54 protein-coding genes and 3 tRNA genes (1 of these 57 only partly in view) are annotated in these 55108 nt (G+C 63.4%); 16 read left to right on the top strand and 41 right to left on the bottom strand.

All coding sequences use genetic code 11. The annotated features are described in order from the left end of the window. Positions 1-53: 53 nt before the first annotated feature. From U0023_RS19270 to U0023_RS19240, 7 genes are all read right to left on the bottom strand, one after another. Positions 54-128: transfer RNA gene (locus U0023_RS19270), tRNA-Glu, on the bottom strand. Positions 129-207: 79 nt separating this feature from the next. Next, positions 208-2019 (bottom strand): single-stranded-DNA-specific exonuclease RecJ, encoded by a 1812-nt coding sequence (recJ, locus tag U0023_RS19265; protein ID WP_009491529.1) that lies wholly within the window; start codon positions 2017-2019, stop codon positions 208-210. Between the two features lie 172 nt (positions 2020-2191). Next, on the bottom strand, positions 2192-2635 hold the full coding sequence (locus tag U0023_RS19260; protein ID WP_009491527.1) for a GNAT family N-acetyltransferase: 444 nt from the start codon (positions 2633-2635) through the stop codon (positions 2192-2194). A gap of 118 nt (positions 2636-2753) precedes the next feature. Continuing rightward, on the bottom strand, positions 2754-3752 hold the full coding sequence (glpX, locus tag U0023_RS19255; RefSeq protein WP_009491526.1) for a class II fructose-bisphosphatase: 999 nt from the start codon (positions 3750-3752) through the stop codon (positions 2754-2756). A gap of 54 nt (positions 3753-3806) precedes the next feature. Next, positions 3807-5129, bottom strand: coding sequence for a homoserine dehydrogenase (locus U0023_RS19250; protein ID WP_009491525.1), 1323 nt, complete (start codon positions 5127-5129; stop codon positions 3807-3809). 100 nt (positions 5130-5229) lie between these two features. Beyond that, complete coding sequence (locus U0023_RS19245; protein ID WP_009491524.1) at positions 5230-6450, bottom strand: LL-diaminopimelate aminotransferase; 1221 nt, start codon at positions 6448-6450, stop codon at positions 5230-5232. Between the two features lie 157 nt (positions 6451-6607). Continuing rightward, on the bottom strand, positions 6608-7009 hold the full coding sequence (locus U0023_RS19240; RefSeq protein WP_009491522.1) for a hypothetical protein: 402 nt from the start codon (positions 7007-7009) through the stop codon (positions 6608-6610). Between the two features lie 111 nt (positions 7010-7120). Here U0023_RS19240 and U0023_RS19235 point away from each other — a divergent pair, with 111 nt between their 5' ends. Further along, positions 7121-8926, top strand: a complete 1806-nt coding sequence (locus U0023_RS19235; protein WP_009491520.1) for a PHA/PHB synthase family protein — start codon at positions 7121-7123, stop codon at positions 8924-8926. A 75-nt stretch (positions 8927-9001) separates the two neighbouring features. On the opposite strand, the gene U0023_RS19230 is transcribed toward U0023_RS19235, so the two are convergent. Beyond that, entirely contained in the window at positions 9002-10336 is a 1335-nt protein-coding gene (locus tag U0023_RS19230) for an OmpP1/FadL family transporter (RefSeq protein ID WP_009491518.1), read from the bottom strand. Positions 10337-10719: 383 nt separating this feature from the next. Between U0023_RS19230 and U0023_RS19225 the strand changes: the two genes are divergently transcribed. Further along, positions 10720-11604, top strand: a complete 885-nt coding sequence (locus tag U0023_RS19225) for a fumarylacetoacetate hydrolase family protein (RefSeq protein ID WP_009491516.1) — start codon at positions 10720-10722, stop codon at positions 11602-11604. 865 nt (positions 11605-12469) lie between these two features. On the opposite strand, the gene argC is transcribed toward U0023_RS19225, so the two are convergent. The 3 genes from argC to rplM all read right to left on the bottom strand — a co-directional run bounded on the left by argC (position 12470) and on the right by rplM (position 14677). Continuing rightward, on the bottom strand, positions 12470-13438 hold the full coding sequence (gene argC, locus U0023_RS19220; protein ID WP_009492707.1) for an N-acetyl-gamma-glutamyl-phosphate reductase: 969 nt from the start codon (positions 13436-13438) through the stop codon (positions 12470-12472). A 294-nt stretch (positions 13439-13732) separates the two neighbouring features. After that, positions 13733-14209 (bottom strand): 30S ribosomal protein S9, encoded by a 477-nt coding sequence (rpsI, locus tag U0023_RS19215; protein ID WP_009492705.1) that lies wholly within the window; start codon positions 14207-14209, stop codon positions 13733-13735. Positions 14210-14212: 3 nt separating this feature from the next. Beyond that, positions 14213-14677, bottom strand: a complete 465-nt coding sequence (gene rplM / locus U0023_RS19210) for a 50S ribosomal protein L13 (protein ID WP_009492703.1) — start codon at positions 14675-14677, stop codon at positions 14213-14215. Between the two features lie 282 nt (positions 14678-14959). On the opposite strand from rplM, the gene U0023_RS19205 reads away from it, so the two are divergent. Next, positions 14960-15592, top strand: a complete 633-nt coding sequence (locus U0023_RS19205) for a glutathione S-transferase family protein (RefSeq protein ID WP_009492701.1) — start codon at positions 14960-14962, stop codon at positions 15590-15592. Positions 15593-15605: 13 nt separating this feature from the next. On the opposite strand, the gene U0023_RS19200 is transcribed toward U0023_RS19205, so the two are convergent. Both U0023_RS19200 and U0023_RS19195 read right to left on the bottom strand, forming a co-directional pair. Beyond that, entirely contained in the window at positions 15606-15908 is a 303-nt protein-coding gene (locus U0023_RS19200; protein ID WP_040639252.1) for a hypothetical protein, read from the bottom strand. After that, on the bottom strand, positions 15905-16336 hold the full coding sequence (locus tag U0023_RS19195) for a PaaI family thioesterase (protein WP_009492699.1): 432 nt from the start codon (positions 16334-16336) through the stop codon (positions 15905-15907). Before U0023_RS19195 ends, U0023_RS19200 begins: the two co-directional genes overlap by 4 nt. Between U0023_RS19195 and U0023_RS19190 the strand changes: the two genes are divergently transcribed. Further along, positions 16335-16910: a CoA-binding protein gene (locus U0023_RS19190; protein ID WP_407667361.1), complete on the top strand. Its 576-nt coding sequence runs from the start codon at positions 16335-16337 to the stop codon at positions 16908-16910. The genes U0023_RS19195 and U0023_RS19190 overlap by 2 nt on opposite strands. A gap of 194 nt (positions 16911-17104) precedes the next feature. Further along, entirely contained in the window at positions 17105-18388 is a 1284-nt protein-coding gene (locus U0023_RS19185) for an O-acetylhomoserine aminocarboxypropyltransferase (protein ID WP_009492695.1), read from the top strand. A 142-nt stretch (positions 18389-18530) separates the two neighbouring features. Here U0023_RS19185 and U0023_RS19180 read toward each other — a convergent pair whose 3' ends face one another. Then, a complete protein-coding gene (locus tag U0023_RS19180; RefSeq protein ID WP_009492693.1) occupies positions 18531-19205 on the bottom strand; it encodes a ParA family protein in 675 nt (224 codons plus the stop codon). A 410-nt stretch (positions 19206-19615) separates the two neighbouring features. On the opposite strand from U0023_RS19180, the gene U0023_RS19175 reads away from it, so the two are divergent. Continuing rightward, entirely contained in the window at positions 19616-20023 is a 408-nt protein-coding gene (locus U0023_RS19175) for a DUF1236 domain-containing protein (RefSeq protein WP_009492691.1), read from the top strand. Positions 20024-20076: 53 nt separating this feature from the next. Here the strand turns inward: U0023_RS19175 and U0023_RS19170 are convergent, their stop codons facing one another. Next, complete coding sequence (locus tag U0023_RS19170; RefSeq protein ID WP_407667360.1) at positions 20077-21153, bottom strand: COX15/CtaA family protein; 1077 nt, start codon at positions 21151-21153, stop codon at positions 20077-20079. Between the two features lie 125 nt (positions 21154-21278). Here U0023_RS19170 and U0023_RS19165 point away from each other — a divergent pair, with 125 nt between their 5' ends. Beyond that, positions 21279-21488 carry a DUF2842 domain-containing protein gene (locus U0023_RS19165; RefSeq protein ID WP_009492687.1) on the top strand — a complete coding sequence of 70 codons (210 nt, stop codon included), beginning with the start codon at positions 21279-21281 and terminating at the stop codon, positions 21486-21488. Here U0023_RS19165 and U0023_RS19160 read toward each other — a convergent pair. The 5 genes from U0023_RS19160 to U0023_RS19140 all read right to left on the bottom strand — a co-directional run bounded on the left by U0023_RS19160 (position 21485) and on the right by U0023_RS19140 (position 26035). After that, positions 21485-21676: a hypothetical protein gene (locus U0023_RS19160; protein ID WP_009492685.1), complete on the bottom strand. Its 192-nt coding sequence runs from the start codon at positions 21674-21676 to the stop codon at positions 21485-21487. The genes U0023_RS19165 and U0023_RS19160 overlap by 4 nt on opposite strands. Before the next feature lie 101 nt (positions 21677-21777). Beyond that, a complete protein-coding gene (locus tag U0023_RS19155) occupies positions 21778-22140 on the bottom strand; it encodes a hypothetical protein (RefSeq protein WP_009492683.1) in 363 nt (120 codons plus the stop codon). A gap of 184 nt (positions 22141-22324) precedes the next feature. Then, positions 22325-23368 carry a response regulator gene (locus U0023_RS19150; protein ID WP_009492681.1) on the bottom strand — a complete coding sequence of 348 codons (1044 nt, stop codon included), beginning with the start codon at positions 23366-23368 and terminating at the stop codon, positions 22325-22327. A gap of 13 nt (positions 23369-23381) precedes the next feature. Continuing rightward, positions 23382-25526 (bottom strand): sensor histidine kinase, encoded by a 2145-nt coding sequence (locus U0023_RS19145; RefSeq protein WP_009492679.1) that lies wholly within the window; start codon positions 25524-25526, stop codon positions 23382-23384. Then, entirely contained in the window at positions 25523-26035 is a 513-nt protein-coding gene (locus U0023_RS19140; RefSeq protein WP_009492677.1) for a hypothetical protein, read from the bottom strand. Before U0023_RS19140 ends, U0023_RS19145 begins: the two co-directional genes overlap by 4 nt. Positions 26036-26451: 416 nt before the next feature. Between U0023_RS19140 and U0023_RS19135 the strand changes: the two genes are divergently transcribed. After that, positions 26452-26862, top strand: coding sequence for a BA14K family protein (locus U0023_RS19135; RefSeq protein WP_009492675.1), 411 nt, complete (start codon positions 26452-26454; stop codon positions 26860-26862). A 176-nt stretch (positions 26863-27038) separates the two neighbouring features. After that, complete coding sequence (locus tag U0023_RS19130) at positions 27039-27314, top strand: hypothetical protein (RefSeq protein ID WP_009492671.1); 276 nt, start codon at positions 27039-27041, stop codon at positions 27312-27314. A gap of 56 nt (positions 27315-27370) precedes the next feature. Here the strand turns inward: U0023_RS19130 and U0023_RS19125 are convergent, their stop codons facing one another. The 4 genes from U0023_RS19125 to U0023_RS19110 all read right to left on the bottom strand — a co-directional run bounded on the left by U0023_RS19125 (position 27371) and on the right by U0023_RS19110 (position 31119). Next, on the bottom strand, positions 27371-27622 hold the full coding sequence (locus U0023_RS19125) for a hypothetical protein (protein WP_009492669.1): 252 nt from the start codon (positions 27620-27622) through the stop codon (positions 27371-27373). After that, a complete protein-coding gene (gene clpA, locus U0023_RS19120) occupies positions 27619-30084 on the bottom strand; it encodes an ATP-dependent Clp protease ATP-binding subunit ClpA (RefSeq protein ID WP_009492667.1) in 2466 nt (821 codons plus the stop codon). Before clpA ends, U0023_RS19125 begins: the two co-directional genes overlap by 4 nt. A 30-nt stretch (positions 30085-30114) precedes the next feature. Further along, positions 30115-30507, bottom strand: coding sequence for an ATP-dependent Clp protease adapter ClpS (gene clpS / locus U0023_RS19115; protein ID WP_009492665.1), 393 nt, complete (start codon positions 30505-30507; stop codon positions 30115-30117). 270 nt (positions 30508-30777) lie between these two features. After that, positions 30778-31119 (bottom strand): phasin family protein, encoded by a 342-nt coding sequence (locus tag U0023_RS19110; RefSeq protein WP_009492663.1) that lies wholly within the window; start codon positions 31117-31119, stop codon positions 30778-30780. Between the two features lie 254 nt (positions 31120-31373). On the opposite strand from U0023_RS19110, the gene U0023_RS19105 reads away from it, so the two are divergent. Next, entirely contained in the window at positions 31374-32897 is a 1524-nt protein-coding gene (locus U0023_RS19105; protein WP_009492661.1) for a D-alanyl-D-alanine carboxypeptidase, read from the top strand. A 77-nt stretch (positions 32898-32974) separates the two neighbouring features. Here U0023_RS19105 and U0023_RS19100 read toward each other — a convergent pair whose 3' ends face one another. The 6 genes from U0023_RS19100 to U0023_RS19075 all read right to left on the bottom strand — a co-directional run bounded on the left by U0023_RS19100 (position 32975) and on the right by U0023_RS19075 (position 37781). Beyond that, positions 32975-33685 (bottom strand): DnaJ domain-containing protein, encoded by a 711-nt coding sequence (locus tag U0023_RS19100; protein WP_009492659.1) that lies wholly within the window; start codon positions 33683-33685, stop codon positions 32975-32977. An 84-nt stretch (positions 33686-33769) separates the two neighbouring features. Next, positions 33770-34477 (bottom strand): glutathione S-transferase N-terminal domain-containing protein, encoded by a 708-nt coding sequence (locus U0023_RS19095; protein WP_009492657.1) that lies wholly within the window; start codon positions 34475-34477, stop codon positions 33770-33772. A 93-nt stretch (positions 34478-34570) separates the two neighbouring features. Further along, complete coding sequence (locus U0023_RS19090; protein WP_009492655.1) at positions 34571-34927, bottom strand: hypothetical protein; 357 nt, start codon at positions 34925-34927, stop codon at positions 34571-34573. A 99-nt stretch (positions 34928-35026) separates the two neighbouring features. Further along, on the bottom strand, positions 35027-35287 hold the full coding sequence (locus U0023_RS19085) for a hypothetical protein (protein WP_009492653.1): 261 nt from the start codon (positions 35285-35287) through the stop codon (positions 35027-35029). Positions 35288-35314: 27 nt separating this feature from the next. Continuing rightward, complete coding sequence (locus U0023_RS19080; protein ID WP_040639427.1) at positions 35315-35752, bottom strand: DUF1489 family protein; 438 nt, start codon at positions 35750-35752, stop codon at positions 35315-35317. Between the two features lie 52 nt (positions 35753-35804). Then, positions 35805-37781 (bottom strand): acetyl-CoA carboxylase biotin carboxylase subunit, encoded by a 1977-nt coding sequence (locus U0023_RS19075; protein ID WP_009492649.1) that lies wholly within the window; start codon positions 37779-37781, stop codon positions 35805-35807. Positions 37782-38318: 537 nt separating this feature from the next. Between U0023_RS19075 and U0023_RS19070 the strand changes: the two genes are divergently transcribed. Continuing rightward, positions 38319-39665, top strand: coding sequence for an Nramp family divalent metal transporter (locus U0023_RS19070; RefSeq protein WP_009492647.1), 1347 nt, complete (start codon positions 38319-38321; stop codon positions 39663-39665). Between the two features lie 147 nt (positions 39666-39812). Here the strand turns inward: U0023_RS19070 and U0023_RS19065 are convergent, their stop codons facing one another. From U0023_RS19065 to U0023_RS19040, 6 genes are all read right to left on the bottom strand, one after another. Next, positions 39813-39986, bottom strand: coding sequence for a hypothetical protein (locus U0023_RS19065; protein WP_322883758.1), 174 nt, complete (start codon positions 39984-39986; stop codon positions 39813-39815). 67 nt (positions 39987-40053) lie between these two features. Further along, entirely contained in the window at positions 40054-42762 is a 2709-nt protein-coding gene (locus U0023_RS19060) for a valine--tRNA ligase (protein WP_009492646.1), read from the bottom strand. A 238-nt stretch (positions 42763-43000) separates the two neighbouring features. After that, the gene (locus tag U0023_RS35575) at positions 43001-43207 is read right to left on the bottom strand and encodes a DUF2497 domain-containing protein (protein ID WP_245273130.1); all 207 of its coding nucleotides are present in this window, start codon (positions 43205-43207) and stop codon (positions 43001-43003) included. 504 nt (positions 43208-43711) lie between these two features. After that, positions 43712-45121, bottom strand: coding sequence for a TolC family outer membrane protein (locus tag U0023_RS19050; RefSeq protein WP_040639425.1), 1410 nt, complete (start codon positions 45119-45121; stop codon positions 43712-43714). A 204-nt stretch (positions 45122-45325) separates the two neighbouring features. Further along, the gene (locus U0023_RS19045) at positions 45326-45988 is read right to left on the bottom strand and encodes a protein-L-isoaspartate O-methyltransferase family protein (protein ID WP_009492640.1); all 663 of its coding nucleotides are present in this window, start codon (positions 45986-45988) and stop codon (positions 45326-45328) included. A 22-nt stretch (positions 45989-46010) separates the two neighbouring features. Continuing rightward, positions 46011-46084 (bottom strand) — tRNA-Cys (locus tag U0023_RS19040). Between the two features lie 213 nt (positions 46085-46297). Here U0023_RS19040 and U0023_RS19035 point away from each other — a divergent pair. The 5 genes from U0023_RS19035 to U0023_RS19015 all read left to right on the top strand — a co-directional run bounded on the left by U0023_RS19035 (position 46298) and on the right by U0023_RS19015 (position 51248). Continuing rightward, positions 46298-46372 (top strand) — tRNA-Asn (locus tag U0023_RS19035). A gap of 89 nt (positions 46373-46461) precedes the next feature. Further along, positions 46462-47940 (top strand): cryptochrome/photolyase family protein, encoded by a 1479-nt coding sequence (locus tag U0023_RS19030; protein WP_009492638.1) that lies wholly within the window; start codon positions 46462-46464, stop codon positions 47938-47940. A 103-nt stretch (positions 47941-48043) separates the two neighbouring features. Then, on the top strand, positions 48044-48766 hold the full coding sequence (locus U0023_RS19025; protein ID WP_009492636.1) for an alanyl-tRNA editing protein: 723 nt from the start codon (positions 48044-48046) through the stop codon (positions 48764-48766). A gap of 17 nt (positions 48767-48783) precedes the next feature. Next, positions 48784-49638, top strand: a complete 855-nt coding sequence (gene sseA, locus U0023_RS19020; protein ID WP_009492634.1) for a 3-mercaptopyruvate sulfurtransferase — start codon at positions 48784-48786, stop codon at positions 49636-49638. 203 nt (positions 49639-49841) lie between these two features. Continuing rightward, positions 49842-51248, top strand: a complete 1407-nt coding sequence (locus tag U0023_RS19015; RefSeq protein WP_009492632.1) for an adenylate/guanylate cyclase domain-containing protein — start codon at positions 49842-49844, stop codon at positions 51246-51248. Between the two features lie 81 nt (positions 51249-51329). Here the strand turns inward: U0023_RS19015 and U0023_RS19010 are convergent, their stop codons facing one another. From U0023_RS19010 to gatB, 5 genes are all read right to left on the bottom strand, one after another. Next, complete coding sequence (locus U0023_RS19010) at positions 51330-51515, bottom strand: hypothetical protein (RefSeq protein WP_009492630.1); 186 nt, start codon at positions 51513-51515, stop codon at positions 51330-51332. Positions 51516-51643: 128 nt separating this feature from the next. Beyond that, positions 51644-52153 (bottom strand): GNAT family N-acetyltransferase, encoded by a 510-nt coding sequence (locus U0023_RS19005; protein WP_052600667.1) that lies wholly within the window; start codon positions 52151-52153, stop codon positions 51644-51646. Between the two features lie 58 nt (positions 52154-52211). Then, positions 52212-53393, bottom strand: a complete 1182-nt coding sequence (locus tag U0023_RS19000; protein WP_009492626.1) for an acyltransferase family protein — start codon at positions 53391-53393, stop codon at positions 52212-52214. Continuing rightward, positions 53390-54028 carry an SGNH/GDSL hydrolase family protein gene (locus tag U0023_RS18995; RefSeq protein ID WP_009492624.1) on the bottom strand — a complete coding sequence of 213 codons (639 nt, stop codon included), beginning with the start codon at positions 54026-54028 and terminating at the stop codon, positions 53390-53392. Before U0023_RS18995 ends, U0023_RS19000 begins: the two co-directional genes overlap by 4 nt. Before the next feature lie 61 nt (positions 54029-54089). Then, positions 54090-55108: the 3' portion of an Asp-tRNA(Asn)/Glu-tRNA(Gln) amidotransferase subunit GatB gene (gatB, locus tag U0023_RS18990; RefSeq protein WP_009492622.1), read on the bottom strand. The gene runs 457 nt beyond the window's last position; only the last 1019 of its 1476 coding nucleotides appear in the window; its start codon lies off the right edge, out of view; it ends in the stop codon at positions 54090-54092.

Genomic DNA, 55108 nt, shown 5'->3' with positions numbered 1-55108 from the left:
GCGAGGTATCGAACCTCTGGGCTGTCGACGGCTATATGCGGGGGATCGGAGAGTGGCGCGCCCTAGGGGAGTCGAACCCCTCTTTCCTGCGTGAAAGGCAGATGTCCTAACCGATAGACGAAGGGCGCGCATTGCTTCGGGGCAGTGCCTCCGAAGTGGGCGAACCTATAGATGGGTTCGTGACGCATCGCAAGCGCCTGATTGGAATTATTCCGGCCTCGCGGCATCCATGATCCGCACCTCGACCTTCTCGTTGCCGCCCCAACGATCGATGGAGAGCGTCCCGGCCACATGGAGCGTGTTACCCATGGCCTGCGACAGGGCGATGCCGAGGGGCTGGCCCGCAGCCCGGAAGGCGATTCCGCCGATGACACTGCCGTCGCCGCCCCTGAGCTTCACGCGCATATGACCGCCACTGCCTACCTCGCGGGCTTCGACGAGCCGATGCTGGGGGAACACGAAGACCGGCTCCGGCTGGCCCTGGCCGAACGGCCCTGCCCGTTCCAGGGCCGCGACCACCGCCGGCTGGGCGCCTGCGGCCGTCAGGGTCGCGTCGATGGCGAAGTTGTCCCTGAGGCGCATGGTGCTCACGGGCTCCGTGAGCCTGTCGGTGACGAAGGTGAGGAACCGCTCCAGATCGACGGCCTGGATCGTCACGCCGGCCGCCATGGTATGACCGCCGCCCTTGATGGCGATACCCGTATCGACGGCGGCGCGCACCGCGTAGCCCAGATCCACGCCGGGGACCGAGCGACCGGAGCCGGTCGCCGTGCCGTCCGGGTTCAACGTGAAGGCAAAGGCGGGACGGCGGAAGCGCTCCTTGGTGCGGGCGGAGATCAGGCCGACCACGCCCGGGTGCCACTCGGCGGAAGCCGTCACGAGAACAGGCATGTCGGGGACCCGCTCCAGTGCCATCATGGCCTGTGCCTCCGCTTCCGCGACGGCCACGACCTCGATGGCCTGACGTTCGCGGTTGAGCCTGTCGAGTTCGGCGGCGAGCCGCCCGGCCTGGACCGGATCCTCGGTCAGCAGGAGCCGCGAGCCCAAGGCCGCATCGCCGATGCGTCCGCCCGCGTTGATGCGCGGCCCGACGAGATAGCCCAGATGCCAGCTTTCCGGCGCTCCCGCGAGGCCTGCCGTATCGAGAAGCGCCGCCAGCCCCACCCGGCGGCGGCTCTTCATGATGGCGAGGCCCTGCCGCACGAAGGCCCGGTTCAGGCCGATGAGCGGCACCACGTCGGCCACGGTCGCAAGAGCGACGAGATCGAGGCTCCCCATCAAGTCCGGCTCCGCCCGTCCCTGGAAGAAGCCGCGGGAGCGCAGCGTCCGGTTCAATGCGACCAGGAAGAGGAACACCACGCCGGCGGCGCAGAGATAGCCGAGGCCCGAGAGATCGTCCTGCCGGTTCGGGTTCACGACGGCGCGCGCGTCGGGCAGCTGCTCGGGCGCCTGATGGTGATCGAGAACGATGGGATCGAGACCGAGCCGCTTCGCTTCCGCCAGAGGTTCGATGCTGGCCGTGCCGCAATCGACGGTCACGAGAAGGTCGGCGCCCTGCTGCTTCAGCGCCCGGATCGCATCCACGTTCGGGCCGTAGCCCTCGGTGATCCGGTCCGGGATGTGGATGGCGTAGTCCAGCCCGCAGGCGCGCAGGTATTCGGCCAGCAGCGCCGCGCTGCAGGCGCCATCCACGTCGTAATCGCCGAAGATCGCCACCTTCTCGTTGCGCTGCACGGAATCGGCCAGCCGGGAGGCCGCAATTTCCATGTCAGTCAGCCCATGCGGATCCGGCATGAGGTCCCGCAGGCGCGGGTTCAGGAAGCGTTCCGTCTCATGGATGCCAACACCCCGCCCGGCCAGCACCCGGGAGAGGACGTCCGGCAGGCCATGAGTCTGGGCGATGGCGAGCGCGATCGTCCCCTGGGCGGCATCGCAGCGCTCGACCCAGGTGCGCCCGAGGGCGGAATTGCTGACGCCGAGAAAGGGTTTCGGCAGCTGGAGAGGAGATGATTCGGTCACAACGGGAGTCTTATCCCCGAATTGTGGTCAAAGCATCTTGGCAAAATACCCCAGCCGCATCTCAACTGTCATGGCCGGCCTTGTGCCGGCGATCTCGATGGTGTGAGGCGCGGCGCTTTCCCGCATCGGGATCACCGGCACGAGGCCGGCAGTGACGTCGTGGCGAAGAACGTCACCCCAACAGGTGGCGGTACTGGATGAAGCCGCTGCGGGCGGCGACCTTGTCATAGAGTGCCTGGGCGGTCGTGTTGGTCTCATGGGTCAGCCAGTAGACCCGGCTCGCCCCATGAGCCTTCGCCTTCTCGTAGACGGCTTCGATCAAGGCCCGCGCCACGCCTCGGCCCCTCGCCTCCTCGGCCGTGAACAGATCCTGCAGATAACAGTAATCCGCCGCCGTCCAGGTGGAGCGGTGATAGAGGTAATGGACGATGCCGACGATCTTTCCGTCGACAACCGCCACGAGGGCGTTCACGGGCTCGGCAGGATCGAGGAAGCGGCGCCATGTGGCATCCGTGACCTCAGGCGGTACGGATGATCTGTAGAACGTCAGATAACCTTGCCAGAGGGGCTGCCAGGAATCCCTGTCGCTGTCGATGATGGGGCGGATTTCGATCATGGGATTTTCCTAACTCTCCGCATCATAATGCCCGGCCTTGCACCGGCCTGAAATGTGGATGGCCGGGACGAGCCCGGCCATGACGCGATCTGGATTAGTATTCCAGTCCCAAGGCGACCTAGTCCAGGTGGAACTTGGACAGCTCCCGGTGCTCGCCGTAGATGCGGCGCACGGTACCGGTGGCGGAGCGATAGACCACCGTTTCGGTGGTGATCACGTCCTTGCCGAAGTGAACCCCTCGGGTGAGAGCGCTGTCGGTCACGCCTGTCGCCGCCACGATCACGTCGCCGCGGGCGAGATCCGTCATGTCGTATTTCCGGTTCGGGTCGGTCACGCCCATCTGGTGCGCGCGGGAGCGCTTCTCCTCGGTATCGAGGATCAGGCGGGCCTGCATCTGGCCGCCGATGCAGCGCAGGGCACCGGCCGCCAGCACGCCTTCGGGGGCCGCGCCGATGCCGAGATAGATGTCGATTCCGGTTTCAGCAGGCTTCGTGGTGAAGATCACGCCCGCCACGTCGCCGTCCGAGATCAGGCGGACGCCGGCACCGGTCTTGCGGATGGCCGCGATCAGGTCAGCGTGACGGGGACGGTCGAGCACGAGCGCGGTGAGTTCGTTCACCTTCACGCCCTTCGCCTTGGCGAGGCTGTGCAGGTTCTCCTCAGGCGACGCGTCGAGATCGACGACGCCCGCCGGGTAGCCGGGGCCGACGGCGATCTTGTGCATGTAGACGTCGGGGGCCGCCAGCAGGGTTCCGGCCTCGGCCATGGCCATCACGGCGATGGAGCCCGGCATGTCCTTGGCGCAGAGCGTCGTGCCTTCCAGCGGGTCGACCGCGATATCGACCTTCGGGCCCTGCTTGTTGCCGACCTTCTCGCCGATGAAGAGCATGGGCGCCTCGTCGCGCTCGCCCTCGCCGATCACCACCGTGCCGTCGATGGGGAGCTTGTTCAGCTCGCGGCGCATGGCGTCCACGGCGGCCTGATCGGCGGCCTTTTCGTTGCCGCGGCCGCGCAGCCTGGCGGAGGCCACCGCCGCGCGCTCGGTGACGCGGACGAGCTCCAGGGTCAGGATGCGCTCGATGATTTGGCCCGGTTGGACGGTAATGCCTTGCGACATGGACTTGTCGTCTCCCATTTGTGATCGTCGGGTCCGGAATGGACCGGTCGTAGCTTACTCGCGTTCGATGCGAATGACTTGGGGCGGCTCGGCGATAAGACCATCCCTGGAGATCTTTTCCAGGGCCGAGCGGATCGAAGCTTCCGTGGCCGCATAGGTGATCAGCACGAGCGAGACCGGAGCCCCCGAGCGCCCATGCGGATCCTGCGTCGCGGCGACTTCCGAGCGCTTCTGCAGGATGCTCTCCAGGGAGATGTCGGCCTCGGCCATCCGGGTCGCGACGCCCGCGGCGACACCCGGGCGGTCATGGACCGTGAGGCGGACGTAATAGCCGCCCTCATGGCGCTGCATGGGCGCGCGGGCGGCCTTCTCCAGTCGAGCCGTCGGGGTGCCGAAGAGCGGCTGCACACTGCCGGTCGCCACATCGGCGATATCGGCCACCACGGCGGAAGCGGTGGCGTCGCCCCCTGCCCCAGGCCCGATGAGCGTCAATTCCCGTACCGCGTCGGCGTCGATGGTGACGGCGTTGGTCACGCCCATGACCTGCGCGATGGAGGACGTGCGCGGCACCATGGTCGGATGCACGCGCTGTTCGATACCGGTCTTGGTGCGCTCGGCGACGCCCAGGAGCTTGATGCGGAAGCCCAGTTCCTTCGCCATGGCAAGGTCGAGCGGCGTGATGGAGGAAATGCCCTCCACATAGATCGCATCAGCGTCGATCTCCGTCCCGAAGGCGAGGCTGGTGAGGATCGCCAGCTTATGGGCCGTATCGAAGCCCTCGACGTCGAAGGTCGGGTCGGCCTCCGCGTAGCCGAGACGCTGCGCATCCTTCAGGCATTCGGCGAAGGTGAGCCCCTCGAGCTCCATGCGGGACAGGATGTAGTTGCAGGTGCCGTTGAGGATGCCGTAGAGGCGCGAGATCCGGTTGGCGGACAGGGCCTCGCGAAGGGTCTTGATGATCGGAATGCCGCCGGCGACGGACGCCTCGAAGGCGAGGGACACGCCCTTGTCTTCCGCCATCCTCGCCAGTTCGAGGCCGTGCTTGGCGAGCAGCGCCTTGTTGGCCGTGACCACGTGCTTGCCGAGCGACAGGGCCGTACGCACCGTCTCGAGGGCCGCTCCGTCCGCACCGCCGACCAGCTCGACCACGCAATCCACGTCCGTCGAGCGCGCCAGTTCGACCGGGCTGTCGAACCACGTGAATCGGGAGAGGTCGAAGCCGCGATCCTTGGTCCGGTCGCGAGCCGAGATGGCCCCAACCTCAACCGGCCGCCCGCCGCGCTGGGCGACAGCCTCGTTCTGGCGGTCGAGAATGCGAATGACCGATGCGCCGACGGTGCCGAGGCCGGCTATGCCGACCCGAAGGGGACGTGTCACGAACAACAGCTCCTCAAAAATGTCGGGCTGCTTTTACGACCGCCAAGGTGTCCTGTCCATGCGGACGCGGAATCCTCGTGGATCCCGCCCCCAGCGGAGATCAGCCCCGGCGCACCATCGGCACCACGTTGTGGAGCGTCTGGTCCGCGTGATCGAAGAACTTGCGGATGTTGCGCGCGGCCTGACGGATGCGCTGCTCGTTCTCCACAAGGGCAATGCGCACATAATCGTCGCCGTGCTCGCCGAAGCCGATGCCCGGCGCCACCGCCACGTCGGCCTTCTCCACCAGCAGCTTGGAGAATTCGAGGCTGCCCATGGACCGGAACTTCTCCGGGATCTGCACCCAGGCGAACATGGACGCGGTCGGCACGGGCACGTCCCAGCCGGCCTTGGCGAAGGACTCGACCATCACGTCCCGGCGGCGCTTATAAGTTGCCCGCATCTCGCGGATGCAGTCGTCCGGCCCGTTGAGAGCGGCGGTCGCCGCCACCTGGACCGGCGTGAAGGCGCCGTAATCGAGATACGACTTCACCCGGGCGAGCGCCGCCAGCAGGCGCTCGTTGCCGACCGCGAAGCCGATGCGCCAGCCCGCCATGGAGAAGGTCTTGGACATGGAGGTGAACTCCACCGCCACGTCGATGGCGCCGGGCACCTGCAGGATGGAGGGCGGCGGGTTCGATTCGTCGAAATAGACCTCCGAATAGGCCAGATCCGACAACAGGATCAGCTCGTGCTTCTTCGCGAAGGCCACGAGATCTCGGTAGAAGTCGAGGGAGGCCACGTAGGCGGTCGGGTTCGACGGGTAGCAGACGACCAGGGCGACCGGCTTCGGGATCGAGTGAGCCACGGCCCGCTCGGCCGCAACGAAGAACTCAGGCGTCGGCTCGGCCGGAACCGACCGGATGACGCCGCCCGCCATCAGAAAGCCGAAGGCGTGGATCGGATAGCTCGGATTGGGCACCAGAATCACGTCGCCCGGCTCGGTGATCGCCTGGGCCATGTTGGCGAAGCCTTCCTTGGACCCCAGCGTCGCCACCACCTGCGTGTCGGGATTGAGCTTCACGCCGAAGCGGCGCTCGTAATAGCCGGCCTGGGCGCGGCGCAGCCCGCCGATGCCCTTGGACGCGGAATAGCGGTCCGTCCGCGGCTTGCCGACCGTCTCGACGAGCTTGTCGATCACGTGCTGCGGGGCTTGGAGGTCCGGATTGCCCATGCCGAGGTCGATGATGTCCGCGCCGTTCGCCCGTGCTGCGGCCTTGATGCGGTTGACCTGCTCGAAGACGTAGGGTGGGAGGCGCTTAATCCGGTAAAAGTCAGGCATGGGTCTCGTCCTCGGGCGGAATCACGGGATTCCGGTATAGGTTCTTAAGCATCGGACCCAAAAGTGGGACCCACTTTTGGGATTGATCCGATGCTCAAATCTTTAGACGGCGCATCGTTCTTCGCGGAAAACCGTATCCACTTTTCCGCACGATGCGCTAGGGCGTTCTCTTGGAATTCGTCTTCTGACGCGTCGGCTGCGACGTGTTGGCTGGAAGCTTGACCGGCTCCGGTGGCGGCGTGTTGCCGAGCGTGGCGGCCGCCGCGCCTGCGGCCTCGTTTCGGGCCCGAAGGGCATCGAGCTCCGCCTCGGCGGCCTTGATCTCGTCTGCCGTCCGGGCCGCGGTCGGCCGGCCTTGGACGGCCGTGCCGATCGGCATGTAGTCCAGGTTCGTCGGTCTGGACTGGACTACGAAATCCTGGCTCGCCGCCGTCTGCGGTCCGGCGCCTACGGCCGCGGCCACGTCCCGCACGGGATTGAAGCCGCCGTTGCAGCCGGCAACGAGCATCGTCACGGCAACGGCCGAAGCACAGCGGATCGGAAAGGGCTTCATACGCATTGTGATACCTAAGATCTGCAACATGACTCTGGCATACCCGACGGGTCGAACGTTAAGATGTCGGAAATGCGGCTTGCGAGCAATGCTGCTGCGATAGAGGGAGATCGCCTTATGGACAAGCCATACGGTGAGGAGAAGACTCAAAGCCCTGTCCCGGACTTCGAGGAACTCTCCCGTAACATGGCGCGCTTCATCGAGGGAGCCGGCAAGGCCGCGGCCGCCTACCTCAAGCCCGTCCAGGAAGGCCAGGCTTCGCCCGAAATCTCAAGTGATGCATCGGAAGCGATCAGATCTCTCGGTCGGGTGGCCGAAGTCTGGATGAGCGATCCCCAGAAGAGCTTCGAGGCCCAGTCCCGCCTGGGAACGCAGTTCCTGTCGCTCTGGGCCTCGACCCTGAAGCGCGCGCAGGGAGAGGCCGCGGAGCCGGTGGCCGAGCCCGAGCCCAGGGACAACCGCTTCAAGGACCCGGAATGGTCCGAGAACCCCATTTTCGACTTTCTGAAACAGGCCTATCTCATCTCGTCCCGCTGGGCGGAGGATCTCGTCGAGAATGCCGAAGGCCTCGATGAGCGGACGCGGCACAAGGCGCAGTTCTATCTCAAGCAGCTCTCGAGCGCGCTCTCGCCCTCCAACTTCCTCCTGACCAACCCGGAGCTGATCCGCGAGACCCTCAAGGAAAGCGGCGCCAATCTCGTGCGCGGCGTGAGCATGCTGGCCGAGGACATCGAGGCCGGCGGCGGCGAGCTGAAGATCAGGCAATCGGACACGAGCCGTTTCAAGGTCGGCGTGAACATCGCCACCACGCCCGGCAAGGTGGTCTTCCGCAACGACTTGATCGAGCTGATCCAATACGCTCCCGCGACGGAGAAAGTCCTCAAGCGGCCGCTGCTGATCGTGCCGCCCTGGATCAACAAGTTCTACATCCTCGACCTCAACCCGGAGAAAAGCTTCATCCGCTGGGCGGTCTCGCAGGGGCTCACCGTCTTCTGCATCTCCTGGGTCAATCCGGCCGAGCAGCACGCCGAGAAGGGTTTCGAGCACTACATGAAGGACGGCATCTTCGCCGCGCTCGACGCCATCGAACAGGCGATCGGCGAGAAGAAGGTGACGGCCATCGGCTATTGCGTGGGCGGCACGTTGCTGGCGACCACCCTCGCCTACATGGCGGCCAAGCGCGACAAGCGGATCGACAGCGCGACCTTCTTCACCGCCCAGGTGGATTTCACCCATGCGGGCGATCTGAAGATCTTCGCCGGCGAGGAGGAGGTGCGCAGCCTCGAGGCCACCATGAAGAAGCGCGGGTACCTCGAAGGCTCGCGCATGGCCAATGCGTTCAACATGCTGCGGCCCAACGACCTGATCTGGCCCTATGTGGTCAACGTCTACATGAAGGGCCAATCGCCCTTCCCGTTCGACCTGCTCTACTGGAATGCCGATTCCACCCGCATGCCGGCGGCGAACCACGCCTTCTATCTGCGCAACTGCTATCTCGAGAACAAGCTCGCCAAGGGCGAGATGGAGCTGGCCGGCGTGAAACTGGACCTGAAGAAAGTGAAGGTGCCGGTCTTCAACCTCGCCACGAAGGAAGACCACATCGCCCCGGCGCGCTCGGTCTTCGTCGGCTCGAAGATGTTCGGCGGGCCGGTGGATTACGTGCTTGCCGGCTCCGGCCACATCGCCGGCGTCGTCAACTCTCCGAGCAAGCCGAAATACCAGTTCTGGACCGGCGGTCCGGTCGAGGGAGAATTGGAGGACTGGATGAAGAAGGCGACCGAGACGTCAGGCTCCTGGTGGCCATACTGGTTCGAGTGGATCAAGGCCCAGGCGCCCCGGATGGTCGCCGCGCGGGAGCCCGGAGGCGGCAAGCTGGAACCGCTCTGCGACGCTCCGGGCACCTACGTTCTGGAGAAATCCTGAACCCTTCGGATCCTCTCACCTGAAAAAGAAAGGCCGGCGGATCCGCCGGCCTTCTTGCTGTCAGCTCGTAAATGCTCAGTACTTGCGAACGAGCGGAACCGCCGGGATCGCGACCTTCGGGTTGTCCCAGCGATAGCGCAGGCCCGCCGAGATGATATCCACGGACGCATCCACGTTCGCCACAAAGGGCAGCCCCTCGAAGTCCTGGTGTCCCGGAAGGATGCGGATATCCGTGTCGCCCGTCGTGAAGATGTGCGTGTAGGCCACGTCGAAGGACAGGCGGTCGTTCCACTGGTAGCTCGCACCGATCGACGCCCAGATGCGGTCGCTGTCGGGGAGACGGGTGGAGCGGATTTCCGTATCGATCGGCGACTGCTCGTAGGCGACACCGGCACGCAGGGTCCACTGGTCGTTCAGCCTGTAGTCCGCGCCGAGGGAGTAGAAGTACCCGTCCTTGTAGTTGAGCGGGATGTCCGTGACGGCAATGCCGCCGGGGCCGATCACGAGAGGCGTCTTGAGGACGCTCCAATTGGTCCATTCGAAACCGGCATGGATGGTGATCGCCGGGGTGATGACCTGCGAGATGCCGACGGTCAGCTGGTCGGGTGTCTTCAGCTTCGCGGTGATCGGAAGGTTGGCGAAGGGGCCGATGGAACCGAACGGAGCCTCCAGGCTGCCCTCGAGCTCATGCTCGACCTGGGAGCGGTAGCCGATGCCGATGGTCGTGCCGGCGAGCGGCGTGATCGTCACGCCGGCCGTGAAGCCGAAGCCGATATCGTCGCCGTCGAGGATGGCGCTCGGGGCGCCGGGCAGCGTCGCGGAGGCGGCCGGAGCACCCGGGAACGGCACAGCCCTCTTGAGGCGAATGTCGAAGTACTGCAGCGACGGGCCGACGGCGAACGAGAACCAGTCGTTCACCTTCACGCCCAGGACCGGGTTGACGTTCACGGAGAAGATCCGGGACGACCGCGAATAGAGCTGACCGGACCAGTTCTGGCGCGGATCGGTCACGAGGCCGTAGGGCGAGGTGCTGGAGAGACCGAGCCAGAACGTGTCGTTGATCTGGAAGGAGGCATATCCGGAGGGAACGAGCGCGTCCTCGCCGATATCTCCGGAGCCGCCGAACACGAAAGTCGGGACGGAGGGCAGAGGGTTGATGTCGACCCGGGGGATGATCAGAGACGCACTCAGCTCGCCCTGCCAGCCGGGCATCATCGTGATGACGGCCGGGTTCCAGAACATGGAGGACAGGTAACCGGAGCCCGATGCGGCACCTGCGAACGAATAGCCCTGCGCCGTGGCGCTCTGCTCGCGCAGCCCGAAGGCGCCGGCATGCGCGCCGCTCTGGGCAACGATGAGCGCTGCAGCGGATACTGCGGCCAGCGACAAAGAACGAGAGAGAAGACCCATGGAGATTTCCTGCCCTTATGCTTTTTTGTGCGGGAGAATCCCGCCGTAGGGGCAATGTGCCAATGCTTATTTTTCGCCGCAATCTTTTCGTGACACCCGAGCAGGACATTAACAATTTCTAAAATAGGCTCTTCAGCTAGAACTTTTACTTCGCTTTACGTTGCTGACGCCGAATAAGCGTCAAGCACGCGTCAATCGTTCATATGTAAACCGATGTATAGTCGGCTCTTATCTTGAGTTGATCTACGTCTCACGCGTAGGTGGAAATCCGGCACTTTGTTCGCCTTCGTGGCAAAACAGCAACATATTTGCGTCTAGAACATGCATTGTAGGGTGGCGCATTCGCGCCAATTATGCACGTGCCGTTACGAGAGGAGCGCTTGATGAAGCTGGTGAGATTTGGAGACGCTGGACAGGAAAAGCCGGGGCTGATCGATTCCAGCGGCCAGATTCGGGATCTGTCGGGCATCATGTCCGATATCGACGGCTCGTCCCTGTCATCCGAGAGCCTGGAGCGCATCCGCAAGACCGATTCCGCCACCCTGCCCGTCGCCCCGTCGGGGCAGCGTCTGGGGGCCTGCGTCGGGCAGGTGCGCAACTTCATCGCCATCGGGTTGAACTATGCCGACCATGCGGCCGAGACGGGAGCGCCCATTCCGGCGGAGCCGATTGTCTTCAACAAGGCGCCGTCCTGCATCGTCGGGCCCAACGACGACGTGATCATCCCGCGCGGGTCGCAGAAGACCGACTGGGAAGTAGAGCTCGCCATCGTGATCGGCCAGCGGGCGTCCTATGTCGGCGCCAACGAGGCGCTCGACTACGTCGCCGGTTACTGCATCTGCAACGACGTGTCGGAGCGCGAATACCAGCTGGAGCGCGGCGGCACCTGGACCAAGGGCAAGGGCTGCCCGACCTTCGGCCCCCTCGGTCCCTGGCTCGTCACGAAGGACGAGGTGCCCGACCCGCAGAACCTGACCATGTGGCTCGACGTGAACGGCGAGCGCATGCAGAACGGCTCGACCCGGACTATGATCTTCAACGTGGCGCAGATCGTCTCCTACGTGTCGCATTTCATGATCCTGGAGCCCGGCGACGTGATCACCACCGGCACGCCGCCCGGCGTCGGCATGGGCATGAAGCCCCAGCGCTACCTGAAGGCCGGCGACGTGGTGTCTCTCGGCATCGAAGGCCTCGGCGAACAGCGCCAGCGCTTCGTCGCCTTCGACGGGCCGGCGCTCGATACCAGCAAGAGCTGGAAGGGCCACTGACACTCTGGAACGACAACGTCCTTCCACGTCATGGCCGGGCTCGTCCCGGCCACCCACACCTTCCTTCCCACCGCTCCGCCCTCAACCTGAGGAGCAGCGCAGCTGCGTCTCGAAGGATCGTCCTGACAGGACAGGAGTGACGCCCTCGACGTCATGGCCGGGCTCGTCCCGGCCATCCCGATACGATGAGGCTCGGCGCTTCAGTTCATCGGGATCACCGGCACGGGTCCCCGGAACAAGTCCGGGGAGGTGAGGACGTGGTGGGTGTGTTGGCGCTCCAATACTTGGTGGGCCAGCCCTGCTACCCTCCATCGTCATGGCCGTGCTCGTCACGGCCACCCACGTCTTCAACCCAAGGCAAAGACGTGGGTGGCCGCACCAAGTGCGGCCATGACGGAGCGGGTGTGGACAGCGTGATGTTATGTTCTCACTTTGTTCTTGACAGGGGGATGAACCTTGGCTATATCGTTACCCATCCCCGCCTGACGAGGGGCGCGCTCGCGAGGCGTCGCAGTTGTGGGGTGGGGAACGGTCCTGCCGCAGGTCTCGCACACCTGCGACGGGAGGCCCTTGGCAGCCCTGTGCTGGTCCAAGTCTAAACGCCTAAAAGTACCGTGCGGGACGAGCAGTTCGGCTCTTCCATTCTCACTCACAAGCGAGCCGGGCTGCCCGACACGCCACCCTCGATCTCCTGAAAGGCTCGCAGCGCAAGCTGCGGGCCCCAAGGTGCTGCTCTTTGACAGGGATGGAACGAGGCACCCGAGGCATGACGGGTCTTCACCCGATGGTCCACATCTTGGGACCTACCATGCTTGCGGGAGATGCTCTGCCTGCCCTGCTCGGCGCTCACCCGGGATGATACGGCTTATTCAAGTCCCAGCATCAGCCGGATGTTCTGCACGGCCGCACCGGACGCGCCCTTGCCGAGATTGTCGAGCCTCGCCACCAGGACGGCATGGTTGTAGCTGTCGTGCTTGAAGACGAAGAGTTCCAGCCGGTCCGTATCGTTCAGGGCCTCCGGCTCGATCCGCTCGATTTTCTTGCCGTCACGGAGCGTCGGCACGACGCTGACGAGGCCGCCGTCCTGATAATGCTTCAGCAGCACCGCTTCGAGATCGGCGGCCTTGGGCTTGCCGGGCAGCAGGTCGAGATGCAGCGGAACGCTCACCAGCATGCCCTGCCGGAAGTTGCCCACCGACGGGATAAAGATCGGCCGCCGCGTCAGGCCGGTGTATTTCTGCAGCTCCGGCACGTGCTTGTGCTCGAAGCCGAGGCCATAGAGCTCAAAGGACGGCGCCGTGCCGGCCTCGTAGGCTTCGATCATCGAGCGCCCGCCGCCGCTATAGCCGCTGACCGCGTTCACGCTGATCGGGTAATCGGCCGGCACCAGACCCGCATCGACGAGCGGCCGGATGAGCGCGATGGCGCCTGTCGGATAGCAGCCGGGATTGGCCACCCGGTCGGCCTTGGCAACCGCGTCCCGCTGCGCGGTGTCGAGCTCGGCAAAGCCGTAGACCCAGCCGGGCGCGACCCGGTGAGCGGTGCTGGCATCGAGGATCTTGGGCTTTCTGCCGCTCAGGGCATCGACAAGGCTCACGGTCTCGCGGGCAGCATCGTCGTGAAGGCAGAGCACCACGAGGTCCACATCGGCCAGGATCTCGCGCTTGGCCTCCGGATCCTTGCGCCGCTCGGGATCGATGCTGCGGATGGCGACGCCCTTCACGTCCTTCAGACGCTCGCGGATGCCGAGGCCCGTCGTGCCGGCCTCGCCGTCGATGAAGACGGTCCTGGTCTGCTGGTCGAGAGCGGATGATCTGTCGAGCGTCGCGGTCATGGTCGATCCAATCTGTCGTCGATGCTGGAGATAGGGCGAAACGCGTCAGCCCTGCAAGGTTTCAGAAAAACAAAAGCCGCGCTCCCGGCGCGGCTGGCAGACGAGCGGACGAATGGCCCTCATCGCAGGCGCGCAGGCGCGGCGAAGAAGCGACGTCGGATGTCTGAGAAGATCGTCATGGCGCGATCTATGCGGCCGCAAGGCCATGCTTGTCAAGGAAGACCCCACGGGCCCATGAACGCAGAAAGGGCGGCCCGAGAGCCGCCCTTTCCGAAATATCTGCTTGAATAAGCCTTAGCGCTTCGAGAACTGGAAGCTGCGGCGGGCCTTCTTCTTGCCGTACTTCTTACGCTCGACGACGCGCGGATCGCGGGTCAGGAAGCCTTCCTTCTTGAGCGGGCCGCGAAGCTCCGGCTCGTAGTAGGTCAGCGCCTTGGCGAGGCCGTGACGGACCGCGCCGGCCTGGCCGGAGAGACCGCCACCGTCGACGTTGACGGTGATGTCGTACTGGCCTTCGCGCTGGACGATCTGGAGCGGTTGAGCGAGGATCATGCGCAGCACGGGACGGGCGAAGTATACCTCGGCCGAGCGGCCGTTGATGACGATCTTGCCGGAACCGGGCTTGATCCACACGCGGGCGACGGCGTCCTTACGCTTGCCGGTCGCGTAGGCGCGGCCGAGCGAGTCGAGCTTCTGGACGTGCTTCGGAGCTTCCGGAGCAGCGGTCTGGGCGTTCTGGCCCAGATCGGCGAGAGACTGAAGAGTCGCCATGGATTAGGCCCTCACGTTCTTGGCATTGAGGGCAGCGACGTCCAGGACCTCAGGCTGCTGAGCGGTATGCGGATGCTCAGCGCCGCCATAGACGCGCAGGTTGCCCATGATCTGACGGAAAAGCGGGCCGCGGGGAAGCATGCGCTCCACAGCCTTCTCGACCACGCGCTCAGGGAAGCGGCCGTCGAGAATGAACTTCGCGGTGCGCTCCTTGATGCCGCCCGGATAACCGGTGTGGTGATAGTACACCTTCTGCTCGCGCTTGCGGCCGGTGAACACCACCTTGTCGGCGTTGATGACGATGACGTTGTCGCCGCAGTCGACGTGGGGCGTGTAGTTCGCCTTGTGCTTGCCACGCAAACGCATGGCAACGACCGAAGCGAGACGGCCCACAACGAGGCCCTTCGCGTCGATCACAACCCACTTCTTCTCGACCTCGGCGGGCTTCAGCGAAGTCGTAGTCTTCATTGCGCTGTATCCCGTTGGAGCCACATGGCTCAGGTTCTGAAAACGACAAACCGCCGCGAGATGCGGCGGCGAGTGATGGCTGTTTAGTGAGATCGAACACCGAAGTCAACAACATCTTCGAACGCAAGACATCAGGAAAACCCTTATAAAACAAGCCTTAGCAGGCATATGGTATCATGGCACCACACATACCCTACCATGATACCACATATCTTTGGCTTCGAGCCGATTAACGCTATGCTCGTCCATGGCGGCGCGTCCGCAGATTCGGAGAGGCTCCCGATGACCGACGAACTGATCTTCTTTACGAACCCAATGTCCCGTGGGCGCATCGCCCGATGGATGCTGGAGGAAACGGGCTGCGCCTATCGCACGGAGGTCCTCGATTTTGGTCCGGATATGAAGTCGCCAGGCTATCTGGCCATCAATCCCATGGGAAAGGTGCCTGCGGTTCTCCATAAGGGCAAGATCGTCACCGAGGCGGCCGCGATCTGCGCATACCTGGCCGATGCCTTTCCCGAGGCCGGGCTCGCTCCGCCCCTGCCGGAGCGGGCCGCCTATTACCGCTGGATGTTCTTTGCTGCGGGCCCGGTAGAAGCAGCCTTGAGCAACAAGGCATTCGGCTTCGAGGTCCCTGCCGACCGTCAGCGGGCCATCGGCTACGGCAGCATCCAGAACGTGGTCGACGTCCTGGATTATGCCGTCACCCAATCCGAATACATCGCAGGCGACCGCTTTACGGCGGCGGACGTCTATGTCGGCTCGCAGATCGGTTGGGGCATGATGTTCGGCACCCTGGAGAAGCGGCCCGCCTTCGAAGCCTATTGGCAGCGGATCAGCTCCCGTCCGGCGGCCGTCCGGGCGCGGGAAATCGACGATGCGCTTGTAGCTGCCCAACAAGCGACCGCGGTTTAAACGTCATCGCGGATCAAGGATCTTGGCACTCTGATAAGCTTCGAATCGCTTGCATGAGAGATTGTTTTAGCTCTGCACTCAGCTGGGCTTCATTGGCACACATGTGCATCGCCCGACAGGCGACTGCCGGTTGAGAAGGCCAAGACAATGCTCCATCCACCGCCCCTTCGCATTTGAGATAAGCGTTTTTGTTTTCCCAGGAGACGGCCTCTGGAAAAAGCTCTTGAAAGCCCGCCGTCATCCTGTCGAGCCAAACGGCGAACGCAAGGATAGCGAAAATCCCCGCTCCGACGACACTCATAATCAACTTTCTCATGACGGTATCGAATAGGTCCCGGTCGCATGGCAGACGATGTCGGGATTGCCTTCGGACGTGATCGACACGTCGCCGACCGCCAGTCGCTTGCCGAGCTTGAGCAGGCGGCAATCGGCGATGAGGGCCCGGGGTTCGGGCTTCCGCAGAAAGTTGAAGTTGAGGCTCGTGGTGACGGCGAGCGCCACGGGGCCGATATGGGCGAGAATGGCCGCGTAGAGAGCGAGATCCGCCAGCGCCATCATGGCCGGACCCGAGATGGTGCCGCCGGGGCGCAAATGGCGCTCATGATATTCCATGCGCATCCGCGCCGAAAGCGGACCGATCTCATCCACGAAATAGCTGCGTCCTCCCGCGTGCATCTGCGGAAATTCCCGGTCGAGGAACGCCGTCAGATCGTCTTTCGTCATGATCGGATGATGCGAAGCCATGCGTGAAATGCTCATTGAACTGCCCTGCCTCATCCCATACGTTCCATCCATGAACCACGACAATTATCCGAACGATTACATCCGCGGCATCCTCAACAGCGTGAAGACCATCGCGCTGGTCGGCGCCTCGCAGAACCCGGCGCGGCCGAGTTGGATCGTGACCAAATACCTGCTGGAGCGGGGCTACGACGTCATCCCGATCAATCCAGGCCTGGCGGGCGGCGAGCTTCTCGGCAAGAAGGTCTACGCCTCTCTCAAGGAGGTGCCCGTCCCCATCGACATGGTCGAGATCTTCCGCAACTCGGAAGCCGCCGGTCCGATCACCGACGAGGCCTTGGCGCTTGATCCCCTGCCCAAGGTCCTCTGGATGCAGCTCTCCGTCCGCAACGATGAGGCCGCCGCCAAGGCGGAAGCGAAGGGCCTGAAGGTCGTGATGGACCGCTGCCCGAAGATCGAGTTCGGACGCCTGTCGGGCGAAATCTCCTGGCAGGGCGTGAACTCGCGCATGCTGAGCTCCAAGAAGCCGGTCCTGTCAGGCAAAGGGTTTCAGAAACTCAGCCTCAACAGGCCTTGAGAGGCTCCCGTTCTGCGCTGTCATGGCCGGCCTTGTGCCGGCTCTCTCAAGACGGAAAGGCTTGGCGGTTCTTGTGATCGGGATCACCGGCACAGGATCTGTGGTGACAGGCGTGCAGTCCAACACTCTCCTTGACGGACGAACGATACGTTCTTTAAATAGAACGCATCCATTTCCTAAAGGAACGCCCACCCATGACCGACCGTCTGCCAGGCTTCAACACGCTCGCCATTCATGCCGGGGCGGCTCCCGATGCTGCGACTGGTGCCCGCGCGACGCCGATCTATCAGACCACGTCCTTCGTCTTCGACGATGTCGATCACGCCGCTTCTCTCTTCGGACTGCAGGCGTTCGGCAACATCTATTCCCGTATCGGCAACCCCACCTGCTCCGTTCTGGAAGAGCGGGTTGCTGCGCTCGAAGGCGGCACGGCGGCACTGGCTGTGGCTTCGGGCCATGCGGCGGAGTTCCTGACCTTCCACACGCTGCTCCAGCCCGGCGACGAGTTCATCGCGGCCAAGAAGCTCTACGGCGGTTCGATCAACCAGTTCAACCACGCCTACAAGAACTTCGGCTGGAACGTGGTCTGGGCCGATTCGGACGATCCGTCCTCCTTCGAGGCGGCCATTACGCCGAAGACCAAAGCCATCTTCGTCGAATCCATCGCCAATCCGGGCGGCGTGATCGTCGACCTCCAGGCCATATCGGCCATCGCCAAGAAGCATCGCATTCCGTTCATCGTCGACAACACGATGGCGTCTCCCTACCTGATCCGTCCCTTCGAGCATGGCGCGGACATCATCGTCCATTCGGCCACCAAGTTCCTCGGCGGCCACGGCAACTCGGTCGGCGGCCTGATCGTCGACGGCGGCTCGTTCAACTTCGCGGGCGACGACCGCTATCCCATGCTGTCCAAGCCGCGTCCGGAATATGCCGGGATGGTGCTGGGCGAGACTTTCGGCAATTTCGGCTTCGCCATCGCCTGCCGCGTGCTCGGCCTGCGCGACCTCGGCCCGGCGCTCTCACCCTTCAATGCCTTCCTGATCCTCAACGGCATCGAGACCCTGCCGCTGCGGATGCAGCGTCACTCGGATAATGCACTGGCTGTCGCCGAGCATCTGCAGGGCCATGCCAAGGTGTCCTGGGTCAGCTATCCGGGCCTTCGCTCGGACCGTTATCACAACCTTGCCAAGCAGTACTGCCCCAAGGGTGCCGGCGCCGTGTTCACCTTCGGCCTCAAGGGCGGGTACGAGGCCGGCGTGAAGCTCGTGTCCAATCTCAAGCTGTTCTCGCACCTAGCCAATATCGGCGATACCCGCTCTCTCGTGATCCACCCGGCCTCGACCACGCACCGCCAGCTCACCGACGAGCAGAAGACGCAGGCGGGAGCAGGCCCGGAAGTGGTGCGTCTCTCCATCGGCCTCGAAGACACGCAGGACCTGATCGACGACCTCAATCAGGCTCTCGACGCGGCGTAAGCGGCTTGCGACAGAAGCCGTGTCGTTCTCTCCAGGACAGGGCCGCAAGGCGTGCGGCCCTGTCTCGCCGGAGACGACGGCGTCGTGACGGCAAACAAAAAGGGCGGCTCGAAAGCCGCCCTTCTTCTGGAAAAGCCAAGGCCTACGCGGCGCGGGACGAGCCGGCTTTCTTGTAGGTGTTGTGGATCGCATTGAGCGACCGTTCGAGCGCCGTCCAGAGACGGCCGATTTCGTCGGCCCCTTGGGAATTCGCGTCATATTCCCGAGCCCCCTCGCCCGTCGCGAGAGAGAGCGTCAGTTCGGGGCGATGCGTGATCTGGCCGGCCCAGACCGGAACCTGGAGGGCATTCAGAGCGCCGCGCGCATCCGCCACCACGTGAGCTTCCGTATCGCCATGCTTGGCCGGAGCGGCGTTGATCACGGCGGCATAGGGCTTGCGGTGCTCGCGGGCGATGGCGACCGTATCCTGCAGGGCCGCGATGTCGAACAGGCTCGCCCGGGTGGGAACGATCACGAGGGTGGCCTGCTTGATCGCCTCCGCCACGATGGCGGACTTGTTCGGCGGCGTGTCGACGAGAACCCATTCGTAGCCGTCACGCTTGGCCTGCTTGATGGCGTCCTCGATATTGCGGACATTGTGCTTGAGGCCCAGGTATTCCTGGTTGCGGATCTTGTGCCAGAGGGACAGGGAACCCTGCGGATCGTTGTCGATCAGCAATGTGGGGCGGGAGGGGTTGGCGATATAACTCGCGAGATGAGCAGCAAGCGTGCTCTTACCCGAGCCGCCTTTCCGCGAAGCAAAGACCAGCACATTCATGCCTGACTCCTCATAAGCCTGTTCCTACAGCCCTGCACCTAGGGATTAACCTATCTTAATATTGTTCACCTGTGTGAGAGCAAGTACTGATTTCCTAATTCCAGGCGTATTCCCACGGTGAATTTCACGAAGGACGTCTTCATTTGCTCCCGTTCAGGCCGTTGCGCTGCAGCGGATTCGATCCGCGCGGGCGTCGAAAGAATCGCTTGAAGTCCTGGCGGAAGCAAAAGCGGCCCCTCGCGAAATGGACATCAGCCGCACGTGAGAAGAGACTTCAGGCAGGGAGAGACCGGCTCCGATTTCAACGATCTGCGGCACCGTCGAGACCTTTTAAAACAGCTTTGCGCCGCCGGAACCACACTCTCGCTTGGCCGTTAAGCTCCAGACTTCACCAGTCTAGGAGCTGACAAATGTCTAAGAAGATCTTGTTTGCAGGCGCTATTCTCGTTGCCCTCGCCCCCGTGGGCGCCTTCGCTCAGTCCGGCGGCGCCGCTGCCGGTGCAGCCACGGGCGCTGTGGGCGGTGCCATCGTCGGCGGCCCGATCGGCGCAGCCGTGGGCGGCGTGACGGGCGCGATCGTGGGCGGCCTCGCCGACCAGCAGCAGCCGCAGTTCCGCCAGTACGTCGTGACCCAGGGCGTTCCGTCCTACCGCTACCAGCAGGAAGTTCGCGTCGGCGCCACCCTGCCCGCTTCCGGCGTCCAGTATTACGAAGTTCCGGCCGAGTACGGCGTGACCAACTATCGCTACACCGTCGTGAACGACACTCCGGTGCTGGTCGAGCCGAGCACCCACCGCATCGTCCAGGTCATCCGCTAAAAACCGGCGGATACCAAAGTCCAGGGCGGCCTTCGGGCCGCCCTTTCTTCATGTCAGGCCCTGCTCACCCTGGCGTGGACGACAGCCATCGCAAGAACCGCCATGGCGAAGACCTGATGCGCCAAGCCGGCCCAGAGCGGCACGGCGAGCAGAAGCGTCACGATCCCGAGGCCCATCTGCGCCAGCGCCAGGAAGGCCATTCCCGACGCCCGACCGGCGGTTCTCGAGGCCGGAGCCCGGCGGCGAATGGTCCAGGCGTGCCATAGGGCGAAGGCCACGATGGCATAGGCCACGAGGCGGTGGTTGAACTGAACGAGCAGCACGTTGTCGACGAAGTTCTCGATCCAGGGCTTGACCACGAACAGGGCCGAGGCCGGCGGGACCAGGACCCCGTCCATCAGGGGCCATGTGTTGTAGGTAAGCCCGGCTTTCGATCCGGCCACGAGGCCACCGAGGGCGATCTGGAACAGGATCAACCCGACGAGGATGCGGGGAGCATGGCCCGTTTGCACCTCCAGTCCGGCGGAGCCGGAACGGTCCTTCAGCCCTGAAGCCACCCAGACGAGACAGACCAGGATGATGCTGGCGACCGTCAGATGCAGGGCAAGCTTGATCGGCGCGACGGCGGTCATGCCCGGCTCGAGGCCTGACGCCACCATGATCCAGCCGATGGCACCCTGAAGCCCGCCCAGTGCCCCGATTCCAAGAAGGCTCAGAGCGGGTCGGCCCTTGATCGTTCCGCGCGCCCAGAACCAGATGAGCGGGAGAAAGAACACCAGTCCTATCAAACGGCCGAGCTGCCGGTGTCCCCATTCCCAGGCATAGATGAACTTGAACTCCGACAGGGTCATGCCCTTGTTGACGAGTTCGTATTGGGAGATCTGCCGATACTTCTCGAACTCGGCCAGCCAAGCCTGCTCGGTCAGCGGCGGAATTGCGCCCGTGACGGGCTTCCATTCGGTGATCGAAAGGCCGGAGCCGGTCAGGCGCGTGGCACCACCCACCGCGATCATCAGGACCACCAGGGCGGCGAGGCTGTAGAGCCAGATGCGAACGGAGGACAGGGATCGGCTACGAGGCATGCGCGCCAACGGCACGCCCTCGGTGGAGGCTGCGACAGCCATGCTCACTCTCATCGTCGATTAGGGCTTGAACCCAGGGTACGGACGTCACATAGAGGCTATGCCTTCGAGAGGCAATTCATGCCGGTGACGCACCGTTACGACGCGACGTCGATGATTTGAGGATTTCGGCCATGGGCATTCGCCTGCGCAAGCTGATCGGCACAGTGGTGATGCTGGCCTTCATCATTTTCTATGCGCTTTTCGCGATGGCGATCGCGGAGGGCCGGATCACCCAGGCGCCCAAGCTCCTCCAGACCGTGGCCTATATCGTGCTGGGCCTGATCTGGATCGTTCCGCTCATGCCCTTGGTCCGCTGGATGGCGAAGCCGGACAAGTCCTAGCCGCCACCAATTCCCTCGATGATCGTCCCCGTGCCGCCGCAGATCGGACATGGGACGGCGCCGATGCGACCACTGCCCTTGCATTCAGGGCAGATATTCTCTCCTGCACCAGGAGTTCCCGGCTCGGCCTGATCACCGGGATTGAGCTTCGGCTGCTCGGAGGCCTGATCTTTCGGTGTGTCGGTCATGGCTAGGCTCGCATGAGGCTTCATGCGATCAACGCGGCGGCGGATTCCCGGTTGCCTGACGGACAAAGAAAAGGCCCGCAGGAAGCGGGCCTTTCGGGCAATTAGTTGCAGATCCGGCGCGTCCGGTGCTCCCAGCCCCAGCCGGGAACCCACTCGCGGTAACGCTCGGTCGTGCAGCGTTCCACATAGACCTCACGAACGGGCCGCTCGTAATAGACCGGAGCCGCTTCCTCCACGTAGACCGGCGGCGGGGGCGGCGGCGGAGCCCGGTAGACGACCGGAGGCTGAGGCTGCGCAACGGCCGAACCAACGACGGCGCCCACGGCAAGACCTCCCAGGGCTCCCAGAGCCACGGCAGCGCCGGGAGACAGGCGATCACGCGCTGCGGCCGGTTGAGCGGCAGCAAGTCCGGCGACCAGCGCCAGGGCCGCAGCGCTACCGGAAAGAAGTCGGAAGATCTTCATGATCATCACCTACGACGGGAGAAAGGCTACGTGCCCCCCTCTTCATGTCACGAGATATACTGTCCCAAACCTCTCTGAAAGCTGAACAGATTGTGGCAAAGCTTGGGCTTGGAGCATTTCAGCCGAGATGGTGAGCAGAGGCTTAATCTCTCCGCCCGCCCTTTAACGTTTTGCGCAGTGCCGGTCAGGAACCGGCACTGCGCAACGGCACCGACAGAAGCACGCGGACGAGGTCCGCCTGTCGGTTGGTGTCGGTCTTCCGGAACAGGTTCTTCAGATGGAAGACGACCGTGGTCTGGGCGACCTCCAGCTCTTCGGCAATCTGGTCGAGACGCTTGCCGTCGATCAGCATGAGGGCCACGCGGGTCTCCGAGGGGGTCAGGCCGTAGAGCCGTACGAGCGTGTCGCCAGAGACCTTGGCCCGCTGCTCCGTGTCGATGACGAGCAGAACCACCGCTTCGGGCCGCTCCTCTTCGGAAAAGCGCTGCCCTTGGATCAGGACCAGATAAGGCCGCCCGCCGGAATTGCGGGGAAACGAGACGATCTCGTCCAGGGTCTCTTCCTCGAAAGCCTTTCCAATCGCCGCATAGAGCTTGCTGTTCTGCTTGGCGGGAGACCCTTTCAGGATCCCCTGCGCGGCGACGAGGCCGTCATCCTCGGCCAGGATGCGTTGCGCTTCCTTGTTCATCACGCGGATGGCGCCGGTTTCGTCGACGATCACCACTCCGACGAGAAAGCGATCGAAGGCGAAGGTCGCCTTGTAGAGCGCATCGACCGTACGACCCTTGGAGGATTTCAGGATCTCCTGCCAGGATTCCTCGGCTCTATGAACGGCACTCGTCTGAACACGCACGACCTGATCGAGACGCGCGGCGATGGTCGCCAGCAGGATCTCATAATCGATCGGCTTGACGAGGTAATCGTCCGCCCCTGCCTGCTTGCCTGTGAGGACATCATTCCGCTCCGCAAGCGCCGTCAGGAAGATGAACGGAACATCGGACATCGTGCCTTGCTCACGCAAAGCCTTGAGCACGTCGTATCCCCCGAGGCCCGGCATGGTGATGTCACAGAGAACGAGGTCCGGCCGGTGCTTTTCGAGAAGGCTGAGCGCCTCGCCGCCGTTGGCCGCCTGGAGAACCCGGTAATGGGCAGCCTCCAGCTCCTCGGCGATATCGCCCCTCAGGTCGTCTTCGTCTTCAACACAAAGGATTGTTTTTTGAGTTTTCATCGGAGTCGGTCACTCATGCAGCCTGTTGCGCTTGTTCGGCATTGGCTATGGGCAAATCGAAGGAAAACAACGATCCGGCCGCCTCATAGCTTTCCACGTGAATCTCTCCCCCATGCAAGTGCATGATCCGTTGGGCGAAATTCAATCCAATTCCCGTCCCGGCGATCCCCGATGCCGTCCGGGCGCGATAGAAACGATCGAAGATCTTCGGCAATTCATCCGGCGGAATACCGATCCCCCAGTCCCGGACCGAGCAGAAGGCGCGCGATCCCTCCATCCAGATCTTGATCTCGACGACCGGCGTATCGCCTGAATACTTGATGGCGTTCGACAGGAGATTGACGACAACCTGCTCGATGAGCATGCCGTCGCAATAGACCGTAACGGGCAGATCAGGGACGTCGAAACGGATATCGGCCTGCGCACTGACCTCGCGCTGCCGGTCGCAGATGTCGACGACGAGATCGACCAGATTGTAGGAAGCCGGGTTGACCTCGATCGTGCCGGCATCGAGTTTGGCGGCGTTCAGCACGCTTTCGACGAGACGCGTCAAGCGGGTGCCGGCGTTACGAATCTTCTGGACGCGCGTGACCAACTCGTCCTGTGTCAGCTCGGCGCCACGCCGCAGGATGCGCTGGGCACTGGAATCCAGGATGGCGAGGGGCGTTCTGAACTGATGCGAGACCATGGACACGAAGCTTCGATAAGCGTTCGTGGTCTCGCGCTCGCGGTTGAGGGCCGATTCCAGCGCCCTCGCGATCTGCTTGTAGCCGGAGATGTCCGTCAGGCGAACGAAGATCGTCGCGCCATCGGCTTTCGTGAGGGAGAGCCGAGCCCAAGTGTCCTTCTTGAGCATGAGATCCAGCTCGATTTCCTCGAATGGCGGCTCCGCGTTCACGAGACGCATGTCGGCGCCTTCGCACATGGCGAAGCATCGCAGGAAGCTGGTGAGCCCCATTTCTTCACTGCACCACAAGGACACGGGCGCAGCTGCCCAGATCTGCTCGTTGGCGAAAAGGAGTTTTCCCGTCCAATCGAAGGCAGCAAACCCTTCCGATGCCGACTTGATCGCTGCGATCAGGCGGCGCTCGGCTTGGCGCAAGGCGGCCGTCCGCTGAAGCACCTTGATTTCGAGATCGAAGTTCTGACGCTCCGCCTGCTTGCGGGCGAGCCATTGCTCCGTCACGTCGCGCATGAAGGCGATGCCGAGCTTGCGCTCGGCCATGGAGACAGGAAGGCAGTTGATCTCCAGACATTGCTCCTGCCCGTCGGATGAGGATATCTCGTTCTCGAAGATCGAGCTCGTTCCCTCCGTTGCGCGGATGAGAGAGCCGATCACGCCCTCCCGCGCGAAAATCGGATCGATGTCCGACATGTGCCGCCCCACGGCGTGATCCGGCTTGATGTTCAGCAGATCCTCCATGCCCGGGTTCCAGAGCAGGCACCGAAGTTCAGCATCGAACATGACGATGCCTTGATTGCTGATGTTGTTGATGACGAGATCCGAAAGCTCCTGCTCCTGCCTGAGGAGCTGGCGAGCCTGACTTGCCTCCTGCATCCCTTTGAACAGCCGAACCAGAAGGAAAGCCGTGCTCATCGCGATGCCAACGATGAAGGCGAAGCTCTCGAAGACGTAACGCAAATACATCGAGCGCTTTTCCGACATCTCGCCACGGTTCAGCAGCATGACCCTGTTGGCGATGTCTCTCAGCTGGTAGGCGAGATCCCGGACCTGCACCCTCAGCAGTTCCGCCGCCCGCGGATCGACGCGATCCTTCAGGAGCGGCTCCGCGTAGGTCAGCTGCAGATAAGACTCCTTGAGGCTCCCGAGCGCCCCGACCCTCTCGATCACCTGGCCCTGCAGCCCATCGAGAAGGATCGCCATCCGGCTGATCAGAATCGCCAAGCGGAACTCGGGCGTTTGTTCGTGATCGGCGAAGACTTCTCCCGCGGCCGCTCGGGCTAGGCTCTCGGCCAGAATCGACGCCTCGAACTGGGTTTGGGAGATCTGCCAAAGGTTGGCGTGGGTTTCCTCCCTCCGAAGATCCTCCTCGACGTTGAGCAGGCGCCAGACCGTGAACGTGAGAGAGAGCGCCAGCACCGCAATCGCCGCGAGCGTGACCAGAGCAGCCCTATAGTTGCTAAGGTTGAGTTTCATGGTCGTGCGATATGCAGCCGGTTGAGTTGCCACACCCAACGTGAATCGTGGAGATCGTCGCGCAGCGCGCTGTAGTCGTCCCGAGGGTAGACGATCCACAGGGGGCCCTTGTCGCGGAGCGTCAACACCTGACCGTCCGCCGACATGGCAATCAGCGGATCGTATTTGAGATCGTCCCAGGGGATATCGACCTCGTAATCGTTCCAGGCCGATGCCCGGATCCTGGCTCCTTTCCCGCCCACCCGCTCGAGGACGGCCCGAAGGGGAACGCCTTCGAAGCGATGGGTCTTGCCGCTGATGACGAAGGTCGCGGTGAGGCTCTTCCGGCCGAGCGCCTCCAGCATGGCCCGGTCGAATTCGGCGCGGCCCGGAGCGTTCGTGACTTCCAGCTCCCCGGTGACCTTCAGCAGAACTTCCCCTTTGGCCGGAGGCAGCGGCTCAGCAGCATGAGCCTGCGCCAGGCTACCGACTAAGGCAATCACTGCCGTAAGGAGCGTGAGACGGAGCATGACGGCCCAATCCGAGAGAGATTATAATAGAACACCTCTATCATTGGCGATCCGCTGCGAAAAATCCAGTCCCGCCATCGAGAAAGAGCAACCCTCTCCCCTTGAGGCACATCGGGAAATAAATCCGCAAATCCTGGCCAATATTCACCCGCACGTCGCGGGTTCCGATCCTAGAGCAGATTTATAACTGAACTATAGGATCCAGCCACTCGAAACATTAAGGGAAGTATAGATCTTCGTATTCGCCCGACAGCCTGCCGCACGTTCCTGAACGGCATCTACAAAATCGAACGGCCCGGACAATCACAAAACTCTGACGAAGATCGGGATTGTGCGAGCTTGACCGCTGGAGCTATATTCCGCGCCGATTACGGGCAGGTCCTCTGCCAAAGCTGTCGTAAAACGAGGAGTTTGATATGCGCAGATTCGTAACGGCTCTGGTCGGTGCCGCAGTGCTCCTGTCGGCGCTGCCCGCCAGTGCCAGCCCCATGCAGGCCCGCACCCTGCCCCGGATCGACCAGGCTTACCCGAACGAGAGCTACGCCCAATACTACCGTCGCGGCTATCGCCCCTATTACCATGATCGCTATTACTATCGCCGTGGCGGCAATGGCGCCGCGGTCGCGGCGGGCGTCGCAGGCCTCGCGGCCGGTGCTCTGATCGCTGGCGCGATCGCTAACCAGGCCCAGGCCGCTCCGCCCGCACCTCCCGGCACGGTCGATCCTCAGATGGCAGCCTACTGCGCGCGCAAGTACCGGTCCTACGATCCGGGAACCGGAACCTTCCTGGCGACGAACGGCATGCGGTACGTCTGCACCTATCCGTAAGCTCGGCTCTCACCACGAAATATTCGGGCCCTGCCTCAGATCATGGGGCGGGGCTTTCGTTTTCTGGGGCGTTCTCAAGGCGGGCGGCGTCTTTACCTCGTCGGCCTTCGCCTTAAAACTGGGAGGCATGTCCCTCCTCCCCCTAAATATTTTCGGAAAGGCATAGGATCAGCTCAATGGCTCACGATTCCGACAACAGCGGCACCGTCATTCCCCCGACCGAAGCGGCCATTCTCACTTCGGGCAACATGACGGAACTCGAGCTGATCCTCCCGGATCTCGGTGACGAAGACCTGCCTGAGATTGCGATTTTCCTGGTCGCCTGCGCCATGCGCTTTCACAGCGACCCTGATTTCGTCCAGGACCAGCTCGAATGGCTCGTGAGGGCGCACGACACCGAGGTGGACGAAGGCCTGAAGCCCGATCAGCTGAACTCGGCCAATGACGATTGAGCAGAGATCCTTGAGGCGCTCCGAGGAGCCGCCCGAGAAACCGGAGAGTGTCAGCCTCAGAGGCTGGAGATGATCGCGTCGATCCCTTCCATGATCGCAGCCGGCGAGGTGCCGACTGCGTTCAGGAGGATGGTCAGAAGCCAATAACAGCCGAAGATGATGACCGGCACGAGGATCCAGCCCAGGATTTCCTCGAACCAGACGCGCCGGCGACGCCGGAGGTAGCGCTTCTCGCGCCACGACAGCTTCGCCGGAGCGTCCAGGGTTCGGGACGCCTCGAGGGCTCCCTCGTGTATCTCAGTCGTCATGCTCTAACCAACGGAACCTTCGGAACGGTGCGGACACCACCGCCCCCATTACCATCGGATCCCTTCGGTTTCACGGACTTTTTCGTCTTCGAGGAGGCCGCCTTCGCCTTGGGCTTCTTCTTCGCGGCGTTGGTCACGTCCTTCTCCGGCTTCGGCTTCACCGGTCCTTCGACATATTCGAAGCCGAGGCTTTCCAGGCCGATCTCATCCGTTTTGACCACGACCTTGACCGCGCCGCCGTTCTTCAGGCGGCCGAAGAGAACCTCATCGGCCAGCGGCGTCTTGATGGTCGACTGGATCAGACGGCCCATCGGACGGGCGCCCATCGCTTCGTCATAGCCATGCTCGACCAGCCAGTCGCGCGCCTCGTCGGTGAGTTCGATCGAGACGTTGCGGTCGGCAAGCTGCGCGTCGAGCTGCATGACGAACTTCTCGACCACCTTCTGGACCACTTCCTTGGGAAGGTGGGCGAAGGAGATGACCGCGTCGAGCCGGTTGCGGAACTCGGGCGTGAACAGCTTGTTGATCGCTTCGGTATCGTCACCTTCACGCTTGGTGCGGGTGAAACCGTAAGCCGGGCGAGCCATGTCGGCGGCACCCGCATTCGTGGTCATGATGATGATCACGTTGCGGAAGTCGACCTGCTTGCCGTTATGATCCGTCAGTTTTCCATGATCCATGACCTGGAGCAGGATGTTGAACAGATCCGGATGGGCCTTCTCGATCTCGTCGAGCAGGAGCACGCAATGCGGATGCTGGTCGACACCGTCGGTCAGCAGACCGCCCTGGTCGAAGCCCACATAGCCGGGAGGTGCGCCGATCAGCCGGCTCACCGTATGCCGCTCCATGTATTCCGACATGTCGAAGCGCAGGAGCTCCACGCCCAGCGACGCGGCCAGCTGCTTGGCGACCTCGGTCTTGCCGACGCCGGTCGGGCCGGCGAACAGGTAGGAACCGATGGGTTTTTCCGCGTCGCGCAGGCCGGCGCGCGCCAGCTTGATCGCCGAGGACAGCGCCTCGATGGCCTTGTCCTGACCGTAGACCACCCGCTTCAGGGTATCCTGCAGGTGCGCGAGCACCTCGGCATCGTCCTTGGAGACGGTCTTGGGCGGAATCCGCGCCATGGTGGCGATGGTCGCCTCGATCTCCTTGATGCCGATGGTCTTCTTGCGACGGCCTTCGGGAAGGAGCATCTGCGACGCACCGGTCTCGTCGATCACGTCGATCGCCTTGTCCGGCAGTTTGCGGTCGTTGATGTAGCGCGCGGACAGCTCCACCGCCGCCTTCACGGCGTCGTTGGTGTATTTCAGCTTGTGGAAGTCCTCGAAATAGGGCTTCAGGCCCTTCACGATCTCAATGGCGTCCGGCACCGACGGCTCGTTCACGTCGATCTTCTGGAAGCGACGCACGAGGGCCCGGTCCTTCTCGAAATACTGGCGGTATTCCTTGTAGGTGGTCGAGCCGATGCAGCGGAGGCTGCCCTGAGCCAGGGCCGGCTTCAGCAGGTTCGAGGCATCCATGGCTCCGCCGGAGGTGGCGCCGGCGCCGATCACCGTATGAATCTCATCGATGAACATAATGGCGTTCGGATGCGCCTCGATCTCCTTCATGACCTGCTTCAGGCGCTCTTCGAAGTCGCCGCGGTAGCGGGTACCGGCCAGGAGCGTGCCCATGTCGAGGGAAAAGACGGTGGCGCCCTTCAGGACCTCCGGCACCTCGCCCTGGACGATCTTGCGGGCCAAACCCTCGGCGATGGCGGTTTTCCCGACGCCGGGCTCGCCCACGAGCAGCGGGTTGTTCTTCTGGCGGCGGCACAGGACCTGGATGGTGCGCTGCACTTCAGACTCGCGGCCGATCAGCGGATCGATCCGGCCTTCCTTCGCCTTCTTGTTGAGGTTGACGCAGTAAGCTTCGAGGGCATCGCCCTTTTTCTTCTGACGTGCGTCGCCCTCTTCCTGCGTCGGACGCTCGCTGGAGGATTCCTCCTCGGAGCCGCGCGGGGAGCGGCTCTCGGTGAGGCCCGGACGCTTGGCGATGCCGTGGCTGATGTAGTTGACCGCGTCGTAACGGGTCATGTCCTGCTCCTGCAGGAAGTAGGCGGCATGGCTCTCGCGCTCAGCGAAGATCGCCACGAGCACGTTCGCCCCGGTCACCTCGTCGCGACCGGAAGACTGGACATGGATCACCGCCCGCTGGATGACACGCTGGAAACCGGCCGTAGGCTTGGAATCCTGCCGTCCGTCAGCCACGAGATTGGCAAGCTCGCTGTCGACGTAATCGACCAGATTGCGACGGAGAATTTCGAGATCGACATTGCATGCGCGCATGACGGCGGCCGCATCCTGGTCGTCGATCAGGGCCAGGAGAAGATGTTCGAGGGTCGCGTATTCATGGCGGCGCTCGCCTGCGAGAGCGAGAGCGCGGTGTAAGGCTTGTTCAAGACTGCGAGAAAAGCTCGGCAACGGCTTGTCCTTTTATGAGACGGGGCTCGGCTAATTCTTTTCCATGACGCATTGCAGAGGATGCTGATGTTTCCGGGCGAAATCCATCACCTGGGTCACCTTCGTCTCGGCAATTTCGTACGTAAAAACTCCACACTCCCCAACGCCATTCTGGTGGACGTGCAACATGATCCGGGTCGCATCCTCGCGGTTCTTGTTGAAGAACCGCTCCAGCACGTGCACCACGAACTCCATCGGGGTGTAATCATCGTTCAAGAGAAGAACGCGGTAAAGGTTCGGCCGTTTCGTACGGGGCTTGGTTTTCGTGATGATGGCCGTGTTCGAGCGGCCGCCATCATCGCCTCCAGGAGGCTGTGACCCGCCGGCAGCGGAAATCGGACATGGCTCCGACAGGGTCAAAGTACCTTGAGCTACCCGCAGCATATTCGGACGACCGCCCCTTCTTCTATTCTGGCCCTGGGCTTCCGGCCCGACCCCCGTCGCGCCATTGGCCTCAAGCCAAATGTATAGTCGCTCCATTCGGTTCGCCAGATCAACCAGATGGGTGGTCGCAGTCCTGATTAAAAGAGCGACATGTTGGTCACTCCTGCGCGAGCGGAGCCGAAGCGCCGACAGGCCTTGAATGCATGGCAGCCCCAACGCAAAACGCCCGGGACAGGCCCGGGCGTTTCATGCGAGTGGCTCTGGCGCGTCTTAGGCGCGTGCAGCCGTCGCCTTGGAGAGGAGCCCTTCGTAGGGCTTCAACGTCTCGGTGGCGAGGTTCGAGTAGAGCGCGCCCATCTTGGTCGCCTGGCTGACGAGGCTGTCGTAGGCGCCCTTCACGAAGGCCGTCTGGATCTCGACCGCCTTGTCGAGGGTCTGGACGCCGAGCAGCTTCTCGACCGTCGAGGAGGTCTGCTCGAAGGACTTGCGGGCGAAATCCGCCGTCTCGGACGCGATGACCTGGCTGTTGCTGGAGAAGGCGCCGAGCGCCTTCACGGTGGCATCCAGGTTGTCCTGGCCGAACTTCTGAATCTGGGTAAACGGCTGAAGCATTGTGAACCTCGGCAATAAGGCGTTAAATGACGGTGGGCCCGCTGGATAGCTGACGACACCAATATGTGCAGTGCACAAATTTTGTCAAGTTCTATTGTGCAATGCACAATATTTTCACCGATTGATTCCCCCCCGTTAACCGCCCCGTAACCGCAACCTCTTACGGTCGGAGGATGTGTTGTGCCGGCAACGGTTCCCTCGAGAGAACCGGGCGCAGGGGCCTAAAAACCAAGCGAAACAGGGATTTTTGCAGCATGAATTCGGTTTGGATGGGACACCGAAAGACATGGGCTCTCATTGGCATCGTAGCGTCGGTTGCAGTGACTGTCGCATCCCCGGCGGAGGCGGCACGCAAGGCCAGGCCTTCCAGCGGCGGCTACAGCCCCCTCTCCGCCTCCATCGTGGTCGACGCCAAGACCGGCAAAATCCTCCAGGGTGAGAACGTCGACGAGCCCCGGATCCCGGCCTCGCTCACGAAGGTCATGAGCCTTTATCTCCTGTTCGAGCAGCTCGAGCGCGGGCGGATGCGTGGGGACACCCCGCTTTCGGTTTCGGCCTACGCGGCTAGCCAGCCTCCGACCAAGCTCGGCCTGCGCCCGGGATCGACGATTGAGGTCGACGATGCCATCAAGGCCATGGTGACCCTGTCGGCCAACGACGTCTCGGTAGTCGTCGCCGAGAACATTGCCGGGTCCGAGGATGCTTTCGCCCGGATGATGACCCGCAAGGCGAAGGAGCTCGGCATGAGTTCGACGGCGTTCTACAACCCGCATGGCCTACCGCATGAGCCGCCGAACATCACCACGGCCCGCGACCTTTCCATCCTCGGCCGCGCGATCCAGGAGCGCTTTCCGAGGTACTTCGCCTATTTCCAGACGCAATCCTTCCAGTATGGAAAGCGCACGATCCGCGGCCATAACCGGCTGCTCGGCAAGGTCGAGGGCGTGGACGGCATCAAGACCGGCTATACGCGCCTGTCCGGCTTCAATCTGCTGACCTCGGTCAACACGGACAATCGCAGCCTCGTGGCCGTGGTGCTCGGCGGCCGCTCCGGCGCTTCCCGCGATCTGAAGATGGCCAGCCTCATCCAGAGCCACCTGCCCCGCGCCTATGCCGGCGCACGGACGGCCCCGTCCGTGGTCGAGAGCCAGCCCGCCATGGTGGCCGAGGCCCCGGCTCCGCGCCCGGTCGAGCTCGCGCCGACGGCGGCTCCCGTGAAAGTGGCTTCCGCCACCCCGCAGGCTCCGATCGTTCAGGCTTCGACTCCCCCGACGGCTCCCGAGCGCAAGCCTCTCGATCTGAACACCCTGCGCCCCGTCGTCGCCTCCGCGGCCGGCGCCAGCTCGACGACCACCCCCTCGTCGGTGCGCTGGCAGAAAGGGCCGGAGCCGCTCCCCCTGAACGCACAGGCCTATGCCGCCCTGCCCGCGCCAGCCCAGATCCCCGCCTCCCAGAAGGCTGCCCTGCAAGCCAAGATCGAGACCAAGGCCGAAGCTCCCAAGGCCGAGGCGGCCGAGCCGAAGAAGACCGTGACCGGTTGGGTGATCCAGCTTGGTGCGACGGATGACGAAGCGAAGGCGAAAGCCATGCTCGACACGGCCCGGGGCCGGTTCGGCAAGGTCCTGGCCAAGGCCTCGCCGTTCACGGAGAAGGTGACCGTCGACGGCTCCACGCTCTACCGGGCGCGCTTCTCCGGGTTCTCCGAATCCAACGATGCCGCGAACGCCTGCAAGCAGCTCAAGAAGAGCGGCGTGAACTGCTTCGCCGCACGCGGCTGACATGATGAGAGAACGCAGTGACGGCGCGTGTGTTTGTGCCGTCACCGCTCGAAGACAACCGGATCGCGCGTGGAGTATCAGCGATGTCGGCCCAGCAAGACTTCTCTCGCCTCGTTCACGCGAGCCGCGAGGTACGCCGTCCCTCCCTGGTCGGGATGGAGTTTCTTCATGAGCGTCCGATGCGCTTTTCGGATCTCGTCGAGGCTCGCACCCGGCTGAAGGCCCAGGATCTGATAGGCCTCCTCTTTCGTCATTACGCCCGAATGCGCGTGAGTGCGCGTCCGCGTGTCACGATCTCCCTGAGCGTTTTCACGCCAGCCGGCAAACCGGCGATCAAGATAAGCCTCTAGGAGCGGGACACCCTGCGGATCATGGGCGCTGCACTCGTCGTAGAGACGGCTCAGGCTCTGCGGGTCGAGGCTCGAGAGGCGCCGACCGGCGAAGGCTCCCACGAGGATGGTGCCTTCGACAGCTCCGGTCGCATGATCGATCTCCATCTCGATCATCGCCGACCGAATGCGGGAGAACCGGCCCGCCGACTGCTGGAATTTGCGCCAGGGGCCGGGAAGATTGAGGGCGTTCCACCCCAGGGCCCAGGCGCCGAAGCCGCCGAGCAGGAGCGCCATGTCGATGCGACCCTTGACGCCCAGGAGCACGGCCGCGCCGAGCGCCGCGACACCGGCCACGGTTTTGAGGCCCTTGGCCAAAACCTTCGGGTCAGCCCGCGTGTAGTTCTTGCCCACCCACCATAGAAGAGCGACCGCCAGTATTCCGAGAAGCAGCATCATCGTTTTCGTCCCCACCCCAACATGTGGGCCGGGATGGGGCGGATGTAAATTGCCGGCTTGAAGAATGACGGCTGAAGCAGATTGCTATTCCGGCCGCTTCGGGATCTCTAGGCCGCGCTGCACGGCCGGCCGGGCGAGGCCCCGCTCCAGCCAGGCCGGAACGCGCTTCAGGCTGTCGAACTCCACCAGTTCGCCGGCGCCGTAGAACCCGACGAGGTTGCGCACCCAGCCGAGCAGGGAAATGTCCGCGATGGTGTAGTCGTCGCCCATGATCCAGTAGCGGCCTTCGAGCCTCGTCTCAAGGACGCCCAGCAGGCGCTTGGATTCGTTGCGATACCGCTCCAGGGGACGCTTATCCTCGATTTCGCGCCCGGCGAATTTGTGGAAGAAGCCGAGCTGGCCGAACATCGGCCCCACCGACGCCATCTGGAAGAACACCCACTGGATGGTCTCATAGCGCCGGGCCGGATCGGAAGGCAGGAACTTTCCGGTCTTTTCGGCGAGGTACAGCAGGATCGCCCCGGATTCGAACAGAGGCAGAGGCTTTCCGCCCGGCCCAACGGGATCGATGATCGACGGGATCTTGCCGTTCGGGTTCAGGGACAGGAATTCCGGCGTCCAGGTCTCGTTCTGGCCGATATTGATGAAGTGCGGCTCGTACGGCAGACCGGTCTCCTCGAGCATGATCGAGACCTTGACCCCGTTGGGCGTCGGCGTGGAATAGAGCTGGATTCTGTCGGGATGCTGGGCGGGCCAGCGAGAGGCGATCGGGAAGGCTGAGAGATCGGCCATGGGAACTCCATCATCGGCGTGAGTCGCGATGGAGCGATGCTAGAGGGAGCGGCCTCGCTTTCAAGCGAGGCCAGATGCTACCCTGATCTGACGTCAGTGCAGGAGCGCGTTCCGGCTGCGCTGGCTCTCCCGCTCCCAGGCCTGGACGACAATGCCGTTGATGCCCGAGTCGTGGAGCCTGTCGCTCAGATCGATGAAGTGGCGTTCCGTCGTCTCCACCTCGATTTCGATCTGCTCGTCTTCGGCATGGTCGAGTTCCGAGGCTGCATAGCGTTCGTAGGCGGCCGACATCTCCGCATAGGCGAAGGCCACGGGAAGGGTGCGGAAGATGGTGGAGAATTCCTCGTCGAGCTCCCCGGTGGTCAGGTCACGCATCTGGACCAGATAGCCGTCATCGTGCTCGCAGACTTCGTAACGCCAGTGCCGGCCTTCGGATGCACACATCAGCATCGGAACCTCCACTCAACTGAACTGCTGAGCCAATGCTGTACGAGCCAGCGCGGTTCCAAGAAGATCCCCATTCACCAGGACGATCCCCAGCGAAAAAGGCTAGCGCCGCACCATCCCTTCCGCCCGGACCCGACCACCGATCCGTACCTGCGTGCCATTTCCAAGATCGATGAAGCCCGGGCTGGCCTTCAGGGAATCCTGCCTTTCGGCCTGCGCGCGGCGATCCAGCAATCGATCCCGGCATTCCGACGGCACCTGGACCTGAACGCCGGGCGGCAGGTCGGGCATGCGGCACTCTTTCGCAAGCGCCGGGCTCGCGGCACAGATCAGAAGAGCGGCGGTGGCAGCGAGGAATCTCATGGAAGGGTCTCCGGTGATTCACATAAGTTACAGCAGGCCCAGTTCAGCCAGTTCGCGACGCATATCCTCCGGCATGACGGCAAGATCGCCCGCTTTCAGGTCGATGTCACGCGGCGCTTCCTTGGCGACGAGGTAGCGCCAGCCCTGGAAGGGCCGATAGGGACGCGGCTCCACGGCAATCACCTGCGGCTCGAGCACCAGATGGCAGCGGCCGATTCCGTCCCCATCGGTGAACGGCCGGACGGCGAGAAGCCTCTGGCGGGCCGCAACCTGCCCCTTGATCACCCAGAACAGCGAGCCGCCATCCAGGAGCTCGTCGACGCGCTTGGGCACCATGCGGGTGGTATGCGTCTGCTCGTAGTCCCGCCCGAGTCGCCGATGCAGCGCGCGGTTCTCCTCGATCCATTCTTCGAGATCCGTGATCGAATCGCAGCCGACGCAGAGTTTGATCAGATGAAGTGCCATGTCCGTTTCAACCATGCGCCCGCCGGTCCGTCACCGGGCGATGCGCCGCAGGTCATTCCTCCGTCTTGAGCACGATGAGGCGTGCTCCTTCCGCCACCTGCGCGCCCGGTTCGGCGGCGATCTCCGCCACCTCGGCATCGGAAGGCGCGACCAGCACATGCTCCATCTTCATCGCCTCGACAATGGCGAGCCGCTGCCCCTTCTCGACCCGGTCGCCCGGCTGCACGAAAACGGCGATGAGCTTGCCGTGCATCGGCGCCTTGACGCTGCCGCCTTCGTCCATGTGTTCGAGATCGACGTCGAAGGGATCGTAAGGCTGGACCAGGGTCTGGCGCCCGTTGCGGATGATGTAGACGCCATGCGGCGCTTCCACCTCCTGGTCGATCTGGGCGTCGGCCCATGGATCGCTCGCGCCGAAGGCGACCGTGCTTGCGCCAGGATGCTCGCGGCTGAACACCTCGCGGGCCTCAACCCGCTCACCATCGACGCGCAGTGGAACACCGACACTACGCAGACCCAGAAGTTGGAAACCATCCGGCATGGACCAAGGCGATGATGGCTCGTCGCTTTTTTGCAGTTCCGCGATGCGAAGCCGCTCGATCTCGCGAGAGATCAATGCCGAGGCGCCGAACGACACCGCAACCTCGTCCACAGGCTGCGGCCCGACGCCGAGGCTTTCGATATTGCGGTCGATGAAGCCCGTATCGAACTGCCCTTCCCTGAAGCCTTCGGCCTCGCACAGCTTCTTCAGGAAGGCCGCATTGGTCTTCGGACCGGCAACGATCGTGCGCCCGAGCGCCTCCGCGAGCGTATCCAAGGCCTCGTCGCGGGTCGCGCCATGGGCGATGACCTTCGCGATCATGGGGTCGTAATAGGGCGTAACCTCGGCGCCGGCCTCGACGCCGGTGTCGATGCGGATACCCTCGCCTTCCGGGAATTCGAGCGCCCAGAGCTTGCCCGTCGACGGCAAGAATTCCTTCTCCGGATCCTCCGCATAGAGGCGCGCCTCGACGGCATGGCCGTCGATCGTCAGGTCCTCTTGAGTGAAGGGCAACGTCTCACCGGACGCAGCGCGGAATTGCAGCTCGACGAGATCGAGCCCGGTGATCGCCTCCGTCACCGGATGCTCCACCTGGAGGCGGGTGTTCATTTCCATGAAATAGAAGCGGTCGGCGCGCAGTCCTTCGCGTCCGTCGGCGATGAATTCGACGGTGCCGGCGCCCACATAGCCAACCGCGCGGGCCGCCTCTACGGCCGCCTGTCCCATCGTCCGGCGCATCTCGGGCGTCATGCCGGGAGCCGGCGCCTCCTCGATCACCTTCTGGTGGCGGCGCTGGAGCGAGCAGTCGCGCTCGAACAGATGCACCACGTTGCCATGACCGTCGGCGAAGACCTGGATCTCGATGTGACGCGGGGAAAGGATGTATTTCTCCACCAGCACGCGCGGATCGCCGAAGGCGTTTTGCGCCTCGCGCTGCGCGCTCTCGAGGGCGGCGTCGAAATCGGCCGCCTTGTCGACCCTCCGCATGCCCTTGCCGCCGCCGCCCGCGATCGCCTTGATGAGAACCGGATAGCCGATCTCATACGCCTTCTGGCGCAGGAAGTCCGGATCCTGCTTGGAGCCGTGGTAGCCGGGAACGACCGGGACGCCCGCCTGCTGCACGAGCGCCTTAGCCGCATCCTTCAGGCCCATGGCCTTGATGGCGGAAGCCGGCGGTCCCACGAAGACGATACCGTTTTCCGCGCAAGCCTCGGCGAACTCGGCCCGCTCGGACAGGAACCCGTAGCCGGGATGGATGGAGGCGGCCCTCGTGCGCTTGGCGACGTCGATGATCCGGTCGATCCGGAGATAGCTCTCGCGGGCGGGCGGTGGGCCGATGAGATGGGCCTCGTCGGCCATCTGCACGAAGAGCGAATTCGCATCGGCCTCCGAATAGACCGCGATGGTGCGCATGCCGAGCCGCTTGGCGGTGCGGATGATGCGGCACGCGATCTCGCCGCGGTTGGCGATCAGGACACTCTCGAGCATTTCCATCCCTTACCAGATTTTCCGTCCCGGTTTTGGGAAACCTAGAGCAAACCTCAAGGGACTTGTCACGCCCGAACATGGCGAGGCGTCGAGAGGCTGCAAATAGAGCCCGGGCAGAATACCGCCTCATGTGATGGATGGGGACGGTCGCCCATCCTCGACCAGCCAGCACCGAGGCTGCGGCGGCCCAAGCTGCCCGGATGGAGAGACCGAGAGGTCAGCCAAGCAAGGGAAAGAGCGCTGTCCGGATGGACCCATAACCCCTCACCCGCTCCTTCGGACCCACCTCTGCCTCAAGGAAAGGTGTACCCGCGCCACTGCTCGAACAGCCCTCACGTTAGGCAACGTTCGCCGTCTCAGCATGGGAAGGGAAATTCCCAAAGAGCTTTATTGAGGACGGGCCATGGCGCTGTCGGCCTCCTGCCCTTCAGAGGTATGCGCCCCTCATTTGCAACTTTGTGCGACTCTCCTCTTGCCGGGGCCTCCGATCCAAGCTAGCCTCTTATTGCAAATCGTTTGCAACTGCAGAAAGACCCCATGGACCAGCACGCCCCCGTCTCCCTCGTGCGAAAGGCCGCATGGCGGCACTCTTCGGAACTCGCCTCGTTGCCGGAGGTGAATCGTTCGATTGCGGTCCGTCCGGGGTCAGTCTGGCGGCGTGCAGCCGCGTTTTTAGGGCCGGGCTACCTGGTGGCGGTGGGCTACATGGACCCCGGCAATTGGGCGACATCCATCGCTGGCGGGTCGAAATACGGCTATGCACTGCTCTCGGTGGCGCTCATTTCCAACATCATGGCGATCATCCTGCAATCCCTCTGCGCCCGGCTGGCGGTCGCAACGGGCCGCGACCTCGCCCAGGCTTGCCGGGACGCCTATCCGAAGCCGGTTTCCTGGGGTCTCTGGTTTCTGGCGGAACTCGCAATCTGCGCCACGGACCTAGCGGAAGTGATCGGGACGGCCATCGGACTCAACCTGCTCTTCGACGTTCCCCTCGAAATCGGCGTCGTCATCACGGCGCTCGACGTGTTCCTGATTCTCTATCTGCAGAATCTCGGCTTCCGCTGGGTCGAGGCCTTCATCATCACCCTGCTCGGCGTCATCGCGGTGTGCTTCGGCATTCAGATCGCCATGGCCGACCCGGATTGGGCCGGTGTGATCACAGGCTTCGCCCCGACGACGGAGATCGTCACCAATCCCGACATGCTCTATCTCGCCCTCGGCATCCTGGGCGCGACGGTGATGCCGCATAACCTTTATCTGCATTCGGGCATCGTGCAGACCCGCGCCTACGGCGACACGCTGCCGGAACGGCGCGAGGCGCTGCGCTTCGCAACCCTCGACTCGACCATCGCACTGATGTTCGCGCTCACGATCAACGCGTCCCTGCTCATCCTCGCAGCGGCCGCCTTCCATCACACCGGCAGGACCGAGATCGCCGAACTCGGCGAGGCCCATACCCTGCTCCAGCCGATCCTCGGCAGCGCCATCGCGCCGATGCTCTTCGGCCTTTCGCTTCTCTGCTGCGGCCTGAACTCCACCGTGACGGCGACCATGGCGGGCCAGATCGTCATGGAGGGCTTCATCAACTTCAAGATGCAGCCCTGGCTGCGCCGCCTGATCACCCGGGGAATCGCCATCGTTCCCGCCGCCGCCGTCACCATCGCCTACGGCGAGGGCGGCACCGCGAAGCTCCTGATCCTGAGCCAGGTGGTCCTGAGCCTTCAGCTCCCCTTCGCGGTCATTCCCCTCGTGACCATGACCGCCTCGAAAGCCAAGATGGGCGAACTCGTCACGCCCCGCTGGCTCACGGTGATCGCAGGCACCATCGCGGCTGTCATCGTGGCGCTGAACCTGAAGCTGCTGGTGGATTTCGTGCTGGGATAAGATTCGCGAGCGGCGAAGCGGGAGGCAGTCCCCGCTTCAGAATGTGTGAGTGAGAGCCCCTTCGCGTACGGTTTGCGCCGCGACGACCCACTCCCACGTCATGGCCGCGCTTGACCCGGCCATCCCGCTACGGTGGGGCGCGGCGCTTCAATCCATCGGTATCACCGGCACGAGGCCGGTGATGACGTGGTGGGGGAGGTCCTGGCCATGCCGTGGTGTCATCCCCGGCGCACGCAGTGCGGGAAGGGGTTCCACGATCAAGCGCTGCGCCATGGCTGGCGTCGTGCCGGCCATCCCGATCTGCGAGGCGCCGCGCTTCAATCGTCTGTCGGCTCCGGGACAAGCCCGGGCCGGCAGGCATGGGCGGAGTGCGGGGACTTGGACCGCCTTACGCGTCCTTCAGACGCCCGAGCGCCTCTTCCATCTTCGCCTTGCGCGCCAGCGCTTCGTCGCGGCGCTCGCGTTGCTCCTCGACGACTTCCTCGGGCGCGCGCTTGATGAAATCCGCGTTTCCGAGCTTCGCGTCGATCTTCGTCACATCCGCATCGAGCTTCTGGATCTCCTTGGCGAGGCGGGCGCGTTCGGCATCGAGATCGATCACGCCTTCCAGCGGCAGGGCCGCCACTTCGCCGCGGATCAGAAGCTGGATCGAGCTCTTGGGTGCCGTGTCGACGAAGGAAATGTCGGATATGCGTGCAAGGCGCTTCACGATATCGCCCCAGCGTGCAGCACGAGCCTTCACGTCCTCGGACGAAGCGACGAGCGCGAGCGGGATCTGCGCGCCGGCCGGCACGTTCGTCTCGGAACGGGCGGAGCGGATCTCGGTGACGAGGTCCACCACCCAGCCGATCTCGGCTTCGGCCTGCGGGTCGATCAGGTGATCGAGGTTCGACCAGGGCGCGAGCGCCAGGATCGTGTCGCGCTTCGGCCCCTCCTGCCCTTTCACCTCCCACAGTTCCTCCGTGAGGAACGGCATGATCGGGTGAAGAAGCTTGCAGATCTCATCCAGAATGAACGCGATGGTCGCGCGGGTCTCGTCCTTGGCGGGTGAATCCGCACCCTGCAGGACGGGCTTGGAGAGTTCGAGCGTCCAGTCGCAGAACACGTTCCACACGAAACGGTAGGCTGCGCCTGCCGCCTCGTTGAACTTGTAGCCCTGGATGCCGGCCGCGACCTCGTTGATCGCCTTGGCGCATTCGCTGATCGCCCACTTGTTGAGCGTCTCCTTGACCGATTTCGGATCGAACCCGGCGACGCGCCTGCACTCGTTCATCTCGGCGAAGCGAGCCGCGTTCCAGATCTTGGTCGCGAAGTTGCGGTAGTTCTCGACGCGCTGGACCGACAGCTTGATGTCGCGCCCCTGGGCAGCCATCGAGGTGAGCGTCATGCGCAGCGCATCCGCGCCGTACTGCTCCACCACATTGAGCGGATCGATGACATTGCCCTTCGACTTCGACATCTTTGCGCCCTTCTCGTCGCGGACGAGGGCGTGGATGTAGACCGTGTCGAAGGGCACTTCGTCCATGAAGTGCAGGCCCATCATCATCATCCGGGCAACCCAGAAGAAGATGATGTCGAAGCCTGTGACGAGGGTGTTCGTCGGATAGTAGCGCTTCAATTCCGGCGTATCGTCGGGCCAGCCGAGGGTCGAGAACGGCCACAGGGCCGAGGAGAACCAAGTGTCGAGCACGTCCTCGTCGCGCGTGAGCGGCACGTCGCGGCCGTTCTTCGCCCGCGCCTGCTCCTTGGCCTCGTCCTCGCTCAGGGCGACATAGACGTTACCCTGGTCGTCGTACCAGGCCGGAATCTGGTGACCCCACCAGAGCTGGCGCGAGACGCACCACGGCTCGATGTTCTCAAGCCACTGAAAGTAGGTCTTCTCCCAGTTCTCGGGCACGAACTTGGTCTGGCCCTTGCGCACCACGTCGAGCGCCCGGTCCGCGAGGGGCTTCACGTTCAGATACCATTGATCCGTGAGGTAGGGCTCGATCACCACGTTGGAGCGGTCGCCATGAGGCACGGTGTGGCCGTGCGGCTCGATCTGGACGAGGATCTCCCGCTCTTCCAGCATTGCGACGATGCGCTTGCGCGCGTCGAAACGGTCCATGCCTTCGAGCGCCAGCACCTCCTTGAGATCGTCGGTCTCGGCCAAACCGTCGAGGAAGGCCTCGTTGCCGGCAAGCCGGAGCTCGGCCTCGGTGCCGAAGATGTTGATCAGCGGCAGCTTGTGGCGCTTGCCGACTTCGAAATCGTTGAAGTCATGGGCAGGCGTGATCTTCACAGCGCCGGTGCCCTTCTCCGGGTCCGAATACTCGTCCGCCACGATGGGGATGCGCCGGCCCGTGAGGGGCAGTATGGCGAACTTGCCGACCAGATCCTTATAGCGCTCGTCCTCGGGATGCACGGCCACGGCCACGTCGCCGAGCATCGTCTCGGGCCGGGTGGTGGCGACCGTGATGGACCGGTCCGGCATGCCCTCGATGGCATAGCGGATGTGCCAGAGATTGCCTTTCACCTCGACCTGGATCACCTCGAGGTCTGAAATCGCGGTCTGGAACTTGGGGTCCCAGTTCACGAGGCGCTTGTCCTTGTACATCAGGCCTTGGTTGAAAAGGTCCACGAAGACCTTAAGCACCGCTTGGGACAGGCCCTCGTCCATGGTGAAGCGCTCACGCGACCAGTCGCAGGAGGCACCGAGGCGCTTGAGCTGACGCACGATGGTGCCGCCGGACTCCTCCTTCCACTCCCAGACCCGCTTCACGAATTCCTCGCGGCCGAGGTCGCGGCGCTGGATCTGGCGCTCAGCCAGGCGACGCTCCACGACCATCTGCGTGGCGATGCCCGCATGGTCCATGCCCGGCTGCCAGAGCACGTCCTTGCCCCGCATGCGCTCGAAGCGGCAGAGGATGTCCTGGATCGTGTTGTTGAGGGCGTGACCCATATGGAGCGAGCCGGTCACGTTCGGCGGCGGAATGACGATCGTGTAGGGTACCGCGTCCTTGCGATCCGCACGGCCGGCCTTGAAGGCCCCGGCCTCTTCCCAGCGGGTGGAAATGCGAGCTTCGACAGCGGAGGGATCGAACGTCTTGTCCATCATGATGAGTACCGGCCTTTGGGCGCGAGAAACGCGCAAGCAAGACGGCTACAAACCGGACGGATCGGTCGAAGTCAACAGACGGGCGCCAATCCGAGCGTTACAGGCCCGAGATGTGGTGTCCCACCGGTGATGTGCGGCTCCGGTCGATCGAGGCCCTTGCTCCGCCAATCTCACCTGGAGAGGCTATCGGACTCCGAAAGCTTGGCGGGACTTTGCCTCTTCCGATCGCCGAAGAGACCTATCCCCGGCAGCGGGTCACACGCTCGATCTCGTCCCGAACGAGCCGCTCGACCAGGGACGGAAGGTTGTCGTCGAGCCACGCCTTCAGCATGGGACGCAGCATCTCCTTCATAAGATCCTCGACGGTCGGGGGCTGGCTTGGCTTCAACGCAGCGCCGAGGCGATCGAAGGCGCCTGAAACCGTGGAGCTGGCGACAGGCGACATGAGGGCCTCCGCCGCCCCCGACTGGATCGCAGCCGTTGGAGCAGCGCTCTTGGCCTGGATGTCACGCGCGGCGACCGGAGCTGGAACTGGCTCGACCCGCGCCGAAAGAGCGTCTGGCTCTCTTCTGAAATCCTCGCTCGAAGGAGCATCGTCTCCCAGGGCGTCTCCCCGGCTCCAGGGCCCCAGCACGGGCTCGTTGGGCCCCGCCGAAATCAACGGGGCCACGTGAAGCTCCGCGATGTCGAGAACGTTGCTCAGGGGAGAGGAGCGCGGCCCATCAGGCTCCAAAGGGCTCTCAGCTTCGTCATCGGAGATGATGCGCCGGATGGAAGCCAGAATCTCGTCCATCGACGGCTCGTTAACCTTCAGGCCCGCAGAACCCATAGTCACTTCCAAATCGGAATAAGTAAGAATCACATTCAAATGAATGTAGAGGAAGTATTTTACGCAAATCTAAAGAAAACAAGCGGGGCCGGAACTTTTAGGTTCCGGCCCCAAATCTTATCAACGACCGTCGGGCGTGCTCGTCCCGATCCAAAGATCCTTAACCTGATCGTAATGGATCTTCGGGCTGTAGTGATTGACCCGGAGGCCGAGGGCTCGTGAATTGAGACGGCCCATCGCGTTGACGAGGCTGTAGGACGCTACCACCCGGTCGCGCTGGGCCGTGATGAGGTTCACGCGGGCATTCAGCAGTTCCTGCTGCGCGTTCAACACATCGAGCGTGGTTCGCTGGCCGACGCGAGCTTCTTCGCGCACGCCGCTCAGCGCCGTCTCGGCAGCATCGATCTGCGCCTGCGCGGCGACGATCTGGGCCCGGGCCGCTTCCAGCTGCCCCCAGGATGAGCTCACGGCGGCGCGGACCTGATCGCGTACGGAATCGGCTTCCAGACGGCGCTGGCCAGCCACTTCCTTGGCCTGCCGGGTCGCGGCATAAGCCTGCCCGCCCTCGTAGATCGGCACCGTCAGACGCGCGACCACGGACGCTGACAGCGCGGCGTCGCCCGATTGCTGGCGGTCGTAGCGTTGATCGACGGCACCGGCGACACCGAGCTGCGGAGCGAGAGCGCCCTCCTCGATCTTCACCTGCAGCTCGGCCACATCGACGGCGTGCTGGCGCGCCTTGATGGCCGGATGCTCGTTGAGGGCCACCTTCAGGGCCGCATCCACGTTGCGCGGCGTCAGGCGGTCCAGCGGGCGACCGGGAGCCAGCTGGGCAGGCTCGACACCGACGACCTGCCGATAGGTCGCAATGCTGTTACGGAGGGTCGCTTCAGCCAAGCTCGCCTGAGACCGGGCCGCAGCAAGGCGGGCTTCCGCCTGTGCCACGTCCGTCCGGGTGACTTCACCGACGTTGAAGCGGTCCCGGGTCTGGCGCAACTGCTCGTCGATCACCTCGACGTTGTTGCGCTGCAGGTCGAGGATCGCGGTATCCCGCAGGACGTTCATATAGGCGGTCGCGGCATCGAGCAGAACGCTCTGCTCGGTGGTATTCAGGCTCTCGCGCGACCCGAGAACCGAGGATTCCGCCGCGCGGACGCGGTTCTGGGTCCGGAACCCGTCGAAAATCGTCTGATTGAGCTCGACGCCGAACCCACGCGGGTTCAGTGCATTCTGGTTCGTCGTGTTCGGGGAGAAGCGCGACGAAGGCGTCTCGGCCGACACCCAGGTCCGACCGACATCGGCCGTTCCGTTGATAACGGGCCGGTAGCCTGACTTGGCCTGCGCCACCGTCTCGTCCGTTGCACGGACGTTCGCACGCTGGGCGTTCAGGTCAGGATTGTTGCCATAAGCGCGGGACAAAGCGCTTTCCAAGGTTTCGGCCGACACCCCGCCGGGGGCCATCAGCACGAACACCGAGGTCATCGCCCCAAAGAGCAAGGAATACGTCTGCTTGGAATGCTTTTTCTTCACGCGCACCTGCCTAGCGACCAACACGGGACAATCGTGAGAGACGCCACTTTCAGAAACCACTGCGACTCAAAGCGCAACAATACCCAAGGGAACAGAGTCGGCAACAACGCGTTGGGGCCAACTCGATTTTAGCTTGGGAGTGGCGCAAAAAAGCGACACTCCGGGCTGGGGAAAAATTATGGATTTGTTAGGCTTTGGAGGAAATTAGAACGTGAAGCCCGGCGTCTGGACAAAGGAGCCCAGGAGAGGGGCTGCGGCTTCGAACAGGCTGCGCTCGCCGATGGCGTCGCCGGAACGGACGTAAACGGTCGCGCGTGCGGCACGCCCCCGCCCCTTCACGCAAACGAGGCGTCCGCCTTCGGCCAATTGCCGGAGAAGCCCTTCCGGACGAACCTCGACCGCTCCATTCACGAGAATGGCGTCATAGGGCCCGGCAGCAGCATGCCCCTGGTCGAGCGGGCCGGTCACGACGGCGACGTCGCCGGCACCGGATGCCTTCAAGCATTGGCGGGCGGCAGCCGCGAGGTCTTCGTCCGTTTCGAGAGCCGTCACCTGGGCGCCGAGCTCGCGAAGGACGGCCGCGGAATACCCGCGCCCGCCGGCAACGTCGAGGACCTTGTCGCCCGCATCGATGGCGAGCGCCTGGATCATGCGACCCAGGATCATCGGAGAGAGCATGTAGCGGCTCTCGCCGCCATCGCTGACGAGGATATCCTGATCGATATAGGCAAGGCTCTCGCGGCCCGGGAGCACGAAAAGCTCCCTCGGAACGCTGTCCATGGCATCCAGGAGAGACATGTCGTTCACATCGAAAGTGCGCAGCTGGCCATCAACCATCATGCGGCGCGCTTGGGTGAAATCGACCATGGAAAGTGCCTTCAGAAATTGTTGGAGGCCTCGCCCGGAATCGAACCGGGGTGCAAGGATTTGCAGTCCTCTGCGTAACCACTCCGCCACGAGGCCATCCGGGGCGTGTCACGAACGCGACGGCCGCTCCATAGCAATCATCCCCCCAAAGAGCAACAGCCCCTTTTCGATCCGCCACGACAACAATGCACTTGCAACCGTCAAAACCCGTGCTATATGCCTCCCACCTCGCCGACGGACATCTCCTCCGGGAACGCCGCGGCGCTCAAGAAGCTTCACGATACAGCTTCTTCGAAGGTTAAGGCTTATTCCGGCGTGGCGCAGCGGTAGCGCAGCGGACTGTTAATCCGTTGGTCGTAGGTTCGAATCCTACCGCCGGAGCCAACCTTCCCAGCAATCTCCCTCCCGTTACTGGTGCTAGCTTCCTCCCTATGGCTTATGCAGGGTTCGAAGCGTGACTATGATCCGGCGCCATGAGCACCGATTCCCCCTCGCCCGTCCTGGTCTGGTTCCGCGACGACCATCGTCTCGCCGACAACCCCGCCCTTGCGGCCGCAGCCGCGACGGGATCGCAGGTTCTATGCTTCGCGGTGATCGGCGGCTCCGATGATTTGCGGCCGCTCGGCGGTGCCGCCCGCTGGTGGCTTCACGGCTCGCTTAGGGCTCTGGGCGAATCTCTGGAGCAGGCCGGCGCGAGCCTGGCTCTTTTCGAAGGGCCTGCTCCCTCCGTAGTCGAACGAGTCGCCCGGGAGACCGGCGCCTCTGCGATTTTCTGGAACCGGCGCTATGGCGCGGCGGAAATCGCTCTCGACACGGCGGTGAAGAAGCGCCTGACGGATAGCGGGATCAAGGCGCACAGCTTCAATGGCCGCCTCCTTCATGAGCCATGGGACATCGTCAATCAGGCCGGCAGGCCGTTTCAAGTGTTTACCCCCTATCTTCGGACCGTCATGACCCGTGGCCTCAAGGCCGCACTTGCGCCTCCGAAGCGAATCCCCGGCGGAATCTGGCCTTCCTCGCTCCTCGCCTCCACGATTCCTCTCGAGGAGCTGGGCCTCGAACCTTCATCCCCCGACTGGGCCGGCGGCCTTCGAACGGCGTGGCGGCCCGGTGAAGAGGCAGCGCGAAAGAGTTTCCGTCATTTTTTGAGCAAGGGCCTCAGGGGATATGCGGAGAATCGAGACCGCCCATCCCTGATCGGCACATCACGACTGTCGCCGCATCTTCGCTTCGGAGAAATCAGCCCCCGGCAGATCTGGCATGCCGTGACGGCTCAGGTTGCGGAACATCCCAGCTTGGCCCGCGATGCCGAGAAATATCTCAGCGAGATCGTATGGCGCGATTTCAGCCATCAGCTCCTGCACTTTCACCCTCACCTGCCGGTCCGGTCTCACAGCAGTCGTTTCGATGCCTTTCCCTGGATCGACGACCCGAAAACGCTCAAGGCCTGGCGGCGGGGCCGTACCGGCTATCCCATCGTCGATGCGGGAATGCGCCAGCTCTGGCAGACAGGGTGGATGCACAACCGGGTCCGAATGATCACCGCATCGTTCCTGGTCAAGCATCTCCTGACTGACTGGCGAAAGGGAGAGGCCTGGTTCTGGGATACGCTGGTGGACGCGGATCCGGCCAACAATGCCTTCAGCTGGCAATGGGTAGCGGGTTCCGGACCGGATTCGGCGCCGTTCCATCGGATCTTCAATCCCGTCACGCAGGGCGAAAAGTTCGATCCCGACGGTGACTACGTCCGGACATTCGTTCCGGAGCTTGCAGGGCTGCCCTCAACCTTCCTTCATCATCCCTGGGACGCGCCTCCGGCGGTTCTTCAGGAAGCGGGAATCAGCCTGGGAGAGACTTATCCCGAGCCCATCGTCGTCCACGGCCTGGCGCGGGAAAGAGCCTTGCAGACCTTTCGAAGCCTTCGCGGCCTGGAAAGCGAAGAACATTCCTGACGCTCGGGCACGGAGCGGCTTGACCCGCCGAGTCCTATGCCTTCAGCATCGCCCCTCACCTTTCGAACGAGGCACGGCCGCCTCGTCGCAGCTCGAGACGATCATGACAGCCACCACGCTCCTCTTCCGAGACGATGCCTATGCCACCTCCTGCGAAGCGCGCGTTGTCGCGACGACTCCGGAAGGCGGGGTAATCCTGGATCGCACGGTCTTCTATGCCCAAGGAGGCGGGCAGCCGGGAGATGTGGGAACCCTCGTGAAGGCGAATGGCGACAGATTCGCCATCACGAACACGGTGTACGGAGCGGATCGGTCCCAGGTCGTTCATCTCGTCGGGACGGAGGCGGCGGCGCAGTTCCAGGAGGGAGAGACGGTCGAGTTGCAGCTCGATTGGCCCCGTCGCCTGAAGCGCATGCGCGTCCACACGGCGCTTCATCTTCTGAGCGTCGTCCTGCCCTACCCGGTCACAGGCGGGTCCATCGGAGAAGGCGACGGACGGCTCGACTTCGACATTCCCGATGCCGGCCTCGACAAGGCTGAAATCACGGAGAGGCTCAATGCCCTGGTCCAGCGCGACGCGCCGGTCACCGACCGATGGATCACCGACGAGGAACTCGACGCCAATCCCGGTCTCGTGAAGACCATGTCGGTGAAGCCGCCGCGGGGCTCGGGCCGCGTTCGCCTCGTCGAAATCGAGGGTATCGACCTTCAGCCCTGCGGCGGCACCCACGTGCGGCGCACAGGCGAGATCGGCACGGTCGCCATCACCGACATCGAGAAGAAGGGCAAGCAGAACCGCCGCGTTCGCATGTCCCTGGTCGACTGACATCAAGGAGTTGCCGCATGTCCCAGCCTTTCGTTTCCACCGCCTGGCTGCAGGAGCACCTCGACGATCCCAACCTCGTGGTCGTGGACGGCTCCTGGTACCTTCCGGCCCAGAACCGCGATCCCGAAGCGGAATATCTCGCCGGCCATATTCCCGGGGCAGTGCGCTTCGACATCGAAACGGTGAAGGATCCATCCTCCCTCCTGCCGCACATGCTTCCCTCGCCCGACGATTTCGCGGCAGCCGTAGGCGCCATGGGCATAAGCCGGGATATGACCATCGTCGTTTATGATGGAATCGGCCTCTTCTCGGCTCCGCGTGTCCGCTGGATGTTTCAGGTCTTCGGAGCCGGCAACGTTTCGATCCTCGAAGGGGGCTTCCCAGCCTGGAAGGCCGAAGGACGCCCGGTCGAGACAGGTCCGGAGAAGTCCCGCAAGGCCAAGCGCTTCACCCCGTCCTTCGACGCTTCGGCCGTGGCCGATGTCGAACGGGTCCGGAATGCGATCGCGTCTGGATCGGCACAGGTTGTCGACGCCCGCGCGGCCGACCGCTTCAGAGGAGACGCGCCCGAGCCTCGGCCTGGGCTCAAGGCCGGCCACATTCCGGGGAGCACCAATCTGCCCTGGAGCGATATCGTCGAGAACGGGCGTTTGAGGGACAAGGCGAGCATCGAGAAAGCGATGCACCGGGCCGGTCTCGACCTCGCACGTCCCATCATCGCAAGCTGCGGATCCGGTGTCTCGGCCGCCATCCTGTCGGTCGCCTTCGAGACCTTGGGCCACCCTGCGGACTCCATCTATGATGGCTCGTGGTCCGAATGGGGTGCACGGGAGGATCTGCCTGTCGCGACGGGAGAAGCCAAGAGGGGCTGATTACGTCCCGCCTCCCCCGTTTTCTCCCGATCGAGGAAGGGCGGCCAAGCTTGCGGGCCGCCCTGCCCTCACATTGCCGGATTACAGCGCTATCCTATTGTACGATAAGGATTTGTAGCCGAAGCGTACCATCATGATCCGTGCGGTCCGCAGCGTTGACGATCCTTCAACGGTCGTGTCCGCACCTCGAAAAAGGTCGCATCATGACCGAAGATCAGAAATTCCTCGCAGTCCTGCGTCAATCTGCCGAACCCAAGACCGTCGATGCCATAGAAACCCTGATCCGGGATGCGCCGGATCATGAGTTGAACCGTATCAACGCTCTCGCCTTCGCTGCCCGGAATGGGCTCGACGAGGACCAGGTCATCGGCGCATTTCTTCATGCCGCCCGCCTCGGGCTGTTCGAGATGTCGTGGAATGTGCTCTGCCCCGGATGTGGCGGCGTGCTCGAATCCGGCATGAGCCTCAAATCCGTGAACCAGAGCGAATACAGCTGCGCTCTTTGCGCCGCCGGATACGAGCCGACTCTCGACGAAATGGTCGAGGTCACGTTCACGGTGAGCTCGCGTGTCCGCAAGATCGCGGCCCATGAGCCGGATACCCTTCCGATGCACGAATATGTCCGTCAGGTCTTCTGGAGTTCGGGTATCGACCTGCCGGACGATTACGAACAGAGGCTCGACGAGATCGTGCTCGACGCGGTCGAACTGCCCCCGGGGGAAAGGGCGATCCTGTCCCTCCAGCTTCCGGCCGAGTTTGTGATCGTTTTCGATCCGGTTACCCATGCCGCCCAATTCATCGACGTGAAAGGAGAGCCTACGCGCGAGCGGCAGAGCCTCACGCTCGTCCTCAACGAAAGCCACCCGCAAAACGACACCATGGTCATGCAGCCGGGGCCCTTGCGGATCTCGCTTGAAAACCGCACCAATCGGCGCGTCCTTCCCGCGGTCTGGGTGGCCGGCGACGCACTGCACCACATGCTCGAACGGCGGCGTCCGTTCCTCACGGCGAAACGTCTGCTCACGAACCAGACCTTCCGCGATCTCTATCGCACCGATACGCTCGACATCGACCAGCGCCTGAAGATCACCAGCCTGACCTTCCTGTTCACCGACCTGAAGGGCTCGACCGAGCTCTACGAGCGGGTCGGCGATCTCGTGGCTTACGATCTCGTGCGGGAGCATTTCCGGGTGCTCAACGAGATCGTCGCGGCGGAAGCCGGAGCGGTGGTCAAAACCATCGGCGACGCGGTGATGGCGACGTTCCCGACGCCCGACCACGCGATTTCGGCGGCGCTGCGGATGCGTGACGCCATGCGCAGCCTCAACGAGACGCGCGGAAGCGAAGACCTGTTGCTCAAGATCGGTATCCACGAGGGACCATGCCTCGCCGTGACCCTGAACGACAGGCAGGATTACTTCGGCCAGACTGTCAATATCGCGTCTCGCGTCCAGGGCCTCGCGGATTCTCGCGCGATCTTCGCGACGGATGCCGTTGTCGAGAATCCGCAAGCCTCGCAGATCATCCGGCTGCAAGGACTACAGCCGACCCTGCAGAAGACCGCGCTTCGTGGGATCAACGACGAGTTCCTTGTCTACGAGATACCATAGGCGATCGCATTCCGGGTCCGTAGGGCCGGCAAGGGAAGGATACGGAGGCTCCGCATCCTTCCGAACCTTTTACGTTCATCGTCAATCACGCCCGCTCACGTCTTCGCCGATGTCCTTGAGCAAATGAGGACTGAGCCTTGCGCGCAAGGAGGATTGCAGCTCGGACCGGGCGGGGCTTTTTGTGGGAGTGTGACTGCGCTCGCGGACGGTCGGTATGAGATCAATACGGACGGTCAGCCAGACGAGGGAAAGGGTAATCTGCTTCATCGAAACCTGCAGCGTTGATGAATGGAAGGATTGCGGCGTCGGTGCACGGGGCAAAGTAAAAAGCCATGTGACGCCTCCTTCGGCTGCGGTTGATGAAAGGCGGCTGGGGGATCAGCCGCTCGAACACATTAAGCGATCTTCATCGAATTGGCCAGACAGGCGAGCTGAAGTTCCTTCTCGAACCGATACTCCGCCGACTTCGAAATATCCGCGAGCTCGCGCTGCCCGTCGAACTGCGTGTAGCCCCATCGGGCGTAAAGCCTGTGCGCGGTCGTGAACCGCGTATCCGACCACAGGACGATGCGGCTCGCGCCTTTCGAACGGGCATGGCTCTCGGCCTGCCGCACGAGCATCGCGCCCAATCCACGCCCGCGCTGGTCGGGCCGCACATAGAGCCGATGCAGTTCGGCCGCTCCCGCTTCCGGGAAATCGACGGCGACACAGGCGCAGACGCGTCCGCGCCCGTCCTCGACAACCCAGAAGGCCCCATCGGTTGCTGCATAAGAGGCGCTCGGTGCAAGCAGGTCCGGCAGGTCGTCATGCGGATCGACGTAGCAGCCCGGATATTCCGCATAGCAGAGCGACAGGAGCCCGAAGAGGTCCTGCGCATCCCCATCGGCGACAGGTCGCAATGGCATTGTGGTTGCGTTCAATTCGGAGATTGGCGAGGCGTAAGTCATAAAGGGCTCGATAGAATTAGACCGGCGTCGGAGGCGCGGAGGCTTTGAGCGAGGACCGCTCTAGGAAGAAGCGGCGGACCCGATCGGTATGGCGCTCGGTGACCTGCGCGAAAAGGAAGGCAGCCACAAGCGCCGAGATCACGAGACCGGCGAAAGCCGCATAAACCGGCGCACTGGGCACGACCAGTGTCGAGTGCCAGCCGAAATGCTCGATGATGCCTCCGAGCAGAACCGTGACGGGCACGTGGATGAGGTAGAGCGAATAGGAGAAATCGGCCCCGATCCGAACCGGTTTCCTGAGCGGACACCAACCGAGGAGCCGCCCGTTTGCAATCGCGAGCGCCGTACCGAGACCGACCATAAGATCGGTGGCATAGACCGGGACGCTCTGCGTGCGGGACAGAACGAATCCGGCCGCAACGACGGCGAGCCCCAACAGCCCTGACCACAACGGCAGCTCCCGTGCGCGGACGATCTGGGCCGCCAGCGCACCGGCAAGCCAGATCACGAGCCACGGCAGCCAATGGGACAAGGGACCGGCAAGAGCGCCGATCCCCGCAAGCACCAGGGCGATGCCCCCGACCCTCGCAGGGCGCGGAAAACGGACGAGGGCGAGGCCGAACAGGATTGGGGCGATGAGATAGAACACCCACTCGTAGCCCAGGGACCAGAGGGGTGGATTTACCCCCAGCGGCTTGCAGAAGATCCCCTGTACGGCAGCGACGTTGCAGGCCATCTGCGGCCAAGTCCAATCGGACGTGAAGCCCATGGGCATCAGCGGACGCTCGCCGAAGAAGCGCGTGTCGCCGAGGAACGAGCGCCCGGCCCAATCGAGTAGCAGCGCCAGGGCGAGCGCCGGAACGAGCACCAGATAGATGCGGGCGAAACGGCTTGCAAGATAAGCTTTCGGGTCGAACCGCTGCCCGCGGATCGCGCGCCAGACCGCGCCGCCGACCAGGAAGCCGCTCACCGCAAAGAAGATCGCCACGCCTTCTCGATGAATACCTGTGAGGAAGTAGAAGACCTTTGTGCCAAGACCCGGATGGGCAATGTCCTGGAAGCTTGTGAAGAGGAGCCCGCGGGTATGGCCGAACAGCACCAGGAGCGCCGCCCCGAAGCGCAGCAGGTCCAGGAACGGCCAATGCCCTCCACGCCGCAGCTGAACGGCGCCCTCGGCGTGGAGTTTCGGCTCCGTCATCGATCGTCCCTTTCAGGCACCAGCTTGGCGACCTCGTGCTCAAGCATGTGGTGCAGCAGGCGGTAGGATTGCGCCGACAGATGGATACCGTCGGTCGTCATCCCTTCCCTGGCCATGCCATTCTCACCGGCGAAGGCGTTCTGAAGATCGACGCTTCCGGCCGCGCGCCCCTCCGCTATTCGCAGAATACGCCCGCATAAGGAAGCCATGGCGTCAGGAGAATAGAAGCCCGTCAGTCGCTTCTCCTGCTCGATCGGCGGCGGCGTCAGGACGACGACGGGAACCTCGGCATCGCCGAAATGACCGATGATCCGCTCGAAATGAGCTGCCGCATCGTCGAGGTCGCTCACAGCGCAGTCCTTCTTGGCGTCGTTGGCGCCGACGAGAAGCACGGCGATGCGGGGCTGGGCCGATTGCAGGAGAAGCGGCACTCGCGGCTCCAGGGCCTCGGTCCAGATGCCGGAATAGCCTGCATTGATCACAGGAAGGCTGCCGATCCGGTTCCAATAGAACCCTTCGACGATGGAATCCCCGATGAACAGAAGCCCGCCCGGCCCGACGGCAGCCTTGTGCGAGCTGATCACGATGTCGCGGATCAGCCAGTGCGAGGCGAAGGGATTGGGCTGCGAGGTCACGGGGGAAGCGCCTTGCAAGAGCCCCGGCGGATGGGCTCCGCCGGGATCAGCCTCGGAAAGCCTACTCGATCCCGAGCTTGGCCTTGAGGATCTCGTTGAGGGCCTGCGGGTTGGCCTTGCCGCCCGTGGCCTTCATGGTCTGGCCGACGAACCAGCCGAGAAGCGTCGGCTTCGCCTTGGCCTGCTCCACCTTGTCCGGGTTGGCCGCGATGATCTCGTCCACCGCCTTCTCGATGGCGCCCATGTCGGTCACCTGCTTCATGCCGCGCTTTTCCACGATCTCGCGCGGGTCGCCGCCTTCGGTAAAGACGATCTCGAACAGATCCTTGGCGATCTTGCCAGAAATGACGTTCTCGCCGATCAGCTCGATGATGGCGCCGAGCTGCGCAGCCGAGACGGGCGATTCCGTGATGTCCTTGCCTTCCTTGTTGAGGCGGCCGAACAGCTCGTTGATCACCCAGTTCGCCGCGGCTTTGCCGTCGCGCCCCCTGGCCACCTCCTCGTAGAAGTCGGCGGAAGCGCGCTCGGCCACGAGCACGCCGGCATCGTAGGACGGCAGGCCGTAATCGGCCATGAACCGGGCCTTCTTCTCATCCGGCAGCTCCGGCAGATGCTGGGCGAGATCGTCCACATAGGCCTGGTCGAACTCGAGCGGCAGCAGGTCCGGGTCGGGGAAATAGCGGTAATCGTGCGCTTCTTCCTTGGAGCGCATGGAGCGCGTCTCGCCTTTACCCGGGTCGTACAGGCGGGTCTCCTGGTCGATCTTGCCGCCGTCTTCCAGGATGGCGATCTGGCGGCGCGCCTCGACTTCGATGGCCTGACCGATGAAGCGGATGGAATTGACGTTCTTGATCTCGCAGCGGGTGCCGAATTCCTCCCCGGGACGACGCACCGAGACGTTCACGTCGGCACGCAGGTTGCCCTTGTCCATGTCGCCGTCGCAGGTTCCGAGATAGCGCAGGATCGTGCGCAGCTTGGTGACATAGGCCCGAGCCTCGTCCGCCGAGCGCAGATCCGGCTTCGAGACGATCTCCATGAGGGCGACGCCCGAGCGGTTGAGGTCCACGAAGCTCATGGTGG

This window comes from Microvirga lotononidis, from assembly GCF_034627025.1.
Classification (GTDB): domain Bacteria; phylum Pseudomonadota; class Alphaproteobacteria; order Rhizobiales; family Beijerinckiaceae; genus Microvirga; species Microvirga lotononidis.
The sequence above is the reverse complement of the archived record's forward strand: the minus strand, read 5'-3'. Positions and strand labels throughout refer to the sequence as shown.

Coding starts and splice junctions, on each gene's coding strand:
- U0023_RS19260 (WP_009491527.1), bottom strand. CDS start 2,635: ATGATCGAAATCCGCCCCATCATCGACAGCGACAGGGATTCCTGGCAG.
- glpX (WP_009491526.1), bottom strand. CDS start 3,752: ATGTCGCAAGGCATTACCGTCCAACCGGGCCAAATCATCGAGCGCATC.
- U0023_RS19245 (WP_009491524.1), bottom strand. CDS start 6,450: ATGCCTGACTTTTACCGGATTAAGCGCCTCCCACCCTACGTCTTCGAG.
- U0023_RS19240 (WP_009491522.1), bottom strand. CDS start 7,009: ATGCGTATGAAGCCCTTTCCGATCCGCTGTGCTTCGGCCGTTGCCGTG.
- U0023_RS19235 (WP_009491520.1), top strand. CDS start 7,121: ATGGACAAGCCATACGGTGAGGAGAAGACTCAAAGCCCTGTCCCGGAC.
- U0023_RS19230 (WP_009491518.1), bottom strand. CDS start 10,336: ATGGGTCTTCTCTCTCGTTCTTTGTCGCTGGCCGCAGTATCCGCTGCA.
- U0023_RS19225 (WP_009491516.1), top strand. CDS start 10,720: ATGAAGCTGGTGAGATTTGGAGACGCTGGACAGGAAAAGCCGGGGCTG.
- argC (WP_009492707.1), bottom strand. CDS start 13,438: ATGACCGCGACGCTCGACAGATCATCCGCTCTCGACCAGCAGACCAGG.
- rpsI (WP_009492705.1), bottom strand. CDS start 14,209: ATGGCGACTCTTCAGTCTCTCGCCGATCTGGGCCAGAACGCCCAGACC.
- rplM (WP_009492703.1), bottom strand. CDS start 14,677: ATGAAGACTACGACTTCGCTGAAGCCCGCCGAGGTCGAGAAGAAGTGG.
- U0023_RS19205 (WP_009492701.1), top strand. CDS start 14,960: ATGACCGACGAACTGATCTTCTTTACGAACCCAATGTCCCGTGGGCGC.
- U0023_RS19200 (WP_040639252.1), bottom strand. CDS start 15,908: ATGAGAAAGTTGATTATGAGTGTCGTCGGAGCGGGGATTTTCGCTATC.
- U0023_RS19190 (WP_407667361.1), top strand. CDS start 16,335: ATGCGTGAAATGCTCATTGAACTGCCCTGCCTCATCCCATACGTTCCA.
- U0023_RS19195 (WP_009492699.1), bottom strand. CDS start 16,336: ATGGCTTCGCATCATCCGATCATGACGAAAGACGATCTGACGGCGTTC.
- U0023_RS19185 (WP_009492695.1), top strand. CDS start 17,105: ATGACCGACCGTCTGCCAGGCTTCAACACGCTCGCCATTCATGCCGGG.
- U0023_RS19180 (WP_009492693.1), bottom strand. CDS start 19,205: ATGAATGTGCTGGTCTTTGCTTCGCGGAAAGGCGGCTCGGGTAAGAGC.
- U0023_RS19175 (WP_009492691.1), top strand. CDS start 19,616: ATGTCTAAGAAGATCTTGTTTGCAGGCGCTATTCTCGTTGCCCTCGCC.
- U0023_RS19165 (WP_009492687.1), top strand. CDS start 21,279: ATGGGCATTCGCCTGCGCAAGCTGATCGGCACAGTGGTGATGCTGGCC.
- U0023_RS19160 (WP_009492685.1), bottom strand. CDS start 21,676: ATGACCGACACACCGAAAGATCAGGCCTCCGAGCAGCCGAAGCTCAAT.
- U0023_RS19155 (WP_009492683.1), bottom strand. CDS start 22,140: ATGAAGATCTTCCGACTTCTTTCCGGTAGCGCTGCGGCCCTGGCGCTG.
- U0023_RS19150 (WP_009492681.1), bottom strand. CDS start 23,368: ATGAAAACTCAAAAAACAATCCTTTGTGTTGAAGACGAAGACGACCTG.
- U0023_RS19145 (WP_009492679.1), bottom strand. CDS start 25,526: ATGAAACTCAACCTTAGCAACTATAGGGCTGCTCTGGTCACGCTCGCG.
- U0023_RS19140 (WP_009492677.1), bottom strand. CDS start 26,035: ATGCTCCGTCTCACGCTCCTTACGGCAGTGATTGCCTTAGTCGGTAGC.
- U0023_RS19135 (WP_009492675.1), top strand. CDS start 26,452: ATGCGCAGATTCGTAACGGCTCTGGTCGGTGCCGCAGTGCTCCTGTCG.
- U0023_RS19130 (WP_009492671.1), top strand. CDS start 27,039: ATGGCTCACGATTCCGACAACAGCGGCACCGTCATTCCCCCGACCGAA.
- U0023_RS19125 (WP_009492669.1), bottom strand. CDS start 27,622: ATGACGACTGAGATACACGAGGGAGCCCTCGAGGCGTCCCGAACCCTG.
- clpS (WP_009492665.1), bottom strand. CDS start 30,507: ATGCTGCGGGTAGCTCAAGGTACTTTGACCCTGTCGGAGCCATGTCCG.
- U0023_RS19110 (WP_009492663.1), bottom strand. CDS start 31,119: ATGCTTCAGCCGTTTACCCAGATTCAGAAGTTCGGCCAGGACAACCTG.
- U0023_RS19105 (WP_009492661.1), top strand. CDS start 31,374: ATGAATTCGGTTTGGATGGGACACCGAAAGACATGGGCTCTCATTGGC.
- U0023_RS19100 (WP_009492659.1), bottom strand. CDS start 33,685: ATGATGCTGCTTCTCGGAATACTGGCGGTCGCTCTTCTATGGTGGGTG.
- U0023_RS19095 (WP_009492657.1), bottom strand. CDS start 34,477: ATGGCCGATCTCTCAGCCTTCCCGATCGCCTCTCGCTGGCCCGCCCAG.
- U0023_RS19090 (WP_009492655.1), bottom strand. CDS start 34,927: ATGCTGATGTGTGCATCCGAAGGCCGGCACTGGCGTTACGAAGTCTGC.
- U0023_RS19085 (WP_009492653.1), bottom strand. CDS start 35,287: ATGAGATTCCTCGCTGCCACCGCCGCTCTTCTGATCTGTGCCGCGAGC.
- U0023_RS19080 (WP_040639427.1), bottom strand. CDS start 35,752: ATGGCACTTCATCTGATCAAACTCTGCGTCGGCTGCGATTCGATCACG.
- U0023_RS19075 (WP_009492649.1), bottom strand. CDS start 37,781: ATGCTCGAGAGTGTCCTGATCGCCAACCGCGGCGAGATCGCGTGCCGC.
- U0023_RS19070 (WP_009492647.1), top strand. CDS start 38,319: ATGGACCAGCACGCCCCCGTCTCCCTCGTGCGAAAGGCCGCATGGCGG.
- U0023_RS19060 (WP_009492646.1), bottom strand. CDS start 42,762: ATGATGGACAAGACGTTCGATCCCTCCGCTGTCGAAGCTCGCATTTCC.
- U0023_RS35575 (WP_245273130.1), bottom strand. CDS start 43,207: ATGTCGCCTGTCGCCAGCTCCACGGTTTCAGGCGCCTTCGATCGCCTC.
- U0023_RS19045 (WP_009492640.1), bottom strand. CDS start 45,988: ATGGTCGATTTCACCCAAGCGCGCCGCATGATGGTTGATGGCCAGCTG.
- U0023_RS19030 (WP_009492638.1), top strand. CDS start 46,462: ATGAGCACCGATTCCCCCTCGCCCGTCCTGGTCTGGTTCCGCGACGAC.
- U0023_RS19025 (WP_009492636.1), top strand. CDS start 48,044: ATGACAGCCACCACGCTCCTCTTCCGAGACGATGCCTATGCCACCTCC.
- sseA (WP_009492634.1), top strand. CDS start 48,784: ATGTCCCAGCCTTTCGTTTCCACCGCCTGGCTGCAGGAGCACCTCGAC.
- U0023_RS19015 (WP_009492632.1), top strand. CDS start 49,842: ATGACCGAAGATCAGAAATTCCTCGCAGTCCTGCGTCAATCTGCCGAA.
- U0023_RS19010 (WP_009492630.1), bottom strand. CDS start 51,515: ATGAAGCAGATTACCCTTTCCCTCGTCTGGCTGACCGTCCGTATTGAT.
- U0023_RS19005 (WP_052600667.1), bottom strand. CDS start 52,153: ATGCCATTGCGACCTGTCGCCGATGGGGATGCGCAGGACCTCTTCGGG.
- U0023_RS19000 (WP_009492626.1), bottom strand. CDS start 53,393: ATGACGGAGCCGAAACTCCACGCCGAGGGCGCCGTTCAGCTGCGGCGT.